The sequence below is a fragment of the Microbacterium sp. NPDC012755 genome (assembly GCF_042901325.1).
GTDB lineage: Bacteria > Actinomycetota > Actinomycetes > Actinomycetales > Microbacteriaceae > Microbacterium > Microbacterium natoriense.
Genome location: NZ_JBIBCT010000001.1, coordinates 2,830,001 through 2,885,727 on the forward strand (window position 1 = coordinate 2,830,001; position 55,727 = coordinate 2,885,727).

54 protein-coding genes, 1 tRNA gene and 1 other RNA gene (1 of these 56 cut by a window edge) are annotated in these 55,727 nt (G+C 68.5%); 34 read left to right on the plus strand and 22 right to left on the minus strand.

What is annotated here, in order from left to right; all coding sequences use genetic code 11:
• From ACFY5A_RS13130 to ACFY5A_RS13160, 7 genes are all read left to right on the plus strand, one after another.
• Positions 1-52 carry the final stretch of a regulatory protein RecX gene (locus tag ACFY5A_RS13130; protein ID WP_341942365.1) on the plus strand. It extends 818 nt beyond the left edge of the window, so the window shows 52 of its 870 coding nt (coding positions 819-870); its start codon lies beyond the left edge, outside the window; its stop codon occupies positions 50-52.
• A 127-nt stretch (positions 53-179) separates the two neighbouring features.
• A complete protein-coding gene (miaB, locus tag ACFY5A_RS13135) occupies positions 180-1,727 on the plus strand; it encodes a tRNA (N6-isopentenyl adenosine(37)-C2)-methylthiotransferase MiaB (RefSeq protein ID WP_341942364.1) in 1,548 nt (515 codons plus the stop codon).
• Positions 1,724-2,635 (plus strand): tRNA (adenosine(37)-N6)-dimethylallyltransferase MiaA, encoded by a 912-nt coding sequence (gene miaA, locus ACFY5A_RS13140; protein ID WP_341942363.1) that lies wholly within the window; start codon positions 1,724-1,726, stop codon positions 2,633-2,635. The genes miaB and miaA overlap by 4 nt, the downstream gene beginning before the upstream one ends.
• Positions 2,632-3,162 carry a dihydrofolate reductase family protein gene (locus ACFY5A_RS13145; RefSeq protein ID WP_387234633.1) on the plus strand — a complete coding sequence of 177 codons (531 nt, stop codon included), beginning with the start codon at positions 2,632-2,634 and terminating at the stop codon, positions 3,160-3,162. Before miaA ends, ACFY5A_RS13145 begins: the two co-directional genes overlap by 4 nt.
• Positions 3,163-3,185: 23 nt before the next feature.
• Entirely contained in the window at positions 3,186-3,620 is a 435-nt protein-coding gene (locus ACFY5A_RS13150) for a GNAT family acetyltransferase (RefSeq protein ID WP_387234636.1), read from the plus strand.
• 22 nt (positions 3,621-3,642) lie between these two features.
• Complete coding sequence (dapF, locus tag ACFY5A_RS13155) at positions 3,643-4,515, plus strand: diaminopimelate epimerase (protein WP_341942360.1); 873 nt, start codon at positions 3,643-3,645, stop codon at positions 4,513-4,515.
• Positions 4,515-5,180 carry an HAD family hydrolase gene (locus ACFY5A_RS13160; RefSeq protein ID WP_341942359.1) on the plus strand — a complete coding sequence of 222 codons (666 nt, stop codon included), beginning with the start codon at positions 4,515-4,517 and terminating at the stop codon, positions 5,178-5,180. Before dapF ends, ACFY5A_RS13160 begins: the two co-directional genes overlap by 1 nt.
• Before the next feature lie 10 nt (positions 5,181-5,190).
• Here the strand turns inward: ACFY5A_RS13160 and ACFY5A_RS13165 are convergent, their stop codons facing one another.
• Complete coding sequence (locus ACFY5A_RS13165; protein ID WP_387234640.1) at positions 5,191-5,838, minus strand: class I SAM-dependent methyltransferase; 648 nt, start codon at positions 5,836-5,838, stop codon at positions 5,191-5,193.
• Positions 5,839-5,906: 68 nt separating this feature from the next.
• Between ACFY5A_RS13165 and hflX the strand changes: the two genes are divergently transcribed.
• The gene (gene hflX, locus ACFY5A_RS13170; protein WP_341942357.1) at positions 5,907-7,418 is read left to right on the plus strand and encodes a GTPase HflX; all 1,512 of its coding nucleotides are present in this window, start codon (positions 5,907-5,909) and stop codon (positions 7,416-7,418) included.
• A gap of 5 nt (positions 7,419-7,423) precedes the next feature.
• Here hflX and ACFY5A_RS13175 read toward each other — a convergent pair whose 3' ends face one another.
• The 5 genes from ACFY5A_RS13175 to ACFY5A_RS13195 are packed head-to-tail and all read right to left on the minus strand — an operon-like array spanning position 7,424 to position 11,375.
• Positions 7,424-7,981, minus strand: coding sequence for a hypothetical protein (locus ACFY5A_RS13175; protein ID WP_341942356.1), 558 nt, complete (start codon positions 7,979-7,981; stop codon positions 7,424-7,426).
• Positions 7,962-8,768, minus strand: coding sequence for a prolipoprotein diacylglyceryl transferase (locus ACFY5A_RS13180; RefSeq protein WP_387234643.1), 807 nt, complete (start codon positions 8,766-8,768; stop codon positions 7,962-7,964). The genes ACFY5A_RS13175 and ACFY5A_RS13180 overlap by 20 nt, the downstream gene beginning before the upstream one ends.
• A 3-nt stretch (positions 8,769-8,771) precedes the next feature.
• The gene (locus ACFY5A_RS13185; protein ID WP_387234646.1) at positions 8,772-9,080 is read right to left on the minus strand and encodes a hypothetical protein; all 309 of its coding nucleotides are present in this window, start codon (positions 9,078-9,080) and stop codon (positions 8,772-8,774) included.
• On the minus strand, positions 9,077-10,678 hold the full coding sequence (locus tag ACFY5A_RS13190) for a radical SAM protein (RefSeq protein WP_387234649.1): 1,602 nt from the start codon (positions 10,676-10,678) through the stop codon (positions 9,077-9,079). The genes ACFY5A_RS13185 and ACFY5A_RS13190 overlap by 4 nt, the downstream gene beginning before the upstream one ends.
• A gap of 43 nt (positions 10,679-10,721) precedes the next feature.
• Positions 10,722-11,375: an SIMPL domain-containing protein gene (locus ACFY5A_RS13195; protein WP_341942351.1), complete on the minus strand. Its 654-nt coding sequence runs from the start codon at positions 11,373-11,375 to the stop codon at positions 10,722-10,724.
• 131 nt (positions 11,376-11,506) lie between these two features.
• On the opposite strand from ACFY5A_RS13195, the gene ssrA reads away from it, so the two are divergent.
• Positions 11,507-11,876: a transfer-messenger RNA gene (gene ssrA / locus ACFY5A_RS13200) on the plus strand.
• A gap of 92 nt (positions 11,877-11,968) precedes the next feature.
• Here ssrA and ACFY5A_RS13205 read toward each other — a convergent pair.
• Positions 11,969-12,625 carry a M23 family metallopeptidase gene (locus tag ACFY5A_RS13205; RefSeq protein ID WP_387234652.1) on the minus strand — a complete coding sequence of 219 codons (657 nt, stop codon included), beginning with the start codon at positions 12,623-12,625 and terminating at the stop codon, positions 11,969-11,971.
• Positions 12,626-13,089: 464 nt separating this feature from the next.
• On the opposite strand from ACFY5A_RS13205, the gene ACFY5A_RS13210 reads away from it, so the two are divergent.
• The 4 genes from ACFY5A_RS13210 (at position 13,090) to ACFY5A_RS13225 (ending at position 18,002) form a co-directional block, all read left to right on the plus strand.
• Positions 13,090-13,842 carry an IclR family transcriptional regulator gene (locus ACFY5A_RS13210; RefSeq protein ID WP_387234655.1) on the plus strand — a complete coding sequence of 251 codons (753 nt, stop codon included), beginning with the start codon at positions 13,090-13,092 and terminating at the stop codon, positions 13,840-13,842.
• A gap of 95 nt (positions 13,843-13,937) precedes the next feature.
• Positions 13,938-15,425, plus strand: coding sequence for a cytosine permease (locus ACFY5A_RS13215; protein ID WP_341942348.1), 1,488 nt, complete (start codon positions 13,938-13,940; stop codon positions 15,423-15,425).
• Between the two features lies 1 nt (position 15,426).
• Positions 15,427-16,542: a histidinol-phosphate transaminase gene (locus tag ACFY5A_RS13220; protein WP_387234658.1), complete on the plus strand. Its 1,116-nt coding sequence runs from the start codon at positions 15,427-15,429 to the stop codon at positions 16,540-16,542.
• Between the two features lie 11 nt (positions 16,543-16,553).
• Entirely contained in the window at positions 16,554-18,002 is a 1,449-nt protein-coding gene (locus ACFY5A_RS13225) for an FAD-binding oxidoreductase (RefSeq protein WP_387234661.1), read from the plus strand.
• 6 nt (positions 18,003-18,008) lie between these two features.
• Here the strand turns inward: ACFY5A_RS13225 and ACFY5A_RS13230 are convergent, their stop codons facing one another.
• Both ACFY5A_RS13230 and ACFY5A_RS13235 read right to left on the minus strand, forming a co-directional pair.
• The gene (locus tag ACFY5A_RS13230) at positions 18,009-18,578 is read right to left on the minus strand and encodes a hypothetical protein (protein WP_387234664.1); all 570 of its coding nucleotides are present in this window, start codon (positions 18,576-18,578) and stop codon (positions 18,009-18,011) included.
• A gap of 19 nt (positions 18,579-18,597) precedes the next feature.
• Positions 18,598-19,395 (minus strand): inositol monophosphatase family protein, encoded by a 798-nt coding sequence (locus ACFY5A_RS13235; RefSeq protein WP_223586552.1) that lies wholly within the window; start codon positions 19,393-19,395, stop codon positions 18,598-18,600.
• A 148-nt stretch (positions 19,396-19,543) separates the two neighbouring features.
• On the opposite strand from ACFY5A_RS13235, the gene ACFY5A_RS13240 reads away from it, so the two are divergent.
• A tRNA-Lys gene (locus ACFY5A_RS13240) sits at positions 19,544-19,616 on the plus strand.
• Positions 19,617-19,710: 94 nt separating this feature from the next.
• Here the strand turns inward: ACFY5A_RS13240 and ACFY5A_RS13245 are convergent.
• The 6 genes from ACFY5A_RS13245 to ACFY5A_RS13270 form a co-directional block, all read right to left on the minus strand.
• On the minus strand, positions 19,711-20,505 hold the full coding sequence (locus ACFY5A_RS13245; protein ID WP_341942331.1) for a tyrosine-protein phosphatase: 795 nt from the start codon (positions 20,503-20,505) through the stop codon (positions 19,711-19,713).
• Positions 20,502-21,902: a hypothetical protein gene (locus ACFY5A_RS13250; RefSeq protein ID WP_387234667.1), complete on the minus strand. Its 1,401-nt coding sequence runs from the start codon at positions 21,900-21,902 to the stop codon at positions 20,502-20,504. Before ACFY5A_RS13250 ends, ACFY5A_RS13245 begins: the two co-directional genes overlap by 4 nt.
• Positions 21,903-21,980: 78 nt before the next feature.
• Entirely contained in the window at positions 21,981-22,982 is a 1,002-nt protein-coding gene (locus ACFY5A_RS13255) for a DUF1214 domain-containing protein (protein ID WP_341942329.1), read from the minus strand.
• A complete protein-coding gene (locus ACFY5A_RS13260) occupies positions 22,979-23,353 on the minus strand; it encodes a PLDc N-terminal domain-containing protein (protein ID WP_223586547.1) in 375 nt (124 codons plus the stop codon). Before ACFY5A_RS13260 ends, ACFY5A_RS13255 begins: the two co-directional genes overlap by 4 nt.
• Positions 23,354-23,414: 61 nt before the next feature.
• Entirely contained in the window at positions 23,415-24,092 is a 678-nt protein-coding gene (locus tag ACFY5A_RS13265; protein WP_387234670.1) for a GAP family protein, read from the minus strand.
• A gap of 2 nt (positions 24,093-24,094) precedes the next feature.
• Entirely contained in the window at positions 24,095-25,771 is a 1,677-nt protein-coding gene (locus ACFY5A_RS13270; RefSeq protein ID WP_387234673.1) for a SulP family inorganic anion transporter, read from the minus strand.
• A 104-nt stretch (positions 25,772-25,875) separates the two neighbouring features.
• Between ACFY5A_RS13270 and ACFY5A_RS13275 the strand changes: the two genes are divergently transcribed.
• Together ACFY5A_RS13275 and ACFY5A_RS13280 are read left to right on the plus strand one after the other, a co-directional pair.
• Complete coding sequence (locus ACFY5A_RS13275) at positions 25,876-27,351, plus strand: helix-turn-helix transcriptional regulator (protein ID WP_341942325.1); 1,476 nt, start codon at positions 25,876-25,878, stop codon at positions 27,349-27,351.
• A 143-nt stretch (positions 27,352-27,494) separates the two neighbouring features.
• Entirely contained in the window at positions 27,495-28,991 is a 1,497-nt protein-coding gene (locus ACFY5A_RS13280; RefSeq protein WP_387234677.1) for an Ig-like domain-containing protein, read from the plus strand.
• Positions 28,992-29,098: 107 nt separating this feature from the next.
• Here the strand turns inward: ACFY5A_RS13280 and ACFY5A_RS13285 are convergent, their stop codons facing one another.
• From ACFY5A_RS13285 to ACFY5A_RS13300, 4 genes are read right to left on the minus strand one after another with little or no spacing between them, the layout of a single operon-like run.
• Positions 29,099-29,578: a YbaK/EbsC family protein gene (locus ACFY5A_RS13285; protein WP_387234680.1), complete on the minus strand. Its 480-nt coding sequence runs from the start codon at positions 29,576-29,578 to the stop codon at positions 29,099-29,101.
• A 49-nt stretch (positions 29,579-29,627) separates the two neighbouring features.
• The gene (locus ACFY5A_RS13290) at positions 29,628-30,854 is read right to left on the minus strand and encodes an MFS transporter (protein ID WP_387234683.1); all 1,227 of its coding nucleotides are present in this window, start codon (positions 30,852-30,854) and stop codon (positions 29,628-29,630) included.
• Positions 30,851-31,288 (minus strand): MarR family winged helix-turn-helix transcriptional regulator, encoded by a 438-nt coding sequence (locus ACFY5A_RS13295; protein ID WP_387234686.1) that lies wholly within the window; start codon positions 31,286-31,288, stop codon positions 30,851-30,853. The genes ACFY5A_RS13290 and ACFY5A_RS13295 overlap by 4 nt, the downstream gene beginning before the upstream one ends.
• A gap of 33 nt (positions 31,289-31,321) precedes the next feature.
• Positions 31,322-32,107: an IclR family transcriptional regulator gene (locus tag ACFY5A_RS13300; protein WP_341942321.1), complete on the minus strand. Its 786-nt coding sequence runs from the start codon at positions 32,105-32,107 to the stop codon at positions 31,322-31,324.
• 104 nt (positions 32,108-32,211) lie between these two features.
• Between ACFY5A_RS13300 and ACFY5A_RS13305 the strand changes: the two genes are divergently transcribed.
• From ACFY5A_RS13305 to ACFY5A_RS13315, 3 genes are read left to right on the plus strand one after another with little or no spacing between them, the layout of a single operon-like run.
• Positions 32,212-32,985, plus strand: coding sequence for a CoA transferase subunit A (locus ACFY5A_RS13305; protein WP_341942320.1), 774 nt, complete (start codon positions 32,212-32,214; stop codon positions 32,983-32,985).
• Between the two features lies 1 nt (position 32,986).
• On the plus strand, positions 32,987-33,625 hold the full coding sequence (locus ACFY5A_RS13310; RefSeq protein ID WP_387234689.1) for a CoA transferase subunit B: 639 nt from the start codon (positions 32,987-32,989) through the stop codon (positions 33,623-33,625).
• Between the two features lie 4 nt (positions 33,626-33,629).
• Complete coding sequence (locus ACFY5A_RS13315; RefSeq protein WP_341942318.1) at positions 33,630-34,808, plus strand: acetyl-CoA C-acetyltransferase; 1,179 nt, start codon at positions 33,630-33,632, stop codon at positions 34,806-34,808.
• Between the two features lie 48 nt (positions 34,809-34,856).
• Here the strand turns inward: ACFY5A_RS13315 and ACFY5A_RS13320 are convergent, their stop codons facing one another.
• The gene (locus ACFY5A_RS13320; RefSeq protein WP_341942317.1) at positions 34,857-35,126 is read right to left on the minus strand and encodes a hypothetical protein; all 270 of its coding nucleotides are present in this window, start codon (positions 35,124-35,126) and stop codon (positions 34,857-34,859) included.
• 4 nt (positions 35,127-35,130) lie between these two features.
• Positions 35,131-36,324, minus strand: coding sequence for a PLP-dependent aminotransferase family protein (locus ACFY5A_RS13325; RefSeq protein ID WP_387234692.1), 1,194 nt, complete (start codon positions 36,322-36,324; stop codon positions 35,131-35,133).
• A 185-nt stretch (positions 36,325-36,509) separates the two neighbouring features.
• On the opposite strand from ACFY5A_RS13325, the gene ACFY5A_RS13330 reads away from it, so the two are divergent.
• The 8 genes from ACFY5A_RS13330 (at position 36,510) to ACFY5A_RS13365 (ending at position 46,627) form a co-directional block, all read left to right on the plus strand.
• Positions 36,510-37,754, plus strand: a complete 1,245-nt coding sequence (locus ACFY5A_RS13330) for an MFS transporter (RefSeq protein ID WP_105673271.1) — start codon at positions 36,510-36,512, stop codon at positions 37,752-37,754.
• Between the two features lie 51 nt (positions 37,755-37,805).
• A complete protein-coding gene (locus ACFY5A_RS13335) occupies positions 37,806-39,215 on the plus strand; it encodes a trehalose-6-phosphate synthase (protein ID WP_105673272.1) in 1,410 nt (469 codons plus the stop codon).
• Between the two features lie 49 nt (positions 39,216-39,264).
• Positions 39,265-40,065 (plus strand): trehalose-phosphatase, encoded by an 801-nt coding sequence (gene otsB / locus ACFY5A_RS13340; protein WP_341942315.1) that lies wholly within the window; start codon positions 39,265-39,267, stop codon positions 40,063-40,065.
• Positions 40,066-40,074: 9 nt separating this feature from the next.
• A complete protein-coding gene (ilvD, locus tag ACFY5A_RS13345; RefSeq protein WP_105673274.1) occupies positions 40,075-41,793 on the plus strand; it encodes a dihydroxy-acid dehydratase in 1,719 nt (572 codons plus the stop codon).
• A gap of 58 nt (positions 41,794-41,851) precedes the next feature.
• Positions 41,852-43,654, plus strand: a complete 1,803-nt coding sequence (locus ACFY5A_RS13350; RefSeq protein WP_341942314.1) for an acetolactate synthase large subunit — start codon at positions 41,852-41,854, stop codon at positions 43,652-43,654.
• Between the two features lie 2 nt (positions 43,655-43,656).
• Complete coding sequence (gene ilvN, locus ACFY5A_RS13355; RefSeq protein ID WP_105673276.1) at positions 43,657-44,166, plus strand: acetolactate synthase small subunit; 510 nt, start codon at positions 43,657-43,659, stop codon at positions 44,164-44,166.
• Positions 44,167-44,241: 75 nt separating this feature from the next.
• Positions 44,242-45,270, plus strand: coding sequence for a ketol-acid reductoisomerase (gene ilvC, locus ACFY5A_RS13360; RefSeq protein ID WP_105673277.1), 1,029 nt, complete (start codon positions 44,242-44,244; stop codon positions 45,268-45,270).
• A gap of 91 nt (positions 45,271-45,361) precedes the next feature.
• A complete protein-coding gene (locus ACFY5A_RS13365) occupies positions 45,362-46,627 on the plus strand; it encodes an alpha-L-fucosidase (RefSeq protein ID WP_387234698.1) in 1,266 nt (421 codons plus the stop codon).
• 6 nt (positions 46,628-46,633) lie between these two features.
• Here the strand turns inward: ACFY5A_RS13365 and ACFY5A_RS13370 are convergent, their stop codons facing one another.
• Positions 46,634-47,782, minus strand: a complete 1,149-nt coding sequence (locus tag ACFY5A_RS13370) for an ROK family transcriptional regulator (protein WP_387234700.1) — start codon at positions 47,780-47,782, stop codon at positions 46,634-46,636.
• A gap of 202 nt (positions 47,783-47,984) precedes the next feature.
• Here ACFY5A_RS13370 and ACFY5A_RS13375 point away from each other — a divergent pair, with 202 nt between their 5' ends.
• From ACFY5A_RS13375 to ACFY5A_RS13405, 7 genes are all read left to right on the plus strand, one after another.
• Positions 47,985-49,235, plus strand: coding sequence for an ABC transporter substrate-binding protein (locus ACFY5A_RS13375; protein ID WP_387234703.1), 1,251 nt, complete (start codon positions 47,985-47,987; stop codon positions 49,233-49,235).
• Positions 49,236-49,255: 20 nt separating this feature from the next.
• The gene (locus ACFY5A_RS13380) at positions 49,256-50,161 is read left to right on the plus strand and encodes a carbohydrate ABC transporter permease (RefSeq protein WP_387234706.1); all 906 of its coding nucleotides are present in this window, start codon (positions 49,256-49,258) and stop codon (positions 50,159-50,161) included.
• Positions 50,151-51,068 (plus strand): carbohydrate ABC transporter permease, encoded by a 918-nt coding sequence (locus tag ACFY5A_RS13385; protein ID WP_105673281.1) that lies wholly within the window; start codon positions 50,151-50,153, stop codon positions 51,066-51,068. The genes ACFY5A_RS13380 and ACFY5A_RS13385 overlap by 11 nt, the downstream gene beginning before the upstream one ends.
• Before the next feature lie 14 nt (positions 51,069-51,082).
• Entirely contained in the window at positions 51,083-52,033 is a 951-nt protein-coding gene (locus ACFY5A_RS13390) for an ROK family protein (protein WP_387234709.1), read from the plus strand.
• 62 nt (positions 52,034-52,095) lie between these two features.
• Complete coding sequence (locus tag ACFY5A_RS13395) at positions 52,096-53,631, plus strand: M81 family metallopeptidase (protein ID WP_341942579.1); 1,536 nt, start codon at positions 52,096-52,098, stop codon at positions 53,629-53,631.
• On the plus strand, positions 53,631-54,980 hold the full coding sequence (locus tag ACFY5A_RS13400; RefSeq protein WP_387234712.1) for an alpha-L-fucosidase: 1,350 nt from the start codon (positions 53,631-53,633) through the stop codon (positions 54,978-54,980). Before ACFY5A_RS13395 ends, ACFY5A_RS13400 begins: the two co-directional genes overlap by 1 nt.
• Positions 54,977-55,711 (plus strand): copper homeostasis protein CutC, encoded by a 735-nt coding sequence (locus tag ACFY5A_RS13405; protein WP_341942306.1) that lies wholly within the window; start codon positions 54,977-54,979, stop codon positions 55,709-55,711. The genes ACFY5A_RS13400 and ACFY5A_RS13405 overlap by 4 nt, the downstream gene beginning before the upstream one ends.
• Positions 55,712-55,727 lie beyond the last annotated feature (16 nt).

The window sequence follows — 55,727 nt, forward strand, 5'->3', positions numbered from 1 at the left end:
CGCCGAGCAGTTCGGCGGTCGGCGGCCTTCTTCGGGCGTGCGCTTCGAGTAGTCGCGTTCGACCGCGTGCTCTTCGAGCATGATCTCAACGGGTTCCAGGCCGACGTTCCGACGCGGTCAAGGGAACGGGGCTTTCCTGAGCGTGAGAGGATGCCACTCGAACGTAGAATTGACCCATCATGACTATCCCGCGCAGTGAACCGACGATCATCGATGCCTCGTCGGCAGCAGTCGACAGCGACGGGCGGCAGCGCTCGTACGAAGTGCGCACCTTCGGGTGCCAGATGAATGTGCACGACTCCGAGCGGCTCTCGGGCTCGCTGGAGAGCGCCGGCTACGTCCGGGCGGTCGATGGCGCAGAGGCCGACGTCGTGATCATCAACACGTGCGCGGTCCGCGACAACGCGGCAGGCAAGCTCTACGGAACCCTCGGCCAGCTCGCTTCTGTCAAGCGCCGCAAGGACGGCATGCAGATCGCCGTCGGCGGATGCCTCGCCCAGATGGACAAGCAGGCCGTGCTCGACAAGGCGCCGTGGGTCGACGTGGTCTTCGGTACGCACAACATGGGCTCTCTCCCGGGGCTTCTGGAGCGGGCCCGTCACAACGGCGAGGCTGAACTCGAGATCCTCGAGTCGCTCGAGGTCTTCCCCTCGACGCTCCCGACGAAGCGCGACTCGGCACACAGCGGCTGGGTGTCGATCTCGGTCGGCTGCAACAACACCTGCACCTTCTGCATCGTCCCGCATCTGCGCGGCAAGGAGAAGGACCGCCGCCCCGGCGACATCCTGAACGAGATCAGACTGCTCGTCGAGGACGGCGCGATCGAGGTCACGCTGCTCGGTCAGAACGTCAACTCCTACGGGGTCGAGTTCGGCGACCGGCAGGCGTTCGGCAAGCTGCTCCGCGCCGCAGGTGAGATCGAGGGGCTCGAGCGCATCCGCTTCACCAGTCCGCACCCCGCCGCATTCACCGATGACGTGATCGACGCCATGGCAGAGACTCCGAGCGTCATGCCGCAGCTGCACATGCCGCTCCAGTCGGGCAGCGACAGCATCCTCAAGGCGATGCGACGCTCGTACCGCAGCGAACGGTTCCTCGGCATCATCGAGCGCGTGCGGGAGCGCATTCCGCACGCGGCGATCACCACCGACATCATCGTGGGCTTCCCCGGCGAGACCGACGAGGACTTCGAAGACACCATGCGGGTCGTCGAGCAGTCCCGGTTCTCGGGGGCGTTCACATTCCAGTACTCGATCCGCGAGGGCACGCCTGCGGCGACCATGCCAGACCAGGTTCCCAAGGCCGTCGTCCAGGAGCGCTACGAACGGCTGATCGCCCTGCAGGAGCGCATCTCCCTCGAGGAGAACCAGAAGCAGGTCGGCCGAGAGGTCGAGGTGCTGGTCTCCGTCGGCGAAGGCAAGAAGGATGCCGAGACGCATCGGCTCACCGGTCGCGGCGAGGACAACCGTCTCGTGCATTTCGAAGTCACCCCCGGCTCCGAGCTCCCGCGTCCGGGCGACGTCGTCACCGTGACCATCACGCACGCTGCTCCGTTCCACCTGCTCGCCGACGATCCTTCTGGACGGCCGCTGCGCATCCGGCGCACCCGCGGCGGAGACGCCTGGGACCGCTCGCAGGCCGAATCGTGCGCGGTGCCCGCTCCGGCGGCGGACGGCGGGCCGCGCGCGGTCTCGCTGGGGCTGCCGACGCTGCGCGTGGGCGTGTGACGAGACCGCGTCTCTGGGCGGTCGTCGGCGCGACCGGCACCGGGAAGAGCGACCTCGCTCTCGATCTCGCCGAGGAGCTCCGCGCACGCGGCAACCCCGCGGAGATCGTGAACGCCGACGCGATGCAGTTCTACCGCGGCATGGACATCGGCACCGCGAAGTTGTCCCCGGAGGAGCGCCGCGGCATCGCGCACCATCTGCTCGATGTGAGGGACGTCACCGAGGAGGCGGCGGTCGCGTGGTACCAACCGCTCGCCCGCGCAGCGATCGAAGAGGTCCATTCCCGTGGCGGTGATGCGATCCTCGTCGGAGGATCGGGCCTCTACGTGTCGAGCGTCGTCTTCGACTTCCGATTCCCGCCTCGCGACCCCGCGCTCAGAGCGCGGCTGGAGAGCGAGCTGGAGTCACTCGGCGGCGCGGCGCTGATGGCACGGCTGCGTGAAGCCGACCCCGAGACGGCAGCACGTGTCGATCCGCACAACGGTCGCCGTATCGTCCGTGCCCTCGAAGTGCTGGAGCAGGGCGGCACCACACACGGCGCTGCGCTGCCGGAGGCCCCGGTTCTTTGGCATCCCGAGACCAGGCTCGTCGGGCTCCACATCGACAGGCCCGCGCTCGTCGAGCGTCTCGACGCGCGCGTCGACCGCATGTGGGAGGCCGGTCTCGTCGACGAGGTCGCCGAACTGCGCGCTCGGGGCCTCGAGAGCGGGGTCACGGCGAGCAGGGCCATCGGCTACGCACAGGCGCTCGGACAGCTCGACGGTCGGCTCACGCCGGCGGAAGCCATCGCTGAGACCCAGGCCCTGACTCGACGCTACGCCCGGAGGCAGGTGTCGTGGTTCAAGCGGTACCCGGGGATCGAGTGGCGCGAGCCGATGTCTGACGTCCGCGGCATGCTGGAGGCATGACCACCCACTACTACACGGCGTCCAGCCTTGACGGCTACATCGCGACCGCAGACCATTCGCTGGAATGGCTCCTGAAGCAGGACATCGACATGGACGGGCCGATGGCCTATCCGGGCTTCGTCGAGACGATCGGGGCTCTCGCTATGGGGGCGTCGACCTACGAGTGGGTGATGCGCGCCGAAGAAGGCCGGTGGGGCTACGCGCAGCCGACGTGGGTGTTCACTCATCGCGAGCTCGCGCTTCCCGAGACGGGCGACGTGCGCCTCACATCATCTGACGTGCGGGACGTGCACGCCCAGATGATCGAGGCTGCCGACGGGAAGGACCTGTGGATCGTCGGCGGTGGCGGCCTGGCGGGTCAGTTCGCGGATGCCGGTCTCCTCGACGAGGTCTGGGTGCAGTATGCGCCGGTGACTCTGGGCTCCGGTGCCCCGCTCCTCCCGCGCGCGCTCGACCTCGAGCTGATCGACGTCGCCCGCAACCGCAACTTCCTCTGCGGGCGGTACCGGGTGCTGAAGGGCGAGTGAGCGCGCGCAATAGTGTGGAGGACATGACCTGGCATGTGAGACCCTTCCGACGCGACGACACCGACGGCGTCATCGCCCTTTGGGCGGAAGCGGGTCTCACGCGACCATGGAACGACCCCAGGCTCGACATAGAGCGAAAGCTCTCGGTGCAGCCGGAGCTCTTCCTCGTCGTCGAGGATCCGTCGATGCCCGGAGTCCCCGTCGGCAGCGTGATGGCCGGTTACGACGGTCATCGAGGGTGGCTGTACTACCTCGCCACCGCGGTCTCTCATCGCGGTCGGGGAGTCGCTCGTGCCCTCGTCCAGGACGCAGAGGCACGACTTCTCGACATGGGCTGCCCGAAGGTGCAGCTCATGGTGCGCGAGGGCAACGAGGGCGTCCTGGGGTTCTACGACAGCCTCGGGTACGAACGCTTCTCCGTCGCGAACACGGGCAAGCGGCTCATCGCCGACGCATAGCCGACCTCCCTAGACTGGGGACATGGTCGCATTCACCAAAGGGCACGGCACCGGCAACGACTTCGTCATCATCGCCGACCCCGATGGGGAACTCGACCTCACGAGCGAACAGGTCGCTGCTCTGTGCGATCGCCACTTCGGCATCGGCGGAGACGGCATCCTTCGGGTCGTACGGTCCTCCGCGATCCCTGACGGTGCTGCGGCGCTGGCGGAGGAGCCCGCCGCAGAGTGGTTCATGGACTACCGCAACGCCGATGGTTCGATCGCGGAGATGTGCGGCAACGGCATCCGCGTGTTCGCACACTATCTGGTGCGTTCGGGACTCGCCGCGATCGAACCGGGATCCACGCTGCCGATCGGCACGCGCGCCGGAGTACGGGATGTGACGAGCAGCGAGAGCGGATATCAGGTCGATCTCGGACTCTGGAAGCTCTCCGGAGACGATCCCCTGGTCACCGCAGGCGGGCTCTCCGTGACCCGCCCCGGTCTCGGCATCGACGTCGGCAATCCTCACGTCGTCGTCGCGCTGGCATCGGATGCCGAGCTGGCCTCGCTCGAGCTGCACCGCACTCCCGAACTCGACCCCGCGCTGCCGGCCGGAGCGAACGTGGAGTTCGTCGTCCCGGGTGAGCCGCTCGTCCGCGACGGCATCGGTCATGTGAAGATGCGGGTCTCCGAGCGCGGTGTGGGCGAGACGCTGAGCTGCGGGACAGGGGTGGCTGCCACAGCTCTCGCCGTCCGGTACTGGGCGGGGGAGAAGGCCCCGAACAACTGGCGTGTCGAGGTGCCGGGCGGGACGCTCGGAGTGCGGATGTTCCCTGCGGAGGATGGCGAGCACGTCGCGCTGTCCGGTCCCGCGACGCTCGTGTTCCACGGCGAGGTCGATCTGGTCTGATGTCGGTGGCGGAGCCGATCGACCTGGTCATCTTCGACTGCGACGGCGTGCTCGTCGACAGCGAGCGGTTGTCCGTGGAGGTCGATCGACGGGTTCTGGCGGACCTCGGGTGGACACTGACCACCGAGGAGATCGTTCATCGCTTCGTCGGGCGCTCTGCTGCTCACTTCCGCGCCGACGTCGAAGCACACCTCGGGCGCCCGTTGCCGGACGACTGGGAGGCGCCCTACCAGCAGTGGTATCTGGAGGTCTTCGAGAGCGACCTCACCGCGGTGGAGGGCGTCGAAGCGGCGATCGCCGCGATAGACGGCGCAATGTGCGTGGCCTCGAGCGGTTCGCACGACAAGATCCGACGGAATCTGGGCTTGACGGGACTGCTGCCGACGTTCGACGGGCGGATCTTCAGCGCCGACGACGTGGATGAGGGAAAACCCGCGCCGGACCTCTTCCTGCACGCGGCGTCGCGCATGGGAGTCGAGCCGACCCGGTGCGTCGTCGTCGAGGACAGCCGCTTCGGCGTGGCGGCGGCGCGTGCGGCCGGAATGCGATCGTTCGGCTACGTCGGCGGGCTCACACCGCCTTCTTGGCTGGACGGTGAGGGGACGACCGTCTTCGCGGACATGGCCGATCTTCCCGGCCTGCTCGGGATGACCGCTCAGCGGTGACCGTCGCGGGTCACAGCCCCGTGAGTGCGATCGGCTCCGTGGGGGGCGTCCCGTGCTTGCGGACCTTGAGGATCCGATAGCCCTTGCCGGTCGCCGTGCGGAACACGCTGTACCCGGGATGGAAGGAAGCGGCGATCCAGCGATGCAGCGAGTCCGCCCCGAGATTGCGCTGCACGACGAGCCAGGCGTCGCTGCGCTCGTCCAGCCGGGGGATCCATCGTTCCAGAAGCCCGTGCAGCTCGTTCTTGCCGACGCGGATCGGAGGATTCGAGCGAATCGTGCGGAACGTCACGTCTCCGGGAACATCATCGGGCAGCGATGCGTTGACATTGGTGAGCCCGAGCGCTGCGGCATTGCGCCGCACGAGGTCCAGGGCGCGTTCGTTCACGTCGACGGCCCACACGGTCGCGTGCGGAGCGGCCAACGCCATCGACAGCGTGATGGGACCCCAGCCGCTGCCGAGGTCGAGAAGATGGCCTCCCGGCGGCACCGGGGGCATGTTGGCGAGGAGAACCGCAGTTCCGGCATCCAGCCGATCCGGGCTGAAGACGCCGCCGGCGGTGGTGACGTCGACCTCACGGCCTGCGAGCGACACACTGATCGTCCGCAGGTTCTCGGGGCTTGCCGGGGCCGCAGTGAAGTAATGGTCGGACCCCATACCGTGAGCGTACCGGACAGGGCGGGCTAAGGTTAAGACTCGCAACAAAACCCAGAGATCAGGAACGGATGACGGACACCACAAACCCCTCCACCGACGACGAAGCCGTCGACCGCGTTCTCGCGAACGCCGAGAAGCGCACGGAGGTGCGCGTGTTCGGCGCCGCACAGGCGCTGCAGGATGAATCGACCGCCGCGCACACCCGTTCGGACGGAGATCAGTGGGATCTCGAAGATCGTCATGCGCTGCGTCGTGTGGGCGGCCTCTCCACCGAGCTCGAGGATGTCACCGAGGTCGAGTACCGGCAGCTTCGACTCGAGAACGTCGTGCTCGTCGGGGTGTACCCGCAGGGAGCGCAGGAGGACGCCGAGAACTCCCTGCGTGAGCTCGCAGCACTTGCGGAGACGGCTGGAGCCGTCGTGCTCGACGGGGTTCTGCAGCGCAGGCCGCACCCGGATGCCGCCACGTACATCGGCCGCGGCAAGGCCCAGGAGCTCAAGGGCATCGTCGCCGCGACCGGCGCGGACACCGTCATCGCGGACACCGAGCTCGCACCGAGCCAGCGTCGTGCCCTGGAGGACGTCGTCAAGGTGAAGGTCATCGACCGCACCACGGTCATCCTCGACATCTTCAGCCAGCACGCGAAGAGCCGCGAGGGCAAGGCCCAGGTCGAGCTCGCTCAGCTCGAGTATCTCCTTCCTCGTCTGCGCGGCTGGGGCGAGTCCATGAGCCGGCAGGCCGGTGGACAGGTCGGCGCCGGCGGCGCGGGTATGGGCTCGCGCGGCCCCGGTGAGACGAAGATCGAACTCGATCGCCGCCGCATCCGCACGAAGATGGCGCTGTTGCGCCGTCAGATCCGTGACTTCGGACCCGCCCGGGAGGCGAAGCGAGCTGAACGCAAGCGCAACACGATCCCCTCCGTGGCGATCGCGGGCTACACGAACGCGGGCAAGTCCAGTCTCCTGAATGCGCTCACCAGCGCCGGAGTGCTCGTCGAGAACGCGCTGTTCGCGACGCTCGACGCGACCGTGCGACGCTCGGAGACCTCGGACGGTCGCGTGTACACGCTCACCGACACCGTGGGCTTCGTGCGCAACCTGCCGCACCAGCTCGTCGAGGCCTTCCGTTCGACGCTCGAAGAGGTGGGCGACGCCGATGTCGTTCTGCACGTGGTCGATGGTTCGCACCCCGACCCGGCAGGACAGCTGCAGACCGTCCGCGATGTGATGGGCGACGTCGGCGTGCGGGACATGCCGGAGATCGTCGTCTTCAACAAGGCCGATCTGATCAGCGAGGACGACCGCCTCGTGCTCCGCGGCCTGGAGCCGCGCGCGCACTTCGTGTCATCGCGTTCCGGTGAGGGCATCGAGGAGCTGCGCACCGCCATCGAGGAGGCGCTGCCTCAGCCGGCGATCGAGGTGCACGCCGTCATCCCGTATGACAGGGGAGACCTCGTCGCTGCGATCCATGAGACCGGGATGCTGCTCTCCGTCGAGCACCGCGAGGCGGGAACCGCCGTGCGCGCGCGGGTGTCGGAGCGGCTCGCGGCAGATCTCGCGCCGTTCGCCGACGGGGACTGAACGGATTAGCCCGATATCAGGCCGATGCACGGCCCGATCACGATGAGCCATGCGGCCGCCGAGACGATCAGCATCCCGACCCCGATGCCTCGTGACCTCGGGGAGAACAGCAGCCCGATTCCGATCAGGACCGGGAGCCCGAAGATCACGAAGTACGCGGCGGTGCCCGCAAAACTGAGCGCTGAGATCACACTGAGGAACAGCACGAAGGCGACGATGTACGACAGGCATCCGATCCCGGTGCCGATGCCGACCTTCGCCCCGTTTCCCAGTCCTCGTCCCTGCTGAGGGTGGTGCGGGTAGGCGTACGGATCATAGGGAGGCAGGGCAGGCTGACCGGCTGTTCCCGGCTGCGGCAGAGGGCCGGGGTGCGGCGGCGGGCCGGGGTACGGCGCCGGTGTTCCCGAGTACGGTTGCGCGGAGCCGGGATAGGGCGGTGCCGACGGGGGTGCCGGCGGTACGACGGGCTCGGGTGGGACGACCGGCCCGGGTGGCACGATCGGCCCCGGCGGAACGATCGGATCGGGGTCTTCGGGAAGGCCGTCAGGCGGGTTGATGCTCATTCTGGATCCTCCGATCGGCAGGGGTGAACGCGCCCTTTCGCCACAGCCAGACAAGCCTGATGGCGAGCAGCGGCAGGGTCAGGAGCAGGAACAGTTGCGGACGTGTGAAGACGAGCCAGGCGACCTCGTTGCCGCGGACGAACTCGACGAGGAAGCGGAAGACCGCATACGCGGCGATGTACAGCGTCAGCGTCTCTCCGCTGCGGATGCCGAGATGACGCAGCCAGAACCAGAGCACGGCGAAGGCGGCGGCATGGAACACGATCTCGTACACGAAGCTCGGATGCAGCCCCACCCCGGCCGGCGTGCCCACTCGCGCCGCCTGCTCGGGTGTCAGGACGATGCCCCAGTCTCCGCCGGTGGGCGTTCCGGGCTTCTCGGTGAACAGGCACCCGAAGCGGCCGATGGCGAGTGCGAGCGCGACGGCGGGGGCGAACAGATCACCGCTGCGTTCGCGGTAGCCGACGATCCGCTTCGTCACATGCACCCCGGCCCACGCGCCGACCAGTGCCGACAGGATCGAGGCGTTGCCCGACAGGAACTGCTCACCCAGGCTGAGGTTCTTCGACGGGTCCAGATGCTGTGCCCAGGTGCCCAGCCGCGCGAAGATCGCGGCTCCGACCAGCGCGCCGAGCACGAGGTAGGGGATCCGCGGATCCTTCGCGCCTCGCCGGCGCGCTTCGATCCAGAAGACGACGCCGCCGGCGAGCATCCCGATCCCCTCGAAGAACCCGTGGGTCTCGATGGGCGGGCCGAAGCCGAACAGGTCGTTCAGTGTCGGGAACACGCGTCAGCCCAGCATCCGTATCCACAGGAGCACCCAGAACGGGATGGCCACCGCCGCGAGAACCGCGAGGACGATCAGGTAGGCGAGCACGTTGCGGGTGTCGCCGAGCTTGCAGCGTGAGCGCAGGAGGCCAGCACGCCGGGCTTGGGCGTAGGCGACGATGGCCATGCCCGCGAAACCCAGCAGAGCGATCGGCCCGAGGACGCACGTGATCAGCGCGACTGTCGCATTGACGCACAGCCGCAGCGGATCACGAGCGTTCGGAGGATCTCCGACGCTCGGGTCGCGCTGGTTCAGCGGCCAGTCGGTCATGACGCCGAGGCAGACGTGATCAGCGGCAGGGAGGTGCGACCTGTGGCGGTCGAGAGCTTCTGATCGGACAGCGGCTTCCACGCCTGCACGGCGCAGAACGGTGCGCACTGGTGGGCGTCGGTCTCGTCGTTGACCGTGGCCACGTGCACGCAGCACTGCGTCAGGCGCTCCTCGATCATGGTGTTGATGTCCATGAACGGCTTGACCGTGATGCGCTTCACCCGCTCGCCGAGGAACTGCCGCAGACGCTTGTGCTGCCCTGGCAGCGCTGCCGTGGCGAGCTTCGTGAGCGTGCCGATCCCGAGATCGCAGCCGGCGCAGATGTCCTTCCACAGCGACCCGATCGACGGATGGGAGAGCGACGACTGTTCGCTGAGGAGGTCGAGAAGCGACTGCTTCACGCTGTCCTTGAGCGCCTGGTTGATGTTGCTGTCGGCGATCCGGTTCGCGATCAGATCGGGGTTCAGGTCGAGGAACTGCTTCAGCTGCTCGTGACCGACGAGCGAGGTGAGCGAGCGCCAGGAGTCGGAGTCGTCGCGCAGCAGATAGCCGACAGAGCAGCAGTGCGGGTGACTGCAGGGGAGGGCGGTGAGGTCCTGCCAGGTAACCTCGCCGTCGGTCTGCGGTCCGAGACGGGCGAGCACGCCGGTGTGGGTCAGACGCTCCATCACATCGATCCCGCTCGATCGTCCTGATCCGAAGACGGGCTGGATCGTCACGCCTCCGACGTAGGGAGTGACCATGGCTCGGCGGATGACGGCACCGATCTCGTGGTCGTTCACGCCGAGGGCCGCGGTCATGGTCAGGGTCGTGAAGATCCCGGCGCCCGACAGTCGGGCGAGTGCCCGCTCCTTGAACTGGCGGATGTCGGCGCCGCGGTGGAAACGCGACGTCTCCGGCTCTTCGCCGTCGTACTGCAGGTAGATCTCCACGCGCTCGCGGTGCCGCTTCAGCGCGGCGAGGAACTCGTCGTCGTTCGCGATGCGCAGCCCGTTCGAGTTGATGAGGATGCGGACGATCGGTCGGGCGATGAGTTGTTCGAGCAGCTGTTCGAGCCACGGGTACAGGGTCGGCTCACCACCGGAGAGCATCAGCACGTCGATGCGGTTGTTCTCCCGCGAGAGCTTCGCGTCGACGGACGCGAGCACTTCGTCGAGCGGAGCGACCGCCGTCGCCGCGGGGCTGGACTCCGCGAAGCAGGTCGGGCAGCGCAGGTTGCAGTGGTCGGTGATGTCGGCGAGCAGGATGCAGGTGTGCTGCGTCTGCATCTCGGGGAGCCCATAGAGGTAGGCCTCGGGCACAGGGGCGAAGTTGCCGGTGAGGTCGGCCTCGTGCACCTTCGTCGGAGCCGTCCACTGTTCCAGATACCGCAGGATCTCCGCGGACTCGTCGTACAGTGTGCGCTGCAGTCCGTGGGTGCGACAACCGCGTTCCAGCCAGATCGTGCCGTCTCGATCGGCCAGCCAACCCGACAGGCGCTTCACTTCGGAGAGGGGGCGGTCAGGATCTTCCGCATGGCACTCGGGGCAGAACGCGTTGACGTAGCGGTGGATGCGGTAATCGCGCAGCGGCATCCCGCTCGTAGCCGTCGTTGACATGGTCCGACGCTAGCAGCGGCGCCCTCGGGACGGTGTTGCGATCTCAGCGCGCCACGAAGCGCGCCTCCACCGTGGCCGCCACGACGATCTCTTCTGGCTCGTACTGTGCTGCGCCGCCGCTGTCGGCCGCGGCGGCCTTCATCATCATCGGGGCAGACGACACCGGTTGGCCCGCGGAGATCAGCCCGTTGTCGGCGATCGCGGTCGGGACGACATCGCTCAGCCCGAGTGCGCTCGCGTACGCCTGAGCACGCGTGACGGCGACGCCGACCGCGGATGCGGCGACCTCCTGTTCGACGCGAGAGCGCGTGTCAGGCGTGAGGTGCCAGTCGACCCAACCGACCTCGATACCGTCCCAGGGGGAGATGTCGCTCACCCAGATCGACAGCTCGGATGCCTCGGAGAATATCGCGGAGAGGTCGACGCTCGCGTAGTAGACCGGCGCGAGACGCTTGCCCTCGTTGTTCCACGGGCGCTCGGCACGCACGGAGAGACGAGTGCTCGACCAATCGACGAGCGTGCCTGCGGCTTTTCGCTCCGCGAGCGTGGCGCGAACCGGGTCGGCGAGACGGGTGAGTCGGTCGACGACCTCCGTCCGCTCCGAACCTTCGGCGCGGACGGCGACGTGGATGGTGGCGCGTTCGGGGGCGACACGAGCCTCGTGCTCGCCGCGGACGGTGATCGTGACTTCGCTCATGCGCCGACTCTACGCCAGGGGCCGGAATGGCGGACGAGGCGAAATGGTTGTAGTCTGTGATGCTCGGGTGCTGCGGCTCCCGAACTGAAAAGTCAACAGTGCGACAGCGGCTCCTTCGAGAGAAGGACCACGGGGCTGATCGGTTTCGACAGCGCCTGTGAATCCACGAGAAGCGGGCCGAGGATGCAGAGTTATCTCGTAAACGCTCTCTGCAAAAAAATAGTTGCCGAAACCAAGCGCAACGACTTCGCCCTCGCTGCATAAGCGAGCCCGATAGTCCGTCAGGCCGTATGTGATTCCGATACGGATCCTGGCGTCATCTAGGAATCTTGCTGCGTGACGGCGTCTGGACGTCACGTGGGACTCTTCCCAGGCTGGGCTTGTCGACTTAGGTGTCTGTGACAAAGGTCGGAGCCGAGTAGAACGTCTTCACAGACTGCGCCCGGAGAAGGCGTGGAGACTCAGCGTTGGACGGGGGTTCGATTCCCCCCAGCTCCACCAGGTCGCTGTCGCAAACCAAGAGGCCCGCCTCCCCAGTAATCACTGGGGAGGCGGGCCTTTTTGCGTCTGTGGGTGATTCGGCAGGCGAGCGCTCAGACGTGCTCGCCATGAAGTGCCATCGACCGCCACAGGTCGAACTGGCGGTCATTGCCGGCGATGATCGCCGAAGCGAGCGGTGCGCTGTTGTCGATCTCCTCCTGGGTGTTGAGCTGGCGGAAGTAGCCGGGGCCGAGCAGAGCGGTTCCACGGCTGGGCGAAGAGATGCGGATCATGTTGTCCTCCAGGACGGGACTAGGAATCGGAGTGTTGTTGATGCGATTGGTGATGAAGGGAACGGGGTCGATCTGCGCGCCGCCGACAACCACTTCGAGGTGATGATGGACGCCGGTGACGTTTCCGGACTTGCCCATGATGCCGAGAGGGGTGCCCGGGCCGACCTGCTGTCCGACGGAGACGGAGGTCGACGCGAGGTGCAGCGATCTCGTCAGGAAGCCGTCGTGCTGCACCCACACCTGCAACCCGCCCGGACCCCAGCCAGGGGGTATGCCGACAACCGTGACCCGACCGTCAGCGATCGACTTGACGCTGCTGTACCCGACGAAGTCGCACCCGAGGTGGTACGTGGACGCGCCGTCGGTGGGCGCCGTGCGAGGCCCGAACGGGCTCGAGATGGCCGGCCGGGTGGTCGTCCCGTTGGGCCAGAGAACCTGGCCCGCCGCAGACGCTGATTCCGGATAGAGTGCGTGCACTCCGAGCGTTGCGACTCCTGCCGCGATTCCTGCCCCGAAGAGTAGACCTCGCCGCGAGAATTCGAACGTGGACGATTCTGATGCCGTTGGTGGACTCATACTCACAACGTATTGATGAAATCTGTTCCTCGCTGTCCCCTCTTCTACCTACAGACAGCATGGGATCCACTCGATACGTTGAGAGGTTCGGATCTCGTCGCCGTCCTTCCGGGCCGTGGCGTCCCGTTTCGGAGATGTTCGATCCGCCGCCCGTGCCCATCACCAGGGCGAGCGCGCGCGTCACGGTGCCCGTCGACCATCGTGTCGAAGAGTGATTTCGGTGAGAATTCCATCACTAATGGGGATATGCGGGATGCAGTTAGTGCATACATGATTTTCGGTCTCCTGAAATGCAGTCCGATGAATTCTCGCTGAGCGCAAATCCCCTTTTTCTGGGAGTATGACGCCCTTGTAGCATCCGACGTATGTCTCAGGTCGCTTTGCCCGCGGGGCCGCCCAGCGGCAGCTTCGATCGCGTCGCGCAGGTGCTTCTGGCCATGTCGCGAATGGACGCTCCGCGCGTCGCCCAGATCAGCGAGCACACCGGTCTGCCGGCCAGCGCGGTCTACCGCTGCATCACGTCTCTGCTCGAGGCCGGCCTCATCGAGGAGGGGCCGTCGCGAGGCAGATACCACGCGGGCATCGTCTCGATCTCTCTTGCTGAGCGTTACCGACGCAGCGTGCTCAGTGGGGATGCGACGTCGCGCGTCCTGCACACGCTCGCCGGTCGAACGATGGAGTTCGCGGCACTCCTCGTGCGTCGCGGAGACGACATGGTGTGCGTCGACACGGCGGACGGGTCCAGCGTGCTGCGATGCTCCTTCGTCGTCGGCGAGGTCGTGCCACTCGTGGCGGGCGCCAGCGCGAAAGCGATCCTCGCGCACACGCCGCGGGGAGAGGTCGACGGCATCCTCGCCCGCAATGGAGTCGCGGGGTCGACCGCGTCCGGCGTCCTGTCGCTGCTGCCCGACGTGCGCGAGCGGGGGTTCGCGATGAGCGCAGGCGAAGTCGACGAGGGGGTCTGGGGGGTCGCAGCACCGGTGTTCGCGGATGGGGGCGTGGTCGGCGCCGTGGCGACCATGGCACCGGTGCTGCGGGCGGCCCGCCTCATGCGCACCGCCGTCTCCGCGACCGTCTCGGCCGCCCAGGCTCTGTCGAGACACCAGCTGAACATCTGACAGAGAGGACCCGCCGTGCGTCGGCGCGCGGATTCGCATCCGGATCCGCGCGAATGACGGACGCCCGTTCTCCCAACCCGAAAGGAGTTGACCCGATGACGAGTCAACAGACGACCAGCACCGGAACCCTTGCCGTCGAGCGCCGGACCATCGACATGGTGCCGAAGGACGAGAGGCACGGTACTCCGCTGAACCAGTTCACGCTCTGGTTCGGCGGGAACATGCAGATCACGGCGATCGTCACCGGCTTGATCGCCGTCGCGATCTTCCGCGCCGAACCCCTCACGGCGATCCTGGCCGTCCTCGTGGGCAATGTCATCGGCGGCGTGACCATGGCACTGCATTCGGGCCAGGGGCCGCGTATGGGGCTGCCGCAGATGATCTCCAGCAGAGCGCAGTTCGGCGTCCTCGGCGCGACGCTCCCGCTCGTCCTCGTGATCTGCATGTACCTCGGGTTCGCCTCGACCGGCGCAGCTCTCTCCGGAAGTGCGATCAATCATCTGCTCGGCATCCCGACCGCCGCAGGATCTGCTCCGATCGTCGGCATCCTGATCTTCGGAGTGCTGACGGTCATCGTCTCGATCTTCGGGTATCAGCTCATCCACGTGCTGGGCCGGATCGCCACGGCAGCGGGCATCCTCGGGTTCACGTACCTGTTCATCCAGCTCTTCGCGAACTACGACGTCGGCGCGACGCTCGGCACCGGGGCCACGGATCCTGCCACCTTCATGGTCTGCCTCACACTCGGGGCGAGCTGGCAGATGACGTATGCGCCGTACGTCGCCGACTACTCCCGATACCTCCCGGCCGACACGTCGGTCGCGACGACGTTCTGGTCGACTTTCCTCGGCAGCGTGACCGGAACGCAGATCTCGATGACTCTGGGCATCCTGATCGGCGCCGTGTCGGGTGGCGCGCTGCTGGAGGGGCCCGTCGGCTTCGTCGGGCACCTCGCAGGGCCGGCGTACGCGGCCTTCGCGATCTACCTGGTCATCATCGTCGGCAAGCTCACCGCGAACACACTCAACGCCTACGGAGGCATCATGAGCACGGTGACGGTGATCACGAGCTTCAATGCCGAGACGAGGATCTCGCGTCGAGCCCGATCGATCTACATCATCGTCTTCGTCGCGTTGACGATGGTGATCGCGATCGCCGCCAGCGCCGACTTCCTCAACAACTTCAAGAACTTCGTGCTGCTGCTCCTCGCGGTCTTCATCCCGTGGAGCATCATCAACCTCGTCGACTACTACCTGATCTCGAAGGAGCGCATCGACATCCCCGCCCTCTACGATCGTCGCGGCCGCTACGGCGCCGTGAACCTCACGGCGATCGTCTCCTACGGCATCGGCATCCTCGTGCAGATCCCCTTCCTCACGAGCGACACCTACAGCATGCTCGGCGACTTCCACGGACCGCTCGCGGGAGTCCTCGGCGGAATCGACATCTCCTGGGCGGTCTCGATGGTCGTCACGTTCGCCGTCTACTATCCCTGGGCGAAGAAGACGATGAAACCTCCGGCGGACATGATCTATCCACCGGAGTACACGGCGGCGCAGACCGGCCAGATCGCGGTGAGCTGACGTGTCCGTCTCAGCCGCGAAGGGAGCGGTGCAGCCGCGTCCCGAGATCGAGGAGTTGCCCCTCTATCGCCCGGGTGTGCCGGCGCAGCAGAGAGTAGGGCTCACCGGATTCAAGCTCTCGTCCAATGAGAACCCGTTCGAGCCGCTGCCCGCGGTCGTCGACGCGATTCGTCGCGCCGACCGACACAACGTCTATCCGGATCCCACTGCGCTTCCGCTCCGCGAGAAGCTCTCCGAGGTCCTCCAGGTGCCGGCGTCCTGCATCGTCGCGGGGGCGGGAAGCCTCGCGGTCCTGAACGACATCCTGCGCGTGTTCGCCGGACGGCGACCGGACGGCAGCAGGGATGAGATCGTCTACGCCTGGCGGTCCTTCGAGTCGTACCCGATCTCGATCGGAGAGACGGGAGCTCGGGCCGTGCCCGTGCCGCTGAGACCGGATCTGACGCACGACCTGGAGGGGATGCTCGCCGCGATCACGGAGCGGACGAAGATCGTGATCCTCTGCACGCCCAACAATCCGACGGGACCGGCGTTGGGCCACGCCGAGGTGCGCGAGTTCCTGTCTCGGGTGCCCGCGCACGTGCTCGTGGTGATCGATGAGGCCTATATCGAGTACGTTCGGACCGCGGACCGGCTCGATTCTCTCGCGCTGCAGCGGGAGTTCCCGAATGCGCTCATCCTGCGCACCTTCTCCAAGGCGCATGGACTCGCCGCGCTGAGGGTGGGGTACTGCGTGGCCCGGGAGGAGATCACCCGCCACCTCACGACGGTCGCCGTCCCCTTCGCCGTGTCCCAGGCAGGACAGATGGCGGCGATCGCCTCACTCGACGAACTGCCGGCGGTGCGGGATCGCGTCGAGCGGACGGTACGGGAGAGAACGCGAGTCAGGGACGAGCTTCTGACTCTCGGCCTGAGCGTCCCCGATGCGCAGGGGAACTTCGTCTGGTTGCCCCTGGGGGCAGGGTCAGAGCAGTTCACGGCTCTGTGCAGCGCTCAGGCGCTCGCCGTCCGGCCTTTTGCCGGAGAGGGGGTCCGCGTATCCATCGGGCTTCCCGAGGCGCACGACCGCCTTCTCGCGCTCACACGCACGTACCTGCGTTCTCAGGGTGCACGGTGACGGGGTCGGCGATGGACGCGCACGAACTCCGTGGCGGCGCGCTCGCCGATAAGGATCCCGACACGGCGATCAGGGAGCTGGAGCTCGCGCTGCCAGGACGCGTGCTGCGGGATCTCTCCGACGTCCGTGCCTACTCGCACGACCGGTCCCGTCACTCTTGGGCGCCCGCGCTGGCCGTGGTCCTGGCGGAGTCGACGGATGACGTCGCCACCGCCGTGCGGATCTGCGGGGCGGCGGGCATAGCAGTGATCGCACGGGGAGCGGGCACCGGTCTGGAGGGTGGAGCGAACGCCCTCTCCGCCAGCGAGGACATGAGCGATCTCGACGACGCGACGAGATCCGCGAGTGTCGTCGTCGACCTGATGCGGATGAATCGCATCCTGCATGTCGATTCGGATTCGGCCGACGCGACCGTGGAGGCGGGGGTGAGGCGGAGCGAGCTCAACCCGGCACTCGCCGTCCACGGTCTGCAGTTCGTGGCGGGCCCGGGGGTCGACGCATCCATCGGCGGCATGGCGGCGACACGTGCGAGCGGGACGAATGCGGTGAAGCACGGCACGATGGCCGACAACGTGCGCGGTCTCACCGTCGTCATGTCGGACGGCTTGGTCATCCGTACCGGCAGCCGGGCGCGGAAGTCCGCTGCCGGCTACGACCTGACCCATCTCTTCGTCGGATCGGAGGGGACGCTCGGCATCATCACCGAGCTGACTCTGCGCCTCACGCCCGTCCCCGCGGCGCATGAGCTCGCCGTGTACTCCTTCCCGTCGGTGAGAGCCGCCGCCCTCGTCGTGCAGCGGGCGCTGCATGCGGGGATCGACCTCGGACGCGCTGAGCTGCTCGACACGGTGCAGATCGAGGCGCTGAACTCGTACTCGCACACGGACTTCCGGGCCGCGCCGACGCTCTTCGTCGAGCTGAGCGGCGATCCGCAGATCATCGCGCATCAAGCGGAGCGGCTCGAGGTCATCATGGCCGCGCAGGGCATGCTCGAGTGTCGACGGATCGAGGGCGACGATCCCGAGCGGTTCTGGAAGGTCCGGCATGATGCACTTCCAGCCGCGCAGGCGCTGAGACCGGATTCATACACCTGGTCGACCGATGTCTGCGTGCCGATCTCTCACCTCGCCGACTGCATCACGGAGACGCAGGCGGACATCGACGCGAGCGGCCTCGTGGCGCCGATCGCTGGTCACGTGGGAGATGGGAACTTCCATCTCGCCTTCGTGCTCAGGAACGGTGACGACGACGAGAGGGAGCGCGCTGCGGCGCTCACGTCGAGGATGATCCGCAGAGCGCTCGCGGTCGGCGGCACCTGCACGGGCGAGCACGGAGTCGGCGTGGGCAAGATGCAGGACCTGATCGACGAGCATCCGTCGGGTATCGGCGTGATGAGGGCCATCAAGGATGCTCTGGATCCGAGGAGGATCCTCAATCCGGGCAAGATGCTGGATGGCTGAAAGCCGTCAGCCCGCCCAGTCGATGAGGATCAGACTCTGCTTCGTGTCTGCGAGCTTCACCCAGCCATCGCCGAAGAGGTAGGTCATGCCGTATCCCTCTTCGTCGGTGCCCAGGGAGAACTCGGGGTCTTCCGTGAAGTAGCGGCCCTCGGGTCCGTCTTCGCGCGTCCACCCCTGCGCGAGCAGGGAGGACTGCGCTGCATCGGCGTCTTCGGAGGAGATCGGCGACCATCCGTACAGCTGGCCGTGATCGGTGCCGGTCGAGAAGTCGGCCCAGAAGCAGAGGATGCCGTCGGGGAGCGCCACGTCGCCGATGATGAAGTCCTTGCGTTCGGACGTCCATCCCGCGTCCGTGAGGCCTGCGACCGTTCCCTCTGTCACGATCGTCTCGCATGTGGGGTCGGCAACGGGAGTCTCCGGAGCCTGGGTCGCCGCGGGCTCGGCCGTCGACTCCGCAGCAGGCTTCGTGGCCTTCGGGGTGGGGGTGGCGCCCGCATCCGGGCCGCCGGAGCACGCAGTCAGCGTCGCCGCGAGAAGGAGTGTTGCGGCGGCGGCGATGGGGATGCGTGGGGTCATCTCGTGGCCTCGTCGAGTGTCAGTCGTGCAGGAGTTCCAGGAAGGCGTCGTGAAGGATGCCGTTGGTTGCCAGTGTCGAGCGAGCCGAGATCGTCTCGGCTCCGTCGAAGGCCGTCATGCGTCCGCCGGCCTCGCGCACGATCGGCACGGCGGCGGCGATGTCGTACTCCTTGACATCGAACTCCGCGACCATGTCCAGGCGCCCCTCCGCGAGCAGCATGTATGCGAAGACGTCGCCGTAGGCGCGGTCGCGCCACACGCGATCGGCCAGGGTCAGCAGCGTGTCGAGGCGACCCGCTTGCGACCACTGCGCGATGCTCTGGAAGCTGACGCTCGCATCGTCGAGGGAGGCGACGGCGGACGTGCGGAGGCGGCGCGGGCCGGCATCCGTCGCCGTCCAGGCTCCGGCTCCCGTCGAGGCCCACCAGCGACGCCCGAGCGCCGGCATGCTGACCACGCCGACCTGCGGCACGCCGTCGACGGCGAGCGCGATCATGGTGCCCCAGAGGGGCACTCCGCGGAGGAAGTTCGCGGTGCCGTCGATCGGATCGACGATCCACTGCCGGTGCGTGTCGCCCTGGGCGCCGAACTCCTCGCCGAAGATGCCGTCCTCGGGGCGCTCGGTCTCGAGGATCGCGCGGATCGCGCGCTCCGTCGCGAGGTCGGCGTCGGTGACGTGCGAGTTGTCCGCCTTGGTGGAGATCTCGAGGTCGGCGCTGTCGAAGCGTGGCAGCGCCTGCGCATCGGCGGCGTCGGCGAGCCGGAGGGCGAGTTCGAGGTCGGCGGAGAGGCTGTCGGCGCTGGGGGAGGCGGTCACCAGTCCAGGATAGTCGGCGGAGCGAGCGGCCTCCGGCGCGCTGGACGCAGTGCGACACGCGCGGCGGGAGAGAAGGGATGCGCTCGATTTCACATGGAGCCCATCCGCTGGTAATGTAATTCCTCGGCCGGGGGATTCACCGGGCCACGCACCTCTAGCTCAATCGGCAGAGCAACTGACTCTTAATCAGTGGGTTCAGGGTTCAAGTCCCTGGGGGTGCACGGACAAGCCCCGGAAACTCTCGCCAGTTTCCGGGGCTTTTCTGCATCCGTGGCGAAGAAGCCACGTGTCGGCTTTCGCGCGGGAGCGCGCGGCTCAGGTGAGCAGCACCGAGAGTGCGTGAATCTCCTCGTCGGTCAGCCCCAACCCCTCCGCCGCATAGGTGCGCATGCCGCCGAAGCGCTCATCGACCTCCGCGAAGGCCGCGGCGAGGTAGCTCTCGCGCACACCGAGGACGGGAAGGAGCACGTCACGCTCCACACCGTGTGCCTCCGCCTGCTGCAGCAGCGGTTCCAGGGCGGGCAGGAGGTCGGTGTTGGTCTGGAGGTAGTCGTCGTACACGTCGTCGATGTCGGCGCCGAGAAGCGAGAGCACTGACGCCGCCGCCCACCCGGTGCGGTCCTTGCCGGTGGTGCAGTGGAACAGGGCAGCACCCTGACGGTCGCCGTCGATCAGGCTCAGGAAGAACGAGCGGTAGGCGCTCACGGCCGAAGGCATCCGGACCAGGTCGCGATAGGTCTCCTCGAACAGCGCCTCACCGCGGCCGTTCGCGAGAGTCGACGCGAAGGCTCCCGGATCGGCGGCGAGCTCTGCAAGGCCCGCGGCCACGCTGGTCGGGCTGTCGGCGAGCACGTCCAGGTTCCGGCCCATCGTGCCGGCCGGGAGGTTGTCCGGTGACGCGGCGGCCTCGTCCGCTGTGCGCAGGTCGTACACCGTGCGCACGTCGGCCGTGGCGAACCAGTGCTGGTCGATATCGGTCAGCGACGAGAGCGTCGCCGACCGATACAGGACACCGCGTTTCACGGTCCCGTGCTCGGTGGGGATCCCGCCGAGATCGCGCAGGTTCGGCGCGCTGGCGAGGGGGACCGTGCGGTCGTGGGTGTCATTCATGCTCTTATCTCCTTCGAGAGGTCTTCGCTGGTGGATGGTGCTGGTCGCGTCGGGACGGGTGCCGGACGCGAGAGGAGCTCGAGGACCGCGAGCGCGCCGATGCCGACGAGAGCGGTGCCCACGATCATCCCGGGCGTGAGTGGCCGCATGAGCAGGATGAACGCGGCGCAGGAGGCGCCGATGAGGATCCGAAGCGGTCTCTTGCCGCGCTCCACGCGCTCCCCGAAGACTCCTGTGGTGAAGCCGTGCGCTTCCGCGCTGCTCCTGATCGCGGTGGTCGCGCGGCGCGCGTGCTGTCGGAGACCGAGAGCCCAGGGCGACGGGCCTGCGAGGAGCGCGATCACCAGCACGGCGGCGGAGAGGGTGCCCAGCACGAGAGTCATGCTCGCGACGAATCCGAGGACCTCGCTGTAGACGGCCAGCGCCGCGTCGTGCGGGATGGCGGAGGCGACGGCCAGCGCGAACACGTTCCGCCCGGCGTCGACGCCGATCCCCAGCAGCAGCATCATCACCAGGACGGCTCCGGATGCCCAGGCCGCCGCGCGCGCCCGGCTGCGAGCCGACAGCACGCCCGCGACGAGGGCGATCAGCATGAGCCAGGGCACCCACACGCCGATCGCGACGACGAGGTGGTACACGGCGAGGTAGAGGCCGACGGAATCGCCCTCGGCGATCACGATCGACCGAGTGATCGTCGGAATGCGGTCGGCGAGGGGAAAGCCATCGGCGACGAGCTCGTCCTTCACCGCCTGGATGATCGGCTCGAGCTGCAGTTCGACCTGGCCGGCGCCGATCGTGATCGCCGCGTCCTCCCTGCCCGTGGCCGTGTTCACCAGCTGGCGATGGGTGAACTCGAGCGCGTCGGCCCAGATCGCCGCGAAGGCGTCCGACGTGATGAAGCCCGTCACCGTCGTCTCCATCAGGGTTCGGATGCCGGACACGGCAGGAGCCTGCAGAAGCGCCAGCGCTTCCTGGGCCCTCGGCCCGACGTCGAGATCCTGGAGACCGGCGAAGAGGTCGTCCGCGATGCGATCGATGTCGATCTGGGACTCGATCGCAGCGATGACCTGGTCGGCGACGAAGTCCTGCACGGCCGGATCCTTCGCCAGCGGTGCGAACGTGTCGACGAAGTAGGCGGTGTCGGTGAGCTGTCCGTGCGCCCAGGTCGAGACCACGGCGACGGGGGACAGCAACACGCCGACCGCGATCAGCGTCGTCGCCAGGAGCGTCCGGCCCCAGCGACGCGGTGGTCTGGTGTGCGGAACAGCCTCGGCAGTCTTCTCCGAATCGGTGGTGCTCCGCTCGCGCTCCTGATCGAGCGCGCGGGTGAGTTCGGCGTTGGCCGCGGTGAGTCGCGCGAGCTCCTCTGTGAGCTCTTCGGCTGTCTGCTGGACCATTCTTCGAGTCCTTACGGGGATGGGGGAGAAAGAGGAGGAAGACGGGTGGGGGGCGTGGCCGCCCCCCACCCGTCTTCCTCAGAGAACCTCCGGACGGGGCGCGACCCAGGAGCCGTCGAGGACGGACGGCCGCGGACGATACAGGCGCAACACGTAGTTCCAGCCGGGCATGATCGGCAGGGCGTTCGCTACGCCGTCCACTCGCACGCCGAAGCGCACGGTGACGCCGCCGTCGGCATCCGGAATCGCCGTGAGGCTGTTGATGCTGTTGACTCCGAGGGCGTTCTCCTCGAAGAAGCCTGCCGCGTTGTAGAGGGACACCGACCAGAACGCATCGACGGGGACATCGGCGAGGCGGAGCCGGTACTCGTCGACGGGGAGGTTCTCGTCGACGCTGATGTAGGTGGCCTCGTACTCGGGGAGTCCACCCCAGCCGGATGCCGTGCCGAGCAGGTGCATGATCGGATCCACCTCTTCTACCGTGCCGAAGGAATGGTCGTATTTGCTGACGCCGCGCGCGAGGTCGAGGATCGCGGCGCGCGTCGCAGTGTGCGATTCCTGATCGTAGACCGGCAACGGGAACGGTCCGGTGCCGCCTCCGACGATGCGGAGGGCGTCCTGCAGACGGTTTACCGTGGCGAGATCCTCGTCGTCCGCAGGGTCCACGAGGATGCGCACGATGATGCCCGCGTAGTCCGTGCCGACGAGTTCGCGGGTCAGCACGTGCTCACCGGGGTCGCGGAGGATGGCCTGGCCGTAGTGGTCCTGATTGATCACGAACACGGAGATGTACCGACCACGGGTGTTCGGGATCGTGATCGTCACGCCATCCCGGACGTCCACGATCGAACTGCTGTACAGGGTGTCGCGATTCTGGCGGATGATCGGCTGATCGTCGAGCGGCTTCAGCTGGTAGGTGTGGTTCCATACGCCGAGGCCCGAGCCGGCATCCAGCCGCGAGAACATGAGATCGGTCTCCGCCCTGGCGAAGTTCAGGACGTTGACCTCGATGGGTGACGTGTTGCGCGCTACGGGCGCGGGGCCCGCCGTACCGGGTCCGAGACCGGAGGCCGCGCTCATGCCAGCGCCTTCGACTTCAGCAGGGCGAACTCGTCCTGGGTGATCGTGCCGGCCTGTAGGAGCGCCGAAGCGGCGGCGATCTCGTCGCTGGGGCTCTTTCCGGCGAGCTCTCGGAGTGAGGCTCGTGCGGAGTCCTCGGCGTCCGCTGCCGCCCGCTGTCCGCGCTCGGCCATGCCCCCTCCCCGGGCGATGAGGTAGACCAGGGCGGTGAGGAAGGGCAGGAAGATCAGGAAGACGATCCACACCGCCTTCCACCAGCCGTTGAGCGCGCGGTCCCGGAACAGGTCGGTGATGATCGCGAACAGGGCGAACAGGTAGCTGATGAAGACGACGGCCCAGAGCATCCAGCTGAGGATTTCCCAGAAGTACATGTGTGATTCCCTTTTTCGTTGAGGAGCGGGCGCGCAGGTCGCGGCCCGACGGATGGATGAGTCAGAGCGAGCCGAGGCCCTTGCCGATCATGAGCACGCCGATGACGACGAGCAGAACGGTCGTGATCACCGCGTTCTCCCGCGCGAGCCACTCGCGGAGCGCCTCCATGGGCGCGCGGAGGCGCTCCGCAGCCAGGAGGTAGGCGACGACCGGGATGAGCACCGTGGAGACCGCGCAGAGCACGAATACCGCGGTCGCGATCGCGGCGGATGCCGAGGAGAGGCCGGCGCCGCCGATGAGCATTCCCGCGCTGGCGGCGATCAGCAGGTTCTTCGGACGGGGGATCGAGAGCAGCAGGCCGAGCCCCAGAGCGCGCGCGAAGGTGAAGGAATCGATGGCCGACATCCACGTCGGCAGCGCGGGCTCTGCGCCGGGCTCCGGCCGCCTGCGCCACTGCACGACGGCGAGGAGGAGCAGAAGCGCTGCGAGCACGAACTGGATGATCGCCCGTATCGGGTCCGGTCCACCGGAACCGGTCTTCGGGGGCAGTGCGCCCGCCACCAGCACGAAGACGGTCACGGGCACCACGATGCCGATGCCCCACCCCAGGAGGAAGCCGATCCCCGTGCGTCGAGCATTCGGCGAGAGCAGCATGAGGATGACGGCGACGATCGTGAGCGGACTGATGGCGATGGCGAGAGTGAGGGGCAGTATCTCCCCGATGACGGTGGCGAGCATGGTCAGGACCTTTCCGTGGTGGTGGGGCCATGGTCGACGCCGGTCAGCGCGCTCACCGCCGCACGGTTCGTCGAGTAGACGGGGTCGTCGTCGCCGATGATCCCGAAGCGGCTGAGGCGAGGACGTGCGCCGACGCGGGTGCGACTGAACGCGAGAACGATCTCCCTGTCCCGCAACCACGTGCGGAGCCCGTCGAAGGCGTGTGCCGCCGTCACGTCGACATCGGTGATGCCCTCCATGTCCACGACGAGGCTGTGCACCTGCTCGGAGCCTGCGGCCTCGACGGCTCTCTCGACGGCCTGTGCGAAGACCGTGCCGTTGGCGAAGAACAGGGGAGCGGACATCCGCACGACGATCACCCCGTCTGCGGTGAGGACACCGGTCGGCGCCTCGTCCAGCAGGGACGCACCGGGGTCGTCGTTCTCGGCGAGCACATCGATCGCGGGATTCGCGGCGCGACGGACGAGGTTCACCAGGGCCAGCACGAAGGCGACCACGATCCCGGCGATGGCCCCCACCAGCACGGTGACCAGGAGGCACACGGCCGCGATCCAGAACTCGAAGCGCGACAGGCGCCAGAGCCCGCGGAACTCCGAGACGCCGAGCAGCGGGACCACGGCGACGCCGACGATCGCCCCGATCGCGGGCGAGGGGATCTCCGCGAGCAGAGCCGTGCCGAAGAGGAGCAGGAGGACGGTGCCGGCGGCCAGGACGAGAGAGGGGAGCTGGGTCCGCGATCCGGCCTGATCCATCGCCGCCGTCCGGCTCGTGGATGCGCCGACGGAGAAGGAGCCGCTCGCGCCCGCGGCGATGTTCGCCACCCCGAACGCCAGGAGGTCGCGGTTCGGTCGTGTCGGATAGCGGTGCCGCTCCCCGTAGGAGCGGGAGACGAGCAGCCCCTCCGTCGTCGCCACGGCCGTGAGGGCGAGGGCCGAAGGAACGAGAGCGATCCACTGATGCCAGTCGAGCACCGGCCAGGTGATCACCGGCGGCCCTGAGGGCACGGCGCCGAGGACCGCGACACCCGCATCACCGGCGTGCGTGAGAGCGACGACCGCCGTCGCGACCACGAGCACGACCAGCGCCCAGGGGACGATAGGGAGGGTCTTTCGCCCCAGGAGGAGCACGACGACGGCGGATGCCGAGATCAGGATCGACCAGACGTTCGCGCCGAGGAGACCGGTGACGAGTGCCCCGCACTTCTCCGCGAACTCGGCGCCGGAGTCGATGTGGATGCCGAGCATCTTCGCGACCTGGGAGACGAGCACGTCGAGGGCGAGGCCCGCGATGAATCCGACGAGGATGGGAGTGGAGAGGAAGTTCGCGAGAAAGCCGAGCTTGAACGCGGACATCGCGAGGAAGAGCACACCGCAGATGATCGCCTGCGCGAGCGCCATCGTCGCATAGCCCTGTGATCCGGCCGCCGCGAGTCCGCCGATGGAGGAGGCGACCAGCGCCGCCGCCGAGGCATCGGGCGAGGCCACGAGCTGACGCGACGAGGTGACGATCGCCCACACGATCGTCGGAAGCACGAGCGCGTACAGGCCAGCGACCGGGGGCAGACCGGCGATCTGCGCGTAGCCGATGTTGATCGGGATGGAGATCGCGATCAGGGTGACCCCGGCGAGCAGCTCTCGGCCGAGGTTCCGGCGACTCAGGCCGGGGAGCAGACGGTTCATCGCTGCCAGCCTGGCGTGCGGATGGCGGCTGCGGCCGGCGTCTCATCCTCAGCGGATGAGACGCCGGCCGGCTCCGATATTCCGGACGCCGCTATCGTGGAGGCATGATCGAGGCGATTCGCGAGGAGCTGGCGCTCGCGGACCCCGAGGCGGCTCGGAGCATCCTGCGCAAGAACTGGTTGCGGTTGATCATCGAGTCCCACTCCGCAGAGCTCGAGCAGCTGTGCGTGGATCACCAGGACCCGCACGACCCGCACATCCTCCTCATCAGAGCCTGCTGCCGCGACCTCGCCGGCGACTCGTACGGGGCGGAGTACCTGCGCGGTCAGGGCCTGCGCGTCGCTCAGGACGACTTCGTCGCGTGCTTCACCGACCTCCTGCTCGCTCCGGACGCCGCAGCCAAGGCCGCCGTCGCCGATCGTGCCCACGTCGCGCTCGCCGAATGCGGTGCGGACGACGACTATCCGTCGGCGCTGTTCCTGCTCGGGTGGACCGAGGTCAGGCTCCGCAGGGATTTCGCCAGGGCCATCGCGCTCCTGCGCTCCGCCGCCGACGAGGCTCGTCTGCGGAACCGGCCCGAGACCCATCGACTCGCCCAGTCCAACCTGGCGTTCGCACTCACTCAGGCCGGGCTTTTCTCGGATGCCGAGAGGGTGCTCGATGCGCTCCCGCCGTCGGAGCACCCGTCTGATTGGGATCGCTTCGAGGGGGGTCTCCCCGAAACGAATCGCGGATGCATCGCCTACTGGCGGGGCGACTTCGAACGGGCGATCGTGCTCTTCGAATCGGTCATCGTCGAGGAGAGCCCCGGCAACAACTTCGAGGCGCTGGCGCGCCTGTACTACGTGATGAGCCTCGTGGCGACGAAGCGCGAGGACCGCTACCACACGGCGGCGGGCCTCCTCAGGGGGATCAGCAAGGCCGACAAGCACGGCATCCCCTGGGACACTCTCCGTCGCGTGGTCTCGGCCTGGCTCGCGCACGCAGAGGGGCAGGACGAACGCGCCCGTGCTCTCTCGGCGCCCGTGCTCACTCGGACAGGCGCCGCCGTCGCCCACGCTCTTCTCGCCGAGCTGTATCGGGTGATGGGTGAGCCGGTGATGTCGACCCAGGCCTTCCGGCTCGCCGCCGCTGCGGGGATGCCCCGGTACGCGAGGGTGAGCACGCTGGTGACCTCCGCCGCACTCCACTCCGTCGCCGGGCGCGGCTCCCATGCCCACGAGCAGCTCGAGAGAGCACTGGAGACCGCCGCGTCCGAGCACGTCTTCGCGCCGTTCCTCGCGGACGACCCGGTGATCGCCGACCTTCTCAGCGCCCATGCCCATTGGGGATCGAGCGAGCAGTCCTTCCTGCTCGCCGTGTTCGAGAGGCGCGGAGCGCACGCGGCCGCGCTCGCCGGGATACTCACGGACCGCGAGCGGGAGGTGCTGGCGTTCCTGCGCACCACGATGACCGCCGAGGAGATCGCGGCGCGCCTCGGAGTCGCCTATCCCACGGTGAAGTCCCACATCCGCGCGATCTACCGGAAGTTCGGGGTATCCACGCGACGCGCTGCGGTGCTCGTCTCCGAAGGGCGCTAGCGGCGGGCTTCACCGGCAGAAATGCCTGATCTGAAGCAGATGCTGGTATTCCGCGTAACGGATCGCACCTTCTGCGGTCTACTTACGTATGGGGACCTTCGCGTGGGGACGCGAGGGAGCAACGGTGACTGGAGGACAACACCATGCTCAGCAACAGAAAGCGCTTCGGCGTGCGCGCCGCGATCGGCGCTCTCATCGCTCTCGGGGCGACGATCGGGCTCGGAATCGCGCCCGCGTCCGCCGCGGAGTACGACTATCCGGGGGCGATCGACCCTGCGTCGATCTCGGTGACCACGGTCGACGGCACCGGCGGGGTCAACGTCGGCGAGCAGATCAGGATCGACGCGGCCTGGTCCGTGCCCGACGGCGCCGCCGCAGGACAGACGTTCGGGTTCACGCTTCCGGAGGAGTTCGCCGGCTTCAACGGCACGTTCTCCATTCCGTCGAAGGATGATCCGAGTCAGACCGTCGCGAACTGCACCGTGTCATCCGACGCGGCGCCCGTCGTAACCTGCACGCTGACCGACTACGTCACCGGGCGCACCGGTATCGAAGGAACGCTCTGGTTCGTCGCGAAGGCCGACAAGGCCACGACCGACACCACGGTCGACTTCGTTGTCGACGGCAAGATCACACCCGTCGACATTCCCGGAGGCGGCATCATCCCGGGCAAGCCGCTGCCGGGGACTCCGGCGAAGTGGTCGTCGCTGACCGATGACGGGAAGATCGCGTGGGTGGTCGCGATTCCCGGTTCGGCCTTCGCTGACGCCGGCAAGATCACCGTCGACGACGAGCTCACCCCGGCGGGTGCTGGTACCGCGGAGCACCACAACGTCGACGGCGTGCTCACGGTGTGGGGCACGGACGAGACGAACACCAAGCCCTTCACCGTGCCGGGATGGACGGGGGAGTGGAACGCCACGGGTACGGCGTTCCATCTCGAGATCCCGGGTCCCATCGATGCGACCAAGTACTACATGGTCAAGTACACGACGGAGCCGACCAACCCGGTGGAGGGCGCGACCTACGCGAACACCGCCACGGTCAACGGCATCACCGTGCACGACAACCAGGTGTGGACGACCGCGGGTGGTGGCGCCGGAACGGGCAAGGAGACCGGCGCCTTCACGCTCGTCAAGGCAGTGGCCGGAGACGGCGCCGGAAAGGTGCCCGCAGATGCCGCGTACACGGTGACGTACTCGTACGGCGACCCCGTCGTGACGAAGACGATCACGCTCGTTCCGGGCACCCCGGTGCAGAGCATCGCGCTTCCCCTCGGTACGGTCGTGACGCTCGAGGAGGCGGCTCCTCCTGTCGTGGACGGTGTCATGTGGAACACGCCCGTGTTCGGCGGCACCGGAGTGCGCGTACTCGACGGTGGGAAGGCACAGCTCACCATCGGGGAGGGCGCTGCGGCGTCGATCACCTTGACCAACACGGCGACCGCAACGCCGCCGGTGACCCCGCCCACCCCGGCGATGCCGGAGAAGCCCGCGCCGCCGAAGGAGCTGCCGCTGACCGGCTCGCTCGCATCGACGGGTTCGGACGTGCCGACTCCGCTTCTCCTGGCAGGCGCTGCGGCCCTGCTGCTCGGTCTTGCGATGACGACGGGTGCGACTCTGCGCCGTCGACGTCGTTGAGGTGCGCGGCCCGTTCCCCATCGCCGAGATCGAGCGGGGAACGGGCCGTCGTGCACCTCGTCACGGTAGGCCCGGTGGCGGTGGTTCCGGTCGCGGTGCAATTCCGCTCAGACGACGGAGATCACCTTTCCACCGGTGAGAGTCTTCAGCGTGTCGAAGGTGAGGGGCATCACAGTGTGCGGGTGGCCGGCGGCCGCCCAGATCTCGCCGTGATCCTCCAGGTCGGCGTCGATGTAGGTGCGCAGGGGCGCGGGGTGTCCGACAGGAGCGACGCCGCCGATGGCCTGCCCGGTGGACTCCCGGACGACAGCGGCGGGAGCCATCACGACCTCCTGCGCTCCGACGTTCCGAGCGAGGGCTGTCGGGTCGACGCGATGACCACCGCTCGTCATGACGAGGATCGGCGCGCCGTCGGCGAGGAGGACGAGGCTGTTCGCGATCGCGGCGACGTCGCATCCGATCGCCGCCGCGGCTTCTGCGGCCGTGCGAGCGGAGTCGGGGAGTACACGGATGACGGTGTCGACACCGGCATCCTCGAGGTGGCGGAGCACGAGCCTGCTGCGTTCAGGGAGGTCGAGGGCGGTCATCGCCCCACCGTATCGAACGCGGCAGGCTCGTGTGTCAGGCGGCGACGTGCTACGCGGCGTCCCCGAGGAGGATCGCCTCCGCGTCCTCGGCAGCACCGCCCTCAGACTCGTCGTCGATGTGCGCGAGAGCCTTTCGACCGAGGAGGATCGTGAGCGCCGCGACGAGCACGGACACGGCGGCGAAGAGGTACGGGACCGTCGCGTTGAACGCGTGCCACAGTGCCGCCGCGATCGGCGGCGCCATGGCTCCACCGAGGAATCGCACCGCCGAGTACGCCGAGGACGCCACGGAGCGCGGCAGGTCGGTCGCCTCCATCACGGCCTCGGTGAGCACGGTGTTCATCACGCCGAGCAGCAGTCCGCCCACGATGATGCATACGACCAGGGCGGTGGCGGAGGACACCAGCAGACCCGCCGCTACCAGATCCAGAGCCAGCAGCGGCAGCACAACGAGGATGATGTGCGTGCGCTTCATGCGGCGCATCAGAAGCGGTGCGACCCAGACGCTCGTGACCGCGAGTGCGACGCCCCACCCGAAGAACGTGAAGCCGATCCCCATGGCGCCGAACCCGAGGGGGAACGGCGAGAACGCCAGGAGCACGAAGAAGCCGATGTTGTAGAAGAGGGCCGCGACGGCGAGGACGGCGAGTGCGGGCTGCCGGAGAGCCGTGAAGGGGGCGGAGAAGGGCACGGGTTCGCGCTTCTCGCTCGGACCGCGCAGCAGTGCGAGGATGGCGACGAAGGCGATGGCCATCAGCACGACGACGCCGAAGAACGGGGCGCGCCAGCTCTGCTCTCCGAGCAGTCCGCCCAGGAGCGGGCCGATGGCGATGCCGAGTCCGAGGGCGGCCTCGTACAGCACGATCGCCGCTCCGCTGCCTCCGGAGGCGGCGCCGACGATCGTCGCGAGCGCGGTCGAGATGAAGAGGGCATTGCCGAGGCCCCAGCCGGCGCGGAAGCCGATCACGGCATCGACGCTGCCGCTGAGGGCGCACAAGAGTGCGAACACCACGATGAGCGCGAGGCCGATCAGGAGCGTCTTCTTCGCGCCGATGCGGCTCGAGATCCAGCTCGTGACCAGCATCGCGATGCCCGTGACCGCGAGGTAGCTCGTGAAGAGCAGCTCGGTCTGCACCGGGGTCGCCTCGAGCGATTCGGCGATGGCGGGGAGGATCGGGTCGACGAGGCCGATGCCCATGAAGGCGACGACACACGCGAAGGCGACGGCCCAGACCTGTGCGGGCTGCTTCCACACGGATGGTGCGGCGGTGTTCAACGTACTGCTCCTGTCGGTTCGGTGGTGGTGTGCGCGGCGAGGATCTCCGCGGCGCGGGTCAGGGCGGCCCAGTCCTCGTCGACGAGGTCGGCGAAGCGGGGGGCGAGCGTGTCGCGGAACTCCTCGCGCCAGGCGCTCAGCTCCTGGGAGCCTTGAGGGGTGATGTCGACGACGATCGCTCGGGAATCCTCCGGATCGGGGGAGCGGAGCACGAGTCCTTCTCGCTCCAGGCCTCCGATGAGGCGGGTCATCCCCGGCTGCGTGGTGCGTGACGCCGCCGCGAGCTCCCCCACCCGGCGAGAGCCGTTCTGATCGAGGAGGCTGAGCACGCGCCACTGCGCCGCCGGGGCGTCGTTTCCGGCATCCTGTGCGGCGATTCTGCCCAGGGCGTACCCGGAGAGGACGAGGGAGGGGATGACATCCGCGCGTTGCATACCAATGAGTATATACCCAATGGTATGTAAATGTCAGCGGCGACCGTTCGCGATGCGTGCGGAGAGCTGATGGGCGTGCGCCAGCAGCGTGCGACCGAGGTCTGCGAGGCGCTCAGGACCGAAGCGGAACTCGACCCCCGTGAGGCTCAGCGCCCACTCCGGCCGTCCGCTGCGGTCGAAGACCGCGGCGCCGAGCCCCCAGCTGCCCTCCACGATGAGACCGGGGTTCACCGCGTAGCCGCGCTCCTTCGTGTCGGCGAGCCGTGCCCGCAGCGGGTCGGGAGCATGCTGCCGCCCCCACTCCTGTGCGAGCTCGGGATGCCGGTCGAGATAGGCATCCACATCGTGGTCAGGAAGGAAGGCCAGGATGGCCAGCCCTGCGCTCGCGACGCCGAGCGGGAATCTGACCCCTTCGCTGAGCACGAAGGAGCGGATCGGGAACGACCCCTCCTCTCTCAGCAGGCACACGGTCTCGTCGGCCCTGCGCACGGAGAAGAACGCGCTCTCCTCCGTCTTCACGGCCAGGGATCGGACGATGTCGCGGGCGAGCGCGGTCACGTCGTAGCGCGCAGCCGCCACGGTTCCCATGAGGAAGAGCTCGGGCCCAGGCATCCATCTCGTGCTCTCGCCGTCACGATCGACGAGTCCTTCGGCTTTGAGCGCGCTGAGCAGCCGGTGGGTCGTGGAGCGCGACAGGTCCGCGCTCCGGGCGAGATCCTGCAGGGTCGCGCCGTCGGACCCGCCCGCTGTCACCAGGCGCAGCAGACGGGCTGCGCGGGCGATCGCCTGCGCGCCCGGAACGCTGCGGGTGGATTCCATAATGTGGACGCTATCGCCGAGTTCGCCCACATCGCAAGAGCCTGCTGTCGCCTCGTGGTCGGCGGGCGGATGCTGGAGGGGTACACGTCTTCGAAGGAGCACGCGTGATCGACAAGAACTGGTCCACAGCCGCCGAGGCCGTCGCCGACATCCCCGACGGGGCCTCGATCGCGGTCGGCGGCTTCGGGCTCTCCGGCAACCCGATCGCGCTCATCGAGGCGCTGCTCGCGCAGGGTACGAAGGAGCTCAGCGTCGTGAGCAACAACTGCGGCGTCGACGACTGGGGCCTCGGCGTCCTCCTGGCGGCGCGGCGCATCCGCAAGATGACCTCTTCGTACGTCGGGGAGAACCGGGAGTTCGAACGGCAGTTCCTCTCCGGGGAGCTGGAGCTCGAGCTCACCCCGCAGGGCACGCTCGCCGAGAAGCTGCGCGCAGGCGGTTCGGGCATCGCCGCGTTCTACACGCAGACGGGCGTCGGCACCCAGGTCGCCGAGGGCGGACTGCCCCGCCTCTACGCGTCGGACGGGTCGATCGCCGTCGCCTCGCCGGTCAAGGATGTGCGGACCTTCGAGATCGACGGCGCGCCCCGCGAGTTCGTGCTCGAAGAGGCGATCAGAACCGACTTCTCGCTGGTGCACGCCGCGGCGGGTGACCGTCACGGCAACCTGGTCTTCAACAAGGCCGCACGCAACTTCAACCCCCTCGCCGCGATGGCAGGGCGGGTGTGCATCGCCCAGGTCGAGCGACTGGTCGAGCCGGGCGAGCTGGACCCCGATCGCATCCATCTCCCCGGGGTGTACGTGCACCGCGTCGTCGAGGTCGGCACCGACATCCCCAAGCGCATCGAGCGACGCACGGTCGCCGCGGAAGGAGCCTGACATGGCACTCAGCAGAGAGCAGATGGCCGCGCGCGCCGCCGCCGAGCTGCAGGACGGCTCCTACGTGAACCTCGGCATCGGCCTGCCGACGCTGGTGCCCAACTTCGTCCCCGAGGGCGTCACCGTCGTCCTGCAGTCCGAGAACGGGATCCTCGGCGTGGGGCCGTATCCGCGCGAGGAGGAGGTCGACCCCGACCTGATCAACGCGGGCAAGGAGACGGTCACCACGCTTCCCGGCGCGGCGTTCTTCGACTCGGCCGCGAGCTTCGGGATGATCCGCGGTGGCAAGATCGATGCGGCGATCCTCGGCGCCATGCAGGTGTCGGCGTCGGGAGATCTCGCGAACTGGATGATCCCGGGCAAGATGGTGAAGGGCCCGGGCGGCGCGATGGACCTGGTGCACGGAGCCGCCCGCGTGATCGTGCTGATGGAGCACGTCGCCAAGGACGGCTCGGCGAAGATCGTGAACGACTGCTCTCTGCCGCTCACCGGCCGCGGCGTCGTCGACCGGATCATCACCGACCTGGCGGTGATCGACGTGACGGATGCGGGCCTGGTCCTGGTCGAGACCGCGCCGGGAGTCACCGCCGCCGACGTCATCGCCGCCACCGAACCCGTTTTGATCCTCACGAAGGAGTGAACCCATGACCGACATCGTCATCGTCGCCGCCGCCCGTACGCCCCAGGGGCGCCTGAAAGGCCAGCTCGCGTCGTTCACGGCCCCGCAGCTCGGATCGTTCGCGATTCGCGGCGCTCTGGAGCAGGCCCGGATCGACCCGGCCGAGGTGGACGCGGTCATCGTCGGCCAGGTCCTCGCGGCCGGGTCAGGGCAGAACGCTGCCCGTCAGGCGGCGATCGGGGCCGGGATCGGCTGGGATGTGCCCGCGCACTCCGTGAACAAGGTCTGCCTCTCGGGGCTGACCGCGATCATCGACGCCGCGAGGATGATCCGCACCGGTGACGCGGAGGTCGTCGTCGCCGCCGGGATGGAGTCCATGACCCGCGCCCCGCACATGCTGATGGGCTCGCGTGACGGCTGGACCTACGGCAGCGTCGAGGTGCTCGATCACATGGCGTTCGACGGACTCACCGATGCCTACGACAGGGAGAGCATGGGCGCCTCCACCGAGCGGCACAACGCGAGGTACGAGCTCACGAGAGAGGCGCAGGACACCGTGGCCGCGCTGTCTCACCAGAGGGCCGCCGCCGCGCAGGGCGCTGGTGTGTTCGACGCGGAGATCGTCGCCGTCGAGGTGCCTCAGCGCCGTGGCCCTGCCGTGCGGGTGACGGCGGATGAGGGCGTCCGCCCCGACACCACCGTCGAATCCCTCGCGGGTCTTCGCCCGGCCTTCGCCGAAGGCGGCTCGATCACCGCGGGCAACTCCTCGCAGATCTCCGACGGCGCGTCGGCGGTCGTGGTGACCACCCGCGCGAACGCCGAGTCCAAGGGCTGGCCCGTGCTGGTCACCGTCGGGGCGAGCGGTCAGACCGCAGGGCCGGACAACTCGCTGCAGGCGCAGCCGGCGCGCGCGATCGAGCGCGCCTGCGAGAAGCAGGGGATCACGCCGTCGGATCTCGATCTGGTGGAGATCAACGAGGCCTTCGGAGCGGTCGTCGCCCGGTCGCAGCAGGAGCTGGGCCTCGACAGCGGCATCGTGAACATCCACGGCGGGGGCATCGCGATCGGTCACCCGATCGGCGCCTCGGGCACACGCCTGGTCGTGCACGCCGCGCATGAACTCGCCCGGCGAGGGCACGGCACGGCCGCGGTCGGGCTGTGCGGGGGTGGGGGACAGGGCGAAGCGCTCATCCTGACGAGGTGAGGGACGTTTCGGCCTCTTCTCGTCGGTCGGCGAGGGCCGTCCGGCGGATCAGCGCTTGAGCGCCTTCGCCGCGGCCTTCTCCGCCTTCTTGGCACGCTTCGCCTGCGTCGGCGCCAGCGGCGAGTCGGGGGCGACGATGTCGCCGCGCTCGTCGCGTCTGGTGTCGATCACGGCGCCGATGGCCAGGGCCAGGGTGATGCCCCAGCTCACCCACGCGAGCACCGCGCGCCAGGTGATCGGCGCCTCTCGAGTGCCGCGGAGCAGCGAGATCCCCGCGGAGATCGCGGCGAACAGTCCCGTGCTGAACAGGTAGCGCATACCCCTACGCTACCCCCGCGAGCCCCATGCCGAGGCGAGCGATGCCCTCGCGTATGCGATCGGGAGCATACGTCGTGAACGACAGTCGCATCGCCCGGGCGTCGGCCGGGCCGGCGTAGAACGGCGCTCCGGGGACGAAAGCCACGTCATGACGGAGGACATGCGGGAGGGCCGCGGTGGCGTCCATGCCCTCGGGGAGGCGCGCCCACACGAACATGCCCCCGTCGGGGCTGTTCCAGGAGCTGCCCGCCGGGAGCGCTGTCGCGAGGGCGTCGACCATCGCGTCCCGTCGATCGGCGTAGGCCGCGCGGATCTGCGCGAGGGCGGCATCGCTTCGCCCCGACGCCAGGTAGTGCGCCGCGGCGGCCTGATCGATGGTCGACGTGTGCAGATCAGCGGCCTGCTTCGCGATCGTGACGGTGGGGCGGATGTCCGCGGTCGTGCGCACCCAGCCGATGCGCAGGCCGGGTGCGATGACCTTCGAGAAGCTGCCGAGGCTCAGCACATGATCGGGTGCGAAGGTCGCGAGGGAGGGGAGCGGGTCTCCGGAGTACCGCAGCTGCCGGTACGGCTCGTCCTCGATGATGCGGAATCCGTGGCGGATCGCGGCATCCGCGATCCGCTGTCTGGCGGCGAGGCCGTGCGTCCGCCCCGTGGGGTTCTGGAACGTCGGCACCGTGTAGAAGAACTTCGGGGCATGAGCCGAGGCGAGGGCGTCGAGGGCGTCGAGGTCGAGCTCGTCTCCGAGATAGGGGACGCCGACCACGCGTGCTCCCGCGAGGGCGAAGGTCTGCAGCGCGGCGAGATAGCAGGGCTCCTCGACGAGGATCACGTCGCCAGGGTCGAGCAGAGCCGTGGAGAGGAGTCCGAGGCCCTGCTGGGAACCGGTCGTGATGATCAGGTCGCCGGCATCCGTCGCGAGGCCGTTTGCCGTGTACTGCCCGGCGACGATCTCGCGCAGAGCGGGATTGCCCTCCGACGTCGAGTACTGCAGCACGGCCGGTGCGCCGAGGGCCTCGTCGAAGGACGCGCGGATGCCGTCGAGGTCGAAGAGCTCCGGCGCGGGCAGCCCCCCGGCGAACGAGATGACCTCGGGCCGTTCGGTGAGGGCGAGCAGATCCCGGACGGGGGAGGTCTTCGCGGATCCGGCACGCTCGGAGCGGCCGGGCAGCGCGACGAGCGTCTCTGGGCTGGGCATGGGACCTCCTGGGTGCGCGGGTGACGACCACCCTACTGCGCCTCGGGATCTGCCGGATTCTCCATGACGCGGTATTCTGGAGGGGCTGCGGTCCGCCGCAGTCGCACCCGTGTATCTACCGGCCGTCGGCTCTCCGACGGACAGCGGCGGCACCCCACCCCGCGTCCTCTGGGCGCGCGAGAGCCATGACACACACGCACTCCTCCGCAGAGCCCACCCTGCTCCGCATAGCCGGTCTTCCCTACTTCCTCATCGCGTTCATCGCGCGTCTCCCGTTCGCGATGATGGTGGTCGGCGTCCTGACCGTCGTCGTCTCCGCGCGCGGATCGCTGTCGCTCGGAGGCCTCACCTCCGCGGCCGTCGGCCTCGGCACCGCGTGCTTCGGCCCGCTCCTGGGTGCCGCGGCCGACCGATTCGGTCAGCGCGCGGTGCTCACGCTGCTCGCGGTCGCGAACGCGGCGATGCTGGTGCTGTTCACCGTCGTCGTCTACGGGGCCGCCGCCGACCCGTTCGTGCTCCTGAGCGCCTTCGGCATCGGCGCGACGGCACCGCAGGTCGCGCCGCTGTCCCGCTCGCGTCTCGTCACCATGATCACCGATCGGATGCCGGAGGTCGGCCGCTCCCGCACGATCTCAGGGACGATGGCGTACGAGTCCGCCGCCGACGAGACCGTGTTCGTGTTCGGTCCATTCCTCGTCGGCATCCTGGCCTCCGCCATCGCGCCGTGGGCGCCTCTGGTCGTCGCCGCCGGACTCACCGTGCTCTTCGTCGGCGCGTTCGCCCTGCATCCGAGCGCACGCGCGGTCTCCCTGCACCGCGACGCCGACGGCAGAGCGCCGTCTGCCGTGTCCGAGCTCTTCCGGCCGCAGCTCCTCATCGTCGTGCTGGGCATCCTCGGCGTCGGCATCTTCTTCGGCACGATGCTGACCGCGCTCACGTCGTTCATGGCCGACCGCGACGCGCCGGAGCAGGCCGGTCTGCTCTACGGCGTCATGGGCGTCGGCTCCGCCGTGCTCGCGCTCGGCGTCGCCTGGCTGCCTCCGCGCTTCTCGATGCGCGCGCGGTGGCTGGTCTTCGCCGGCATCCTGCTGGCGGGGACCTTGCTGCTGCCGTTCGTCGACTCGCCAGCGACGATGATGGTCGCCCTCGCGATCATGGGCGTCGGCATCGGCCCCACGCTCGTGACGCAGTACAGCTTCGGCGCGGCGCGCAGCCCGCTCGGCCGTTCGGCCACCGTCATGACGATGCTCGGCTCCGGCGTGGTGGTCGGACAGTCGATCGGCGCGGCGGTCGCCGGGGAGCTCGCGGAGAGCGTCGGCACGTCCGCGGCGCTGGTGCTGCCGATCATCGCCGCTCTCATCACGTTCGCGGCGGGCCTGCTCAACTGGCGGCTCAGCGCGATCCGACCCGCCGCTGCCGCCACGGCGTAGTCGACCTCGATAGCCTGGGGACACCGAACCGCTCGTGTGAGGAGACCCATCATGGCCGTCGCAGATTTCGTCGTCGTCGCCAACCGCCTTCCGGTCGACCGGATCGAGGGACCCGACGGCGAGGAGGAATGGCGGACCTCGCCCGGCGGCCTCGTCGCCGCTCTGGAGCCGATGATGCGCAGCGCCCACGGAGCGTGGGTGGGGTGGCCGGGACAGGCCGACCTCGAGCTCGCACCCTTCGAGATCGGCGGCATCGACCTGATCCCCGTCACGCTCAGCGCCCAAGAGGTCGCCGAGTACTACGAGGGGTTCTCGAACGACACGATCTGGCCGCTGTACCACGACGTGATCGCCCCGCCCCAGTACCACCGCGAGTGGTGGGACGCCTACGTCACGGTGAATCGCCGTTTCGCCGAGGCCGCGGCATCCGCCGTGTCGGAGAACGGGACGGTCTGGGTGCACGACTACCAGCTGCAGCTCGTCCCGCAGTTCGTGCGTGAGCTGCGCCCCGATGTGACCATCGGCTACTTCCATCACATCCCGTTCCCGGCTCACGGGCTGTACGCGCAGCTGCCCTGGCGGGACCAGGTGCTCCGCGGGCTGCTGGGCGCCGATGTGATCGGGTTCCAGCGCGCGCAGGACGCGACGTACTTCCTCACCGCCGTGCGGCGCCGCCTGCGGTACGAGGTCAAGGGCTCCGCCGTGGCCGTGCCCAGTGCGCCGGGGGAGACGCGCACAGCGGTCGCGAAGGCGTTCCCCATCTCGATCGACACGACGCCCTACCTCGAGCTCGCCGCGCGTCCTGACGTGCAGGCGCGGGCCGCCGAGATCAGGGAGAGCCTCGGCAATCCGGCGCGCATCTTCCTCGGGGTCGACCGCCTCGACTACACCAAGGGCATCCGACACCGGATCAAGGCGTACGGCGAGCTCCTCGCCGAGGGTCGGCTGCACGTCGAGGACGTGACGCTGGTCCAGGTCGCGAGCCCCAGCCGCGAGCGCGTGGACGCCTACGTCCACCTCAGGGATGAGATCGAGCTCGCGGTGAGCCGCATCAACGGCGACACCGACACGATGGGCCACACGGCGATCCGCTACCTCCACCAGGGCTACCCCAGGGAGGAGATGGTCGCGCTGTACCTCGCCGCCGACGTCATGCTGGTCACCGCGCTGCGAGACGGGATGAACCTCGTGGCGAAGGAGTACATCGCGACGAGGGCCGACAACCGGGGCGTGCTCGTGCTGAGCGAATTCACCGGCGCTGCCGACGAGCTTCGCCAGGCGGTGCGGGTGAACCCCCACGACATCGAGGGGCTGAAGGACGCGATCATGCAGGCGGTGGAGATGACGCCGCGCGAGCAGGGGAGACGGATGCGGGCGCTGCGTCGCCGTGTTCTGGAGAACGACGTGAACGCGTGGTCGTCGTCCTTCCTCCGAGCCCTCGCCGAGGTGCATGGGCGCTGAGACCGGCGGCCATACTGGAAGGGCACCCTTCCCCTCGATCGGAGATCTCGTGACCCGCAGCTGGACGCCAGGAACGACGGATGCCGCGCTCAGCGCCATCGCAGCCACCCCTCGACTCGTGGTCGCCCTCGACTTCGACGGCACGGCGTCGCCGTTCGTGCTCGACCCGATGGCCGCGCGCGCGATTCCGGAGGTCGCCGCGCAGATGGAGCGTCTGAGCGCGATGCCCGACACGGTGGTGGCGTACGTCTCCGGGCGCAGCATGCACGATCTCCGCGAGATCACGGAGCACACCGACGAGTCCCCGGTCGCCCTCGCCGGGTCGCACGGCGCCCAGTACTGGTACCCCGGCTCGGGCGAGTCCGGTGTCGAGTCCGCGGCCGCGGAGGAGGACGGCACGAAAGAGGAGCTGTGGGAGGCCGCGCGTCCGATCATCGACCGGTTCGACGGCGCCGAGCTCGAGCCCAAGACCTTCGGGATGGGCGTGCACACCAGGGCCGCGACGCCCGAGGTGGAGCGCGAGCTGTTCGCCGAGATCGACGCGCTCGTCGCGGAGCGGTTCCCGCACTGGAGGCGCCGCAAGGGCCACCACGTGCTCGAGTTCTCGTCGCGCCTCGAGGGCAAGGACGCCGCGATGACGGCTCTGCGCGAGCGCTACGACGCCACCGGCATCCTCTTCGCCGGCGATGACGTCACCGACGAGGACGCCATGCGTGTGCTCGTCGACGGCGATCTGGGCGTGCGAGTGGGCGAGGGTGAGACAGCAGCCGGGCTCCGTGTGCGCAACCCACAAGAGATCGCCCAGCTTCTGGAGGCACTGGCGGACGAACGCGCGGCGCGACGGGAATAGACTTCCGTCATGACCTCGCTTGATCCCGAGTCTCCCGCGCCCATCGACATCAAACCCCGCAGCCGTGTCGTCACCGACGGCATCGAGGCCACGACCTCCCGAGGCATGCTCCGTGCCGTCGGCATGGGCGACGCCGACTGGGACAAGCCGCAGATCGGCATCGCGTCCAGCTGGAACGAGATCACCCCCTGCAACCTGAGCCTCGACCGCCTGGCGCAGGGCGCCAAGGAGGGCGTGCACTCCGGGGGCGGCTACCCGCTCCAGTTCGGCACGATCTCGGTGTCCGACGGCATCTCGATGGGGCACGAGGGCATGCACTTCTCGCTCGTGTCGCGTGAGGTCATCGCCGATTCGGTCGAGACCGTCATGATGGCGGAGCGCCTCGACGGCTCCGTGCTGCTCGCGGGCTGCGACAAGTCGATCCCCGGCATGCTGATGGCCAGCGCCCGACTCGACCTCTCCAGCGTCTTCCTCTACGCCGGCTCCATCGCGCCGGGCTGGGTGAAGCTGTCGGACGGCACCGAGAAGGACGTCACGATCATCGACTCGTTCGAGGCCGTCGGCGCGTGCCGTGCGGGGCTCATGAGCGAAGAGGACCTCAAGCGCATCGAGTGCGCGATCGCCCCCGGTGAGGGCGCGTGCGGCGGCATGTACACCGCGAACACGATGGCGTCGGTCGCCGAGGCCCTCGGTCTCAGCCTTCCCGGTTCGGCCGCTCCGCCCGCGGCTGACCGCCGCCGCGACTACTTCGCCCACCGCTCGGGGGAGGCCGTCGTGAACCTGCTCCGTCAGGGCATCACGACCCGCGACATCCTCACCAAGGAGGCGTTCGAGAACGCGATCGCGCTGGCGATGGCCCTCGGCGGCTCGACCAACGTGGTGCTGCACCTGCTCGCCATCGCGCGCGAGGCGGAGGTCGAGCTGAGCCTGCACGACTTCAACCGCATCGGCGACCGCGTCCCGCACGTGGCCGACATGAAGCCCTTCGGCAAGTACGTCATGAACGACGTCGACCGGCACGGCGGCATCCCCGTGATCATGAAGGCGATGCTCGACGAGGGGCTGCTGCACGGCGACGCGCTCACCGTGACCGGCAAGACTCTGGCCGAGAACCTCGCAGAGCTCGACCCCATGCCGATCGACGGCGAGGTCATCCACACCTTCGACAACCCGATCCACGCGACCGGCGGCCTGACGATCCTGCACGGATCGCTCGCACCCGAGGGCGCCGTCGTGAAGACGGCGGGCTTCGACGCCGCCGTCTTCGAGGGCACCGCGCGCGTCTTCGAACGCGAGCGGGCGGCGATGGATGCCGTGGCGAACGGCGAGATCGAGAAGAACACCGTCATCGTGATCCGCTACGAAGGCCCCAAAGGCGGACCCGGGATGCGCGAGATGCTCGCGATCACCGCGGCCATCAAGGGCGCGGGGCTCGGAAAAGATGTACTACTCTTGACGGACGGACGATTCTCAGGCGGCACAACCGGCCTGTGCATCGGCCACATAGCACCCGAAGCGGTGGACGCAGGTCCCATCGCCTTCGTGCGCGATGGTGATCTGATACGGGTCGATATCGCAGCTCGCTCTCTCGACCTACTCGTCGACGAGGCGGAGCTCGCCTCCCGCCGCTCTGGCTGGGAGCCGCTTCCCCCGCGCTATACCCGTGGCGTACTTGCCAAGTATTCGCGTCTCGTGCGGTCCGCCGCCGAGGGCGCGACGACCGGCTGAATCGCGTCGGCAGCCCCAGGCATCCGACGTCGCCCACAGACCACCAGAAGGAAGTCCCATGACCACTGACTCCGTCTCGGCCGTGCCGAGGCCTCCGGCCCAGAACTCCGCGGCGCCCGTGCTCACCGGAGCGCAGGCGCTCGTCCGCTCGCTCGAGCTCATCGGCGTGACCGATGTGTTCGGCATCCCCGGCGGGGCGATCATGGAGGTCTACGACCCCCTGCTCGACTCCACCGAGCTGCGCCACATCCTCGTGCGTCACGAGCAGGGTGGCGGGCACGCCGCCGAGGGCTACGCGACTGCGTCGGGGCGCGTCGGCGTCACGATTGCCACCTCCGGCCCCGGAGCGACGAACCTCGTCACCGCGATCGCCGACGCCTACATGGACTCGATCCCGATCGTCGCGATCACGGGACAGGTGTTCTCCACTCTCATGGGCACCGACGCCTTCCAGGAGGCCGACATCGTCGGCATCACGATGCCGGTGACCAAGCACTCGATCCTCGTGAAGGACGTCGCCGAGATCCCCGGCGCGGTCGCCGCCGCGTTCGAGATCGCCTCGACCGGTCGCCCCGGTCCCGTGCTGGTCGACATCACCAAGGACGCTCAGCAGGCCAAGGCGCCGTTCATCTGGCCGCCGAAGATCGACCTGCCCGGATACCGTCCGGTGACGAAGGCCCACGGCAAGCAGATCCAGGCCGCGGCCGCGATGCTGGCCGAGTCCAAGAAGCCCGTGCTGTACGTGGGCGGCGGCGTGATCCGCGGCCGCGCCTCGGCGGAGCTGAAGAGTCTCGCCGAGCTCACGGGCGCCCCCGTCGTGACCACGCTGATGGCACGCGGGGCGTTCCCCGACTCGCACCCGCAGCACCTCGGGATGCCCGGCATGCACGGCACCGTGCCGGCCGTGCTCGCGCTGCAGGAGTCCGACCTCATCGTCGCGCTCGGCGCACGCTTCGACGACCGCGTGACCGGCAAGGCCGCGCTCTTCGCTCCGAACGCGAAGGTCGTGCACGTCGACATCGACCCCGCCGAGATCTCGAAGATCCGCACGGCCGACGTGCCGATCGTCGGCGATGTGCGCGACGTGCTCGTCGACCTCGAGACCGCCTTCCGCGGCGCGACGGCGCAGACCACGCCCGACATCGAGGAGTGGTGGTCCTACCTCGACGGCCTCCGTAAGGAGTTCCCGCTCGGGTTCCAGCCGACGACCGACGGACACCTCTCGCCGCAGCATGTGATCCAGCGGATCGGCGAGCTGACCGGCCCCGAGGCCGTGTACGCGGCCGGCGTCGGCCAGCACCAGATGTGGGCGGCGCAGTTCATCAAGTACGAGCGTCCGAACTCCTGGCTGAACTCGGGAGGCGCAGGCACCATGGGCTACTCGGTGCCCGCCGCGATGGGCGCGAAGGTCGCCGAGCCGCACCGGGTGGTGTGGTCGATCGACGGCGACGGATGCTTCCAGATGACGAACCAGGAGCTCGCCACCTGCGCGATCAACAACATCCCGATCAAGGTCGCGATCATCAACAACTCCTCGCTCGGCATGGTGCGTCAGTGGCAGACGCTGTTCTACGACGGACGCCACTCCAACACCGACCTGAACACGGGCCACGGCACCGTCCGCATCCCCGACTTCGTCAAGCTCGCCGAGGCGTACGGCTGCCTCGGCATCCGAGTGGAGAAGGAGGAGGACGTGGATGCCGCCATCCAGCTCGCCCTCGACACGAACGACCGCCCCGTGGTGATCGACTTCGTGGTGTCGGCTGACGCGATGGTGTGGCCGATGGTTCCGCAGGGCGTGAGCAACAGCTACGTCCAGTACGCCCGCGAACACGCGCCTTCCTTCGACGAGGAGATCTGACCATGTCGACTCACGTGCTGAGCCTGCTGGTGGAGAACACCCCCGGCCTGCTGACCCGTGTCGCGGGGCTCTTCGCCCGACGCGGCTTCAACATCGACTCGCTCGCGGTGGGGGTGACCGAGGTGCCGGGGATCTCCCGCATCACGGTCGTCGTCGATGTGGACGAGCTCCCGCTCGAGCAGGTCACCAAGCAGCTCAACAAGCTGATCAACGTGATCAAGATCGTCGAGCTCGATTTCGCCACCTCCGTGCAGCGCGAGCACATGCTCGTGAAGGTGCGCACGGACAACACCACCCGATCGAACGTGATCGAGGTCGTGAACCTCTTCCGCGCCTCGGTCGTCGACTACGCCGCCGATGCGCTGGTGATCGAGGTCACGGGCGACAAGGGCAAGGTCGATGCGATGCTGCGGGCGCTCGAGCCCTTCGGCATCAAGGAGATCGCGCAGTCCGGTCTCCTCGCCATCGGCCGGGGCGGCAAGAGCATCACCGAGCGCGTCCTGCGCGGCTGAGCACCTACAAGACCTTCGCCGTTCGTTGAGCGAGCGAAGCGAGACGAAACGCAACTATCAAGGAGAAAAAAACAAGTGAGCACCGAGATCTTCTACGACGCAGACGCCGACCTGTCCATCATCCAGGGCAAGAAGGTCGCGATCGTCGGCTACGGCTCGCAGGGTCACGCCCACGCGCAGAACCTGCGCGACTCGGGTGTCGAGGTCGCGATCGCCCTCAAGGAGGGCTCGAAGTCCGCGCCCAAGGCTGAGGAGGCCGGCTTCGCGGTCAAGTCCGTTGCTGAGGCGACCCAGTGGGCCGACCTGATCATGATCCTCGCTCCCGACCAGCACCAGCGCGGCATCTACAGCGAGTCGATCGCGCCGAACCTCGCCGCGGGCAAGACCCTCGCCTTCGCGCACGGCTTCAACATCCGCTTCGGCTACATCGAGGCGCCCGAGGGCGTCGATGTGATCCTGGTCGCCCCGAAGGCGCCCGGTCACACGGTCCGTCGCGAGTTCGTCGCCGGCCGCGGCATCCCGGACATCATCGCCGTCGAGCGCGACGCGTCCGGAACGGCGTGGGCGACGGCTCTCTCGTACGCGAAGGCGATTGGAGGCACCCGTGCCGGTGTCATCAAGACGACCTTCACCGAGGAGACCGAGACCGACCTGTTCGGCGAGCAGGCCGTGCTTTGCGGTGGCGTCAGCCACCTCGTGCAGGCCGGCTTCGAGACCCTCACCGAGGCGGGCTACCAGCCGCAGATCGCCTACTTCGAGGTGCTCCACGAGCTGAAGCTGATCGTCGACCTCATGTGGGAGGGCGGCATCGCCAAGCAGCGCTGGTCGGTGTCCGACACGGCGGAGTACGGCGACTACGTCTCCGGCCCGCGCATCGTGACCCCCGAGGTCAAGGAGTCGATGAAGGCCGTGCTCGCGGACATCCAGTCGGGTGCCTTCGCGAAGCGCTTCATCGACGACCAGGACAACGGCGGTCAGGAGTTCCTGGCGCTTCGCGCCAAGGAGGAGACGCACCCCATCGAGGCGACTGGCAAGGAGCTTCGCGCTCTCTTCGCCTGGAAGCAGCAGGACGAAGACTACGTCGACGGCAGCGCTGCGCGCTGACGACGAGCACCGTGAGAGGGCGCCCCTTCGGGGGCGCCCTTTTTCGCGCTCCGAGCCTTAGACATCCGATGTCTGACGCTAAGATGAGGGTATGCGACAGGACTGGTTCGACCACGCCCGCTTCGGGATGTTCGTGCATTTCGGCCTCTACAGCGCCGCCGCGCGACACGAATGGGTGCAGAATCGCGAGCGGCTGACGGATGCCGAGTACCGGCCCTACTTCGACCACTTCGACCCCGATCTCTTCGACGCGCGCGCGATCGCCCGGCGGGCGAAGGAGACGGGGATGGGGTACGTCGTTCTGACCACCAAGCACCACGACGGATTCTGCCTGTGGGACTCGGCACTGACCGACTTCACCTCGGCCACCGCCGTCTCGCGCGATCTCGTGCGAGAGTTCGTCGACGCCGTGCGGGGCGAGGGGCTCAAGGTCGGGCTCTACCACTCGCTGATCGACTGGCATCACCCCGACTTCACGATCGACTGGAACCATCCCCGTCGGGATGACCCCGATGCAGCGGCCCTCAACGCGGGCCGCGACATGTCGCGGTACCGCGACCATCTGCACGGACAGATCCGCGAGCTGCTCACCGGCTACGGCGACATCGACTACCTGTTCTTCGACTTCACGTATCCGGAGGAGAAGCAGGGGTGGCTGGGCAAGGGCCCTCAGGACTGGGACGCCGAGGCGCTGCTCGCGATGTGCCGCGAGCTCCAGCCGGGGATGCTGGTGAACGACCGGCTCGGCATCCCGGCGGACTTCGTCACGCCCGAGCAGTACCAGCCCACCTCGCCCCTCATGAGGGACGGTCGGCCCGTGGTGTGGGAGGCGTGTCAGACCCTGAACGGCTCATGGGGCTATGACCGCGACAACACCGATCAGAAGTCCGCGCAGCTGCTCGTGCAGATGCTCGTCGACTCGGTGTCCATGGACGGAAACATGCTCCTCAACATCGGTCCTGACGGCCGCGGCGCCGTCGTGCCGCGGGATGCGGCGACCCTGTCGGAGATCGGGGAGTGGATGCGCCTGCACCGCGGCTCCGTGGTCGGCGCCGGACACGCCCCGTTCGCCCCGCCCCGTGAGGGCGTGTACACGCAGCGAGGGGACCGCCTGTATCTGCATCTGCTCGCGTGGCCGCTCGGATTCGTGCATCTCCCCGGGCTCGCGGGAAAGGTCTCCTACGCGCGCCTGCTGAGCGACGGATCCTGGCTGCGCACGTCCGTCTCGGATCCCGACCAGCGCGCCTCGCACTTGACTCCGGCGGGGGAGGCGGAGGGAACGCTCACCGTGCACCTCCCGGTCCGCAGGCCGGACGTGGTACTCCCCGTGATCGAGTTGGTTCTGACGGGGGAATAGCTCCGCTCAGGTGACCGGCAGCTCGAGATCGTCGAGGGCGAGCCTGGCCGCTCCGTGCAGGATCGCGTCGGCGCCGGTCGCGGCTGCCTCGATGCGCAGGCGCTGCGTCGCGAGCGGGTGGCAGGCCTCGTAGACGCGGCTGCGTACGGCGGCGATGAACGGCTCCGATGCGCTCATGCTCCCGGTGAGGAACACCGCGTTCGGGTTGAAGAAGTTGACGACGCCGGACAGAGCCTGCCCGAGGTGCGTGCCCGCCGTCCGCACCAGCATGGTCGCCTCAGGGTCGGAGTCGCGCGCCAGCGCGAGCACATCGGCCGTCGTGGCCACCTCGGTGCGTCCGCGCTCTCGCATCTGCCTGACGAGGCTGGCACCGCTCGCCACCGTCTCGAGGCACCCCGTGTTCCCGCACGAGCAGGGGATGTCCCCGCTCCCGTCGATGCGCGTGTGGGTGATGTCTCCGGCCGCGCCGGTGGCGCCGCGGTGCACGTGGCCCTCCACGATCACGCCGCTGCCGATCGCGGTGCCCGCCTTCACGGTGATGCTGTGCTGCGTGTAGCCGAGCTGCAGGCGATGCTCGCCGAGCGCCGCCAGATTGGCGTCGTTGTCGACGGCGATCGGCACGCCGAAGGCTTCCCGCAGATGCTCGCCGACCCGGAACCCCGGCCATCCCGGCATCCGGGACGGCTGTTCGACGGATCCGGACTCGATGTCGACCGGACCGGGGAGGCTTACCCCGATCGCCCGGAGGGTCGAGCCGTCCGCAAGCTGCCGGAAGACCGCGGCCACCGTCGCGAGCGTCGCCTGCGGTCCGTCCGTCAGGTCGATGCGTGTCGTCCGCACCTCCTGCAGGTGGCCGTCGAGACCGTGGCGCCCGATGCGCGCGTGCCCGCCGCCGAGGTCGGCGGACAGCACGATCCCGCCCTCTTCGGCCACGCGGAGCACACGTGGCCGCCGGCCGCCGCGGGAGACGCCGTCTCCCGCCTCCTCGAGCATCCCGGCATCCAACAGCGCCTGGACGCGGAGGCCGATGGTGGAGGCGGCGATGCCGAGCCGAGCGGCGAGCTCGCTCCGGGAGCGGGCCTCGCCGCGGGCGACGAGGTCGAGAATGCGTCGTGAGTGGAGATCCTCGGCAGAGCGATCGGCGGTACGGGGCATGTCGTTCCTTCGTCGGCGAATCTCGTCAGGCTATCGGTGTCGGGTCGTGATGTCGGTCATGACGCGGAAGGTCAAGGATCTATAAACATCGGATGTTCCGCTTGCGGCGGCCCGTGAAGTATGACACGGTAACTTCATACGAAATCCTACTAGGTTGCTTCGACCCGCGAAGCAACCTTCCCGATCCGCTAGGAGTCATTCAATGAAGAAGATGCGTATGGGAGCCGTCGTCGCCATCGCCGGCGTCGCCGTCGCCATGACGGGCTGCGCCGGCTCGACCGGCTCCGGCTCGGACGACACGATCGTCGTCGACATGTGGGCAGGTTCCGCCGACGACACCAAGGCGCTCGAAGCGCAGATCAAGGTCGCCCAGGAGCAGAACCCCGACCTCAAGATCGAGCTGCGCACGGCGCCGTGGGGTGACTTCTTCACGAAGCTCACCACCAACATGGCCTCCGGAAACATGGCGTGCATCACCGGCATGAACAGCGGGATGCTCTCCAGCTACACCGACGGGTTCGCCACCCTCACCGACGCGGACCTCAAGGCGGCCGGCCTCGCCGAGAGCGACTTCGCGCCCGGAGCGACCGAGATCCTGAAGAACAAGGGCGAGCTCTACGGCCTGCCGTACGACGTCTCCACGATGCTCGTCTATTACAACGCCGATCAGCTGACCGCTGCCGGCGCACAGACCCCCGCCACCGGCTGGACCTTCGAGGACTTCGAGAAGACCGCCAAGACGGCGACCACCGGAGGCAAGTCCGGGTTCGCGGTGGGGATGGGCGACTTCCAGTGGCAGGCCCTGCCGATCGCCAAGGCCGGCGTGCAGCCGGTGACGGAGGACGGCACCCTGCAGCTCACCGACGAGAAGTTCGTCGAGGCGTCGACCTGGTACGCCGGTCTCGTCACCGACCAGAAGGTCGCCCTCCCGGTCGCCTCGGCGTCCGACGGGGGCTGGGGTGAGAACCAGTACTCCAGCGGCAACGCGGCGATGGCCGTCGACGGCACCTGGAACGCGGTCAGCTACCTCAACAACGAGTCCGGTTTCACGGCGGGCATGGCGCCGCTGCCGTCCGAGGACGGGACCCCGCTGAGCCTGATCCTCGGCTCGGGCTACGGCATCTCGAAGACCTGCGACAACAAGGACGCCGCGATCAAGGTGCTCGGCTCGCTGCTGAGCAAGGACTCCCAGGACTACATCGCGTCGTCCGGTCGCAGCTACCCGGCGCGCGCCGAGAGCCAGCCGCTCTACTTCGAGTCGATCGACGAGAAGTACCGCGAACAGGTGAAGGAGGTCTTCACGGCCGCCTTCGAGAACGTCCAGGGCCAGTACGTCAGCGACAACTGGGCGAAGGTCGGCACGTACGTCCAGCCGCAGCTGGTCAGCGTGTACAACGGGCAGGAGACGATGGCGAACGTCCTCGACTCCGCTCAGCAGCAGTTCGGCAAGTAAGCAATCCAGGAAGACGAGTGATGACCACCAACGCGCGACGTCGGGGGTCTCTCGCCAAGGCTGAGGGCCGTCAGGCGCTGGGGTTCGCAACCCCGGCCCTGGCGGGCCTCGCCGTGTTCACCGTCGTGCCCGTCGTGCTCTCCATCGTGATGAGCTTCTTCGACTGGCCGACGTTCGGCGAGAAGACCTTCATCGGTATCGACAACTACATCCGACTGTTCACCTCCAGCCCGGACTTCTGGCCGGCGCTGCGGAACACCGCGGTGTTCACGATCCTCTACGTCCCGCTGAACGTGGCACTCTCGCTCGTCCTCGCGATGGCGCTCGGTCCGCGCATCCGCGGACGCGGGGCCCTCCGGGTGCTCTTCTTCATCCCGGTCGTGACCCCGATGGTCGCGAACGTGCTGGTGTGGAAGATGCTCCTGCAGCCGCAGGGTCTCTTCAACGGCGTCTCCGAGACCTGGTTCGGCACGACGCTGCCGAACTTCCTCGCCGACCCGCAGTGGGCCATGATCATGGTCGTCGTGATGAGCGTGTGGCAGGGAGTCGGCTACAACATGCTGATCTTCTCGGCTGCGCTCGAGCAGCTCCCCGAGTCCGTCATGGAGGCGGCCCGAATCGACGGAGCGAGCGGACTGCGCATGCAGCTCAGCGTGGTCATCCCGATGATCTCCCCGGCGATCTTCTTCGCGACCATCATGACCATGATCACCGCACTCCAGGTCTTCGTGCAGCCGCAGCTGCTCACCGGCGGCGGCCCGGGCAACGCGACCCAGCCGCTCGTGCAGTTCATCTACAACCAGGGCTTCAAGTTCCAGGAGCTGGGACTCGCCGCAGCCGGCGCCTGGATCCTCTTCGCCCTCATCATCGTGATCACTGCGCTCCAGTTCGGCGCGCAGAAGAAGTGGGTGCACTATGAGCACTGACCTGTCGACGGCATCCGTCGTCCTCGACGACGACCACGTCGAGACCGAGCGCACCGGACGCACCAAGGCACCGCTGAGCGGGCCGGAGCGCGTGCGCCTGGTCATCGCGCACGTGCTCGTGTATCTGGCCGCCGCGATCTTCGTGTCGCCCATCGTGTACGCGTTCTTCTCGGCGCTCAAGCCCAACTCCGAGATGTTCACGATGCCTCCGTCGCTGATCGCGTCCGAGGTGCGGTGGACGAACTTCCTCGACGTGTTCGCCTACGGACCGTTCCTCACCTACATCGGGAACTCGTTCTTCGTGGCGATCGCCGGCACCCTGGTGGTGCTGTTCGTCTCGACGACGGCCGGGTACGCGTTCGGGCGCCTGCGCTGGAAGGGGAGGGATGCCGTGTTCGTGCTCTTCCTCGCCACCCTCATGGTGCCGGCCGAGGTTCTCGTCATCCCGATGTTCCAGGTCATGCAGTGGTTCAACTGGGTCGACACCTATCAGGCGCTGATCTTCCCGTTCGCCTTCACCGCGTTCGGCACCTTCCTCATGCGGCAGTTCTTCCGCGGCATCCCCTACGAGCTGGAGGAGGCCGCGCGCGTCGACGGTGCGGGTCCCGTCCGCACCTTCGTGCAGATCATCCTTCCGCTGGCGAAGTCCGCCGTGGCCGTGCTCTCGGTGTTCACGTTCCTGTCGTTCTGGAACAGCTACCTGTGGCCGCTGATCGTGACCGTGGACTACAACGCCCACGGCACGCTGCCGGTCGGGCTCGCGAGCTTCTCTGGACTCACCGGCACACGGTGGGACCTTCAGATGGCCGCGGCGATCATCTCGATGGTCCCGACGACCGTGCTCGTGATCGTGCTGCAGAAGCACCTGGTCAAGGGCATCGCCATGGCCGGGCTCGGCGGCCGTTGACCGTGGGCGCGCAGGTGGAGGGGACAGCCCTGCCCATCGCGTCGGTCGATGGCGTGATCGGCGTCGACATCGGCGGCACGAAGATCGCCGGGATCGCCGTGGCCGCGGACGGCTCCGTGCTGGCGCGGGGCAGCGTGCCTGCGCCGGCGAGTGTCGGCGGGGCGGCGATGGCGGATGCCGCCGCCTCTCTCGCCCTCGATATCGCCGCCCGTTCCGGCTCTCCGCTGACCGCGGTGGGGGTGGGCGCGGCGGGAGTCATCGATCACGAGACCGGTGTCGTGCGCGCCGCCTCCGCGACCTTCGTCGACTGGGCAGGGTTCCCGCTCGGAGACGAGCTCTCCGCACGACTCTCCGTGCCGGTGCGTGTCGAGAACGACGTCAACGCGTTCCTCCTCGGCGAGGCGGCGCGCACGGCCCCGGGCGAGCGCGATGTGCTCGGCGTGATGCTCGGCACCGGCGTGGGCGGAGCGGTCATCATCGACGGCGCACTGCGCCACGGACCGCACGGCGCCGCGGGGGAGATCGGACACACGCCCGGGTACAGCGATCTGGTGTGCACGTGCGGCCAGATCGGACATCTCGAGACCCTCGCGTCTGGAACGTCGATCGGGCGGCGCTACGCCGAGCGGATCGGCGCGACGCCGTTGGACGCTCGCCAGGTCGCCGACCGTGCGCGTGGCGGCGATCCCGACGCCGTCGCGGTGTTCCGGGCGGCGGGCCGCGCCCTCGCCCTCGCCTGCGCGAGCGCGGCGACCCTTCTCGACCTCCCGTGCGCGATCGTCGGCGGGGGAGTCGCAGAAGCCTGGGACCTCCTGGCGCCGACGATCGAGGAGACCCTGCGGACCGACGCCCCCGTGTCCGGGCTGCCGCTGCGCATCGTCCCCGCGACACTGGGCGGGGATGCCGTGGCCCTCGGTGCGATCGAGGCCGTGCGTCGCGCCCTCGTCCCCGCCGACGCACACTGAAGACGACGACACAGACCAAGGAGCAGCACGTGACCGAACGCCCCGAAGCCAGCGACATCTGGATGGGCGCCCTCCCGCCCGTCGCCGACGGAGGTCTCGCGACGCCGCGCATCGGCATCGGCGGGATCTCGATCGAATCGAGCACCTTCTCCCCGCACATCTCCGGCGACGAGGCGTTCACGATCCGCACGGGCGAGGATCTGCGCGCGTACTACCCGTTCCTCGATGCAGGGCGCGAGCTCGCGGAGGTAGCGGAGTGGATCCCCCTCACCCACGGACGCTCACTGCCAGGAGGCGCGGTCGATCCGGCGACGTATCGGCGGATGAAGGAGGCGATCGTCGCGGGCATCCGCGAGCAGGGACCGTTCGACGGCTTCTTCTTCGACATCCACGGCGCGATGAGCGTCGTGGGTATGGACGACGCCGAGGGCGACCTGGCCCTGGCCGTGCGCGAGGCCCTCGGACCCGACACGCTCGTGTCCACCTCGATGGATCTCCACGGGAACGTGTCCGAGACGCTCCGCGATGCGGTCGACCTCCTCACCTGCTACCGCATGGCCCCCCACGAGGACTGGCTGAACACGAAAGAGCGCGCGGTCTGGAATCTGCTGGCGCGACTCCGCGGCGAGCACGGCGCCGACCCGCTGCGTCGTCGCCCGTTCAGCGCCTGGGTCCCCGTGCCGGTCCTGCTCCCCGGCGAGAAGACGAGCACGCGCCTCGAGCCCGCCCGCGGCATCTATGCGGAGCTGCCCGGCATCGAGGCCCTCGACGGCGTCGTGGACGCCTCGGTGTGGATCGGCTACGCCTGGGCTGATGAGCCGCGCTGCCAGGCCTACGTGGTGGTCACGGGCGACGACCGGGACCTGATTGCGCGCGAGGCCGAGCGCGTCGCACGGTTGTTCTGGGACGCACGCGAGGACTTCGTCTTCGTCGCGGAAACCGGTTCGCTCGACGAGGCCCTCGCGAAGGCGCTCGCGCCGGAGGCCCGGCATCCCTATCTGATCTCCGACTCCGGAGACAACCCGACGGCCGGGGGAGCGGGCGACGTGACCTGGACGCTCGCGCAACTGCTCAGCCGTGCAGAGCTGACCGACGGCTCTCGCACGACACTCGTGGCCTCGATCTTCGACAGGGACGCGGTCGCGCAGGCCGTCGCGGCGGGGGTCGGCGCCACCGTCACCCTCTCGGCGGGTGCGCGGGTGGATGACGGCCCCCACGGTCCCGTCGAGATCACCGGCTCCGTCTTCTCGATCACCGAGGACGACCACGATGCGGGGACGCAGGTCGTGATCGCGGTCGGCGGACTCCACGCGATCATCACGGAGCGCCGCAAGCCGTTCCATCACCTCGACGACTTCCGGATGCTCGGTCTGGAGCCGACCACGGCGGACATTGTCGTCGTGAAGATCGGCTACCTGGAGCCAGAGCTGTACGACCTCGCCGCCGACTGGACTCTCGCGCTGACCCCCGGTGGCGTCGACCAGGACCTGCTGCGCCTCGGCCACCACCGACTCGCGCCGGGGGTCTACCCCTTCGACACGTCGGGAGCCCCCGACCTGACCGCCGTCGTCGTGCGACGCGGCGAGGAGATCCGCTGATGATGAACTTCGAGAAGCGCACCGGACCCGACTTCGGTGCCGAGGCCCCCGTCTACCCGACCAACGGCGTTCCCGACTGGTATCGCGACGCGAAGCTCGGCTTCTTCGTGCACTGGGGGCTGTACTCGGTGCCCGCGTGGGCCGTGCAGCACGGCGAGGGAGTGAACATCCCCACCGAGGACGCCTACGCCTGGCACCAGTACGCGGAGTGGTACGGCAACACCGTGCGCATCGCGGGCAGCCCGACCTGGGAGCGGCATCAGCGCCTCTACGGACCGGGCACGTCCTACGAGGACCTCGCCGATGTGTGGGACGCCTCCGCCTTCGACGCGGATGCGTTCGTCGGCGAGCTCGTCGACGCGGGGGCGAAGTACGTCGTCCCGACCACCAAGCACCACGAGGGGTTCTGCCTCTGGGGGACAGGGACGACGGGATTCAACGCGGTCGCACGCGGGCCCCGCCGCGACCTGATCGCGGAGTTCCACGACGCGACCCGCAGGGCGGGGGCGAAGTTCGGCGTGTACTACTCGGGGGCGCTGGACTGGCACGTGAGCGACTTCCCGGCCATCGAGTCCGACACCGATCTCTTCCGGTACCGTCGCAACGACGAGCACTTCGCCCGCTACGCCGCCGCGCAGCTGGACGAGCTCGTCGAGCGCTTCTCGCCCGACCTCCTGTGGAACGACATCGAGTGGCCGGACGGCGGCAAGGGCCGTGAGAACTACGGCGTCGCCGAGACGCTGTCGCGGTACTTCGCCGCGGTCCCCGACGGCGTCGTCAACGACCGGTGGGGAGTCCCGTACCACGGCTTCCTCACCCGCGAGTACACCCGCATCGACGAGATCATCCCGCGGCCGTGGGAGTCGACCAGGGGGCTCGGGTACTCCTTCGGCTACAACAGTGCGGAGGACACGCGCCACACGCTGTCGGGTCCCGACCTCATCCGGATGCTCGTCGACGTGGTGTCGAAGAACGGCAACCTCCTCATCAACGTCGGACCCGACGCGGCAGGACGGATCCCCGAGCTGCAGCGCCAGACCATGCAGGAGCTCGGCGCCTGGCTCCGGGTCAACGGCTCGGCGATCTACGGCACACGTCCGTGGGTGCGCTTCGGCGAGGCCGCGGGCGCGCCCGTCCGGTACACGCGATCGGATGCGGGCGTCCACGCGCACGCGCTCGATCCGAGCGCCGGCGAGCTGCCGATCCCGTCCGAACTGTCCGCGGGCGAGGCGCGGTGGGCCGACGGGTCTCACGCGGAGGTGATCCGTGCGGCGGACGGCTCCACGAGCGTGCGCATCCCCGACGCCCTGCGCGAGACCCCGGTGGCCACGGTCACCGTGGCGCCATGATGTCCGTTCCCGCCCTCGAGATCGCCGTGCAGGATGCCGCGGGCGCACGGGTCGCGCGGGCGGCGGGCGCCGATCGCGTCGAGCTGTGCCAGGCGCTGAGTGCGACGGGCGGGCTGACGCCGTCGCCCGCGACCGTGGATGCCGTCCTCGCCGCAGTCGGTCGCCCCGAGCGGCTCGCGGTGCTCGTCCGTCCGCGCACCGGAGGGTTCGTCTACGACGACGAGGACGTGGCGCTCGTCGCGGCGGATGTCGCCGAGGTCGTGCGCCGGGGTGCCGGTGCCGTGGTCGTCGGCGCGCTGACCCGCGACGGCGGCGTGGACCGTCGCGCGCTCGATCTCTGGAAGAGCGCAGCGGGCACTGCCGAGTTCGTGTTCCATCGGGCGATCGACACCCTGAGCGACCCGAGATCCGTGATCGGAGAGCTCGTCGACTGCGGCGTGGATCGCATCCTCACCAGCGGGGGAGCCGCACGCAGCATCGACGGCGCCGGAGTCCTCGCCGGTCTCGTCGACGAGGCCGCCGGACGCCTGCAGATCATGGCGGGCGGAGGAGTGCGCGTGGAGGACATCGTCGCCCTGCGCGCGTGCGGTGTGCACGCGGTCCACCTCTCCGCCAAGACGTCGTCCGGAGACCTCGCGCCCAGCGGACCCGGCGGTGGAGACACCGGCTTCGACATCACGGACGGCGGGATCGTCGCGCGCGCTGCGGCCGCCCTCCACGCGGAACGCTGATCTCGAGGTCGGCGCC

Excerpts from the sequence above, each read along its gene's own strand:
- miaB (WP_341942364.1), top strand. The coding sequence starts at position 180 with ATGACTATCCCGCGCAGTGAACCGACGATCATCGATGCCTCGTCGGCA.
- ACFY5A_RS13145 (WP_387234633.1), top strand. The coding sequence starts at position 2,632 with ATGACCACCCACTACTACACGGCGTCCAGCCTTGACGGCTACATCGCG.
- ACFY5A_RS13150 (WP_387234636.1), top strand. The coding sequence starts at position 3,186 with ATGACCTGGCATGTGAGACCCTTCCGACGCGACGACACCGACGGCGTC.
- dapF (WP_341942360.1), top strand. The coding sequence starts at position 3,643 with ATGGTCGCATTCACCAAAGGGCACGGCACCGGCAACGACTTCGTCATC.
- ACFY5A_RS13160 (WP_341942359.1), top strand. The coding sequence starts at position 4,515 with ATGTCGGTGGCGGAGCCGATCGACCTGGTCATCTTCGACTGCGACGGC.
- ACFY5A_RS13165 (WP_387234640.1), bottom strand. The coding sequence starts at position 5,838 with ATGGGGTCCGACCATTACTTCACTGCGGCCCCGGCAAGCCCCGAGAAC.
- hflX (WP_341942357.1), top strand. The coding sequence starts at position 5,907 with ATGACGGACACCACAAACCCCTCCACCGACGACGAAGCCGTCGACCGC.
- ACFY5A_RS13175 (WP_341942356.1), bottom strand. The coding sequence starts at position 7,981 with ATGAGCATCAACCCGCCTGACGGCCTTCCCGAAGACCCCGATCCGATC.
- ACFY5A_RS13185 (WP_387234646.1), bottom strand. The coding sequence starts at position 9,080 with ATGACCGACTGGCCGCTGAACCAGCGCGACCCGAGCGTCGGAGATCCT.
- ACFY5A_RS13190 (WP_387234649.1), bottom strand. The coding sequence starts at position 10,678 with ATGTCAACGACGGCTACGAGCGGGATGCCGCTGCGCGATTACCGCATC.
- ACFY5A_RS13195 (WP_341942351.1), bottom strand. The coding sequence starts at position 11,375 with ATGAGCGAAGTCACGATCACCGTCCGCGGCGAGCACGAGGCTCGTGTC.
- ACFY5A_RS13210 (WP_387234655.1), top strand. The coding sequence starts at position 13,090 with ATGTCTCAGGTCGCTTTGCCCGCGGGGCCGCCCAGCGGCAGCTTCGAT.
- ACFY5A_RS13215 (WP_341942348.1), top strand. The coding sequence starts at position 13,938 with ATGACGAGTCAACAGACGACCAGCACCGGAACCCTTGCCGTCGAGCGC.
- ACFY5A_RS13225 (WP_387234661.1), top strand. The coding sequence starts at position 16,554 with ATGGACGCGCACGAACTCCGTGGCGGCGCGCTCGCCGATAAGGATCCC.
- ACFY5A_RS13230 (WP_387234664.1), bottom strand. The coding sequence starts at position 18,578 with ATGACCCCACGCATCCCCATCGCCGCCGCCGCAACACTCCTTCTCGCG.
- ACFY5A_RS13245 (WP_341942331.1), bottom strand. The coding sequence starts at position 20,505 with ATGAATGACACCCACGACCGCACGGTCCCCCTCGCCAGCGCGCCGAAC.
- ACFY5A_RS13250 (WP_387234667.1), bottom strand. The coding sequence starts at position 21,902 with ATGGTCCAGCAGACAGCCGAAGAGCTCACAGAGGAGCTCGCGCGACTC.
- ACFY5A_RS13255 (WP_341942329.1), bottom strand. The coding sequence starts at position 22,982 with ATGAGCGCGGCCTCCGGTCTCGGACCCGGTACGGCGGGCCCCGCGCCC.
- ACFY5A_RS13260 (WP_223586547.1), bottom strand. The coding sequence starts at position 23,353 with ATGTACTTCTGGGAAATCCTCAGCTGGATGCTCTGGGCCGTCGTCTTC.
- ACFY5A_RS13265 (WP_387234670.1), bottom strand. The coding sequence starts at position 24,092 with ATGCTCGCCACCGTCATCGGGGAGATACTGCCCCTCACTCTCGCCATC.
- ACFY5A_RS13270 (WP_387234673.1), bottom strand. The coding sequence starts at position 25,771 with ATGAACCGTCTGCTCCCCGGCCTGAGTCGCCGGAACCTCGGCCGAGAG.
- ACFY5A_RS13275 (WP_341942325.1), top strand. The coding sequence starts at position 25,876 with ATGATCGAGGCGATTCGCGAGGAGCTGGCGCTCGCGGACCCCGAGGCG.
- ACFY5A_RS13280 (WP_387234677.1), top strand. The coding sequence starts at position 27,495 with ATGCTCAGCAACAGAAAGCGCTTCGGCGTGCGCGCCGCGATCGGCGCT.
- ACFY5A_RS13285 (WP_387234680.1), bottom strand. The coding sequence starts at position 29,578 with ATGACCGCCCTCGACCTCCCTGAACGCAGCAGGCTCGTGCTCCGCCAC.
- ACFY5A_RS13295 (WP_387234686.1), bottom strand. The coding sequence starts at position 31,288 with ATGCAACGCGCGGATGTCATCCCCTCCCTCGTCCTCTCCGGGTACGCC.
- ACFY5A_RS13300 (WP_341942321.1), bottom strand. The coding sequence starts at position 32,107 with ATGGAATCCACCCGCAGCGTTCCGGGCGCGCAGGCGATCGCCCGCGCA.
- ACFY5A_RS13310 (WP_387234689.1), top strand. The coding sequence starts at position 32,987 with ATGGCACTCAGCAGAGAGCAGATGGCCGCGCGCGCCGCCGCCGAGCTG.
- ACFY5A_RS13315 (WP_341942318.1), top strand. The coding sequence starts at position 33,630 with ATGACCGACATCGTCATCGTCGCCGCCGCCCGTACGCCCCAGGGGCGC.
- ACFY5A_RS13320 (WP_341942317.1), bottom strand. The coding sequence starts at position 35,126 with ATGCGCTACCTGTTCAGCACGGGACTGTTCGCCGCGATCTCCGCGGGG.
- ACFY5A_RS13325 (WP_387234692.1), bottom strand. The coding sequence starts at position 36,324 with ATGCCCAGCCCAGAGACGCTCGTCGCGCTGCCCGGCCGCTCCGAGCGT.
- ACFY5A_RS13330 (WP_105673271.1), top strand. The coding sequence starts at position 36,510 with ATGACACACACGCACTCCTCCGCAGAGCCCACCCTGCTCCGCATAGCC.
- ACFY5A_RS13335 (WP_105673272.1), top strand. The coding sequence starts at position 37,806 with ATGGCCGTCGCAGATTTCGTCGTCGTCGCCAACCGCCTTCCGGTCGAC.
- ilvD (WP_105673274.1), top strand. The coding sequence starts at position 40,075 with ATGACCTCGCTTGATCCCGAGTCTCCCGCGCCCATCGACATCAAACCC.
- ACFY5A_RS13350 (WP_341942314.1), top strand. The coding sequence starts at position 41,852 with ATGACCACTGACTCCGTCTCGGCCGTGCCGAGGCCTCCGGCCCAGAAC.
- ilvN (WP_105673276.1), top strand. The coding sequence starts at position 43,657 with ATGTCGACTCACGTGCTGAGCCTGCTGGTGGAGAACACCCCCGGCCTG.
- ACFY5A_RS13365 (WP_387234698.1), top strand. The coding sequence starts at position 45,362 with ATGCGACAGGACTGGTTCGACCACGCCCGCTTCGGGATGTTCGTGCAT.
- ACFY5A_RS13370 (WP_387234700.1), bottom strand. The coding sequence starts at position 47,782 with ATGCCCCGTACCGCCGATCGCTCTGCCGAGGATCTCCACTCACGACGC.
- ACFY5A_RS13375 (WP_387234703.1), top strand. The coding sequence starts at position 47,985 with ATGAAGAAGATGCGTATGGGAGCCGTCGTCGCCATCGCCGGCGTCGCC.
- ACFY5A_RS13380 (WP_387234706.1), top strand. The coding sequence starts at position 49,256 with ATGACCACCAACGCGCGACGTCGGGGGTCTCTCGCCAAGGCTGAGGGC.
- ACFY5A_RS13385 (WP_105673281.1), top strand. The coding sequence starts at position 50,151 with ATGAGCACTGACCTGTCGACGGCATCCGTCGTCCTCGACGACGACCAC.
- ACFY5A_RS13395 (WP_341942579.1), top strand. The coding sequence starts at position 52,096 with ATGGGCGCCCTCCCGCCCGTCGCCGACGGAGGTCTCGCGACGCCGCGC.
- ACFY5A_RS13400 (WP_387234712.1), top strand. The coding sequence starts at position 53,631 with ATGATGAACTTCGAGAAGCGCACCGGACCCGACTTCGGTGCCGAGGCC.
- ACFY5A_RS13405 (WP_341942306.1), top strand. The coding sequence starts at position 54,977 with ATGATGTCCGTTCCCGCCCTCGAGATCGCCGTGCAGGATGCCGCGGGC.